The sequence below is a fragment of the Planotetraspora sp. GP83 genome, assembly GCF_041262585.1.
Taxonomy (GTDB): domain Bacteria; phylum Actinomycetota; class Actinomycetes; order Streptosporangiales; family Streptosporangiaceae; genus JAOEGB01.
Genome location: NZ_JBGCBZ010000004.1, coordinates 1 through 57,671, shown reverse-complemented (window position 1 = coordinate 57,671; position 57,671 = coordinate 1). Strand labels below are relative to the sequence as shown.

General features: G+C 68.8%; 46 protein-coding genes and 2 pseudogenes (1 of these 48 running past the window's edge). 16 read left to right on the top strand and 32 right to left on the bottom strand.

Going from position 1 to position 57,671, the window contains the following annotated elements; translation table 11 throughout:
* A protein-coding gene (locus tag ABH927_RS06940) for a glycoside hydrolase family 9 protein (protein WP_370019145.1) crosses the window boundary here: on the top strand, positions 1-930 show its end. The gene continues 1,014 nt to the left of window position 1, outside the view; the window shows 930 of its 1,944 coding nt (coding positions 1,015-1,944); its start codon lies off the left edge, out of view; its stop codon occupies positions 928-930.
* On the opposite strand, the gene ABH927_RS06935 is transcribed toward ABH927_RS06940, so the two are convergent.
* On the bottom strand, positions 913-1,032 hold the full coding sequence (locus ABH927_RS06935; protein ID WP_370019676.1) for a pyridoxine 5'-phosphate oxidase C-terminal domain-containing protein: 120 nt from the start codon (positions 1,030-1,032) through the stop codon (positions 913-915). The two genes, ABH927_RS06940 and ABH927_RS06935, sit on opposite strands and share 18 nt — an antisense overlap.
* On the opposite strand from ABH927_RS06935, the gene ABH927_RS06930 reads away from it, so the two are divergent.
* The gene (locus ABH927_RS06930; protein WP_370019687.1) at positions 973-1,302 is read left to right on the top strand and encodes a hypothetical protein; all 330 of its coding nucleotides are present in this window, start codon (positions 973-975) and stop codon (positions 1,300-1,302) included. The genes ABH927_RS06935 and ABH927_RS06930 overlap by 60 nt on opposite strands.
* On the opposite strand, the gene ABH927_RS06925 is transcribed toward ABH927_RS06930, so the two are convergent.
* From ABH927_RS06925 to ABH927_RS06905, 5 genes are read right to left on the bottom strand one after another with little or no spacing between them, the layout of a single operon-like run.
* On the bottom strand, positions 1,299-1,562 hold the full coding sequence (locus ABH927_RS06925; RefSeq protein ID WP_370019143.1) for a hypothetical protein: 264 nt from the start codon (positions 1,560-1,562) through the stop codon (positions 1,299-1,301). The genes ABH927_RS06930 and ABH927_RS06925 overlap by 4 nt on opposite strands.
* Positions 1,559-2,590: an ABC transporter ATP-binding protein gene (locus ABH927_RS06920; protein ID WP_370019675.1), complete on the bottom strand. Its 1,032-nt coding sequence runs from the start codon at positions 2,588-2,590 to the stop codon at positions 1,559-1,561. Before ABH927_RS06920 ends, ABH927_RS06925 begins: the two co-directional genes overlap by 4 nt.
* Positions 2,587-3,453 carry an ABC transporter permease gene (locus tag ABH927_RS06915; RefSeq protein WP_370019141.1) on the bottom strand — a complete coding sequence of 289 codons (867 nt, stop codon included), beginning with the start codon at positions 3,451-3,453 and terminating at the stop codon, positions 2,587-2,589. The genes ABH927_RS06920 and ABH927_RS06915 overlap by 4 nt, the downstream gene beginning before the upstream one ends.
* A 5-nt stretch (positions 3,454-3,458) precedes the next feature.
* Positions 3,459-4,259: a molybdate ABC transporter substrate-binding protein gene (gene modA / locus ABH927_RS06910; RefSeq protein WP_370019139.1), complete on the bottom strand. Its 801-nt coding sequence runs from the start codon at positions 4,257-4,259 to the stop codon at positions 3,459-3,461.
* Positions 4,260-4,285: 26 nt separating this feature from the next.
* A complete protein-coding gene (locus ABH927_RS06905) occupies positions 4,286-4,696 on the bottom strand; it encodes a molybdopterin-binding protein (protein WP_370019137.1) in 411 nt (136 codons plus the stop codon).
* A 356-nt stretch (positions 4,697-5,052) separates the two neighbouring features.
* On the opposite strand from ABH927_RS06905, the gene ABH927_RS06900 reads away from it, so the two are divergent.
* Complete coding sequence (locus ABH927_RS06900; RefSeq protein WP_370019135.1) at positions 5,053-10,512, top strand: carboxyl transferase domain-containing protein; 5,460 nt, start codon at positions 5,053-5,055, stop codon at positions 10,510-10,512.
* Positions 10,513-10,654: 142 nt separating this feature from the next.
* On the opposite strand, the gene ABH927_RS06895 is transcribed toward ABH927_RS06900, so the two are convergent.
* Entirely contained in the window at positions 10,655-10,780 is a 126-nt protein-coding gene (locus ABH927_RS06895) for a hypothetical protein (protein WP_370019133.1), read from the bottom strand.
* A 192-nt stretch (positions 10,781-10,972) separates the two neighbouring features.
* On the bottom strand, positions 10,973-11,461 hold the full coding sequence (locus tag ABH927_RS06890) for an NUDIX domain-containing protein (protein WP_370019131.1): 489 nt from the start codon (positions 11,459-11,461) through the stop codon (positions 10,973-10,975).
* Between the two features lie 812 nt (positions 11,462-12,273).
* Between ABH927_RS06890 and ABH927_RS06885 the strand changes: the two genes are divergently transcribed.
* Entirely contained in the window at positions 12,274-13,404 is a 1,131-nt protein-coding gene (locus ABH927_RS06885) for a sulfotransferase (RefSeq protein ID WP_370019129.1), read from the top strand.
* A 204-nt stretch (positions 13,405-13,608) separates the two neighbouring features.
* Positions 13,609-14,079, top strand: a complete 471-nt coding sequence (locus ABH927_RS06880) for a MarR family winged helix-turn-helix transcriptional regulator (protein WP_370019127.1) — start codon at positions 13,609-13,611, stop codon at positions 14,077-14,079.
* Between the two features lie 142 nt (positions 14,080-14,221).
* Here ABH927_RS06880 and ABH927_RS06875 read toward each other — a convergent pair whose 3' ends face one another.
* The 14 genes from ABH927_RS06875 to ABH927_RS06810 form a co-directional block, all read right to left on the bottom strand.
* A complete protein-coding gene (locus ABH927_RS06875) occupies positions 14,222-15,859 on the bottom strand; it encodes an alpha/beta fold hydrolase (RefSeq protein WP_370019126.1) in 1,638 nt (545 codons plus the stop codon).
* Positions 15,856-16,497 (bottom strand): LysR substrate-binding domain-containing protein, encoded by a 642-nt coding sequence (locus tag ABH927_RS06870; protein ID WP_370019124.1) that lies wholly within the window; start codon positions 16,495-16,497, stop codon positions 15,856-15,858. The genes ABH927_RS06875 and ABH927_RS06870 overlap by 4 nt, the downstream gene beginning before the upstream one ends.
* A 47-nt stretch (positions 16,498-16,544) precedes the next feature.
* Positions 16,545-17,276: a DUF6182 family protein gene (locus ABH927_RS06865; RefSeq protein ID WP_370019122.1), complete on the bottom strand. Its 732-nt coding sequence runs from the start codon at positions 17,274-17,276 to the stop codon at positions 16,545-16,547.
* Positions 17,273-18,388 (bottom strand): hypothetical protein, encoded by a 1,116-nt coding sequence (locus tag ABH927_RS06860; RefSeq protein WP_370019120.1) that lies wholly within the window; start codon positions 18,386-18,388, stop codon positions 17,273-17,275. Before ABH927_RS06860 ends, ABH927_RS06865 begins: the two co-directional genes overlap by 4 nt.
* Positions 18,385-19,875: an NAD(P)/FAD-dependent oxidoreductase gene (locus tag ABH927_RS06855; protein WP_370019118.1), complete on the bottom strand. Its 1,491-nt coding sequence runs from the start codon at positions 19,873-19,875 to the stop codon at positions 18,385-18,387. The genes ABH927_RS06860 and ABH927_RS06855 overlap by 4 nt, the downstream gene beginning before the upstream one ends.
* Positions 19,872-20,729, bottom strand: coding sequence for an SAM-dependent methyltransferase (locus ABH927_RS06850; RefSeq protein WP_370019117.1), 858 nt, complete (start codon positions 20,727-20,729; stop codon positions 19,872-19,874). Before ABH927_RS06850 ends, ABH927_RS06855 begins: the two co-directional genes overlap by 4 nt.
* 13 nt (positions 20,730-20,742) lie before the next feature.
* Positions 20,743-22,428, bottom strand: coding sequence for a GH3 auxin-responsive promoter family protein (locus tag ABH927_RS06845; RefSeq protein ID WP_370019115.1), 1,686 nt, complete (start codon positions 22,426-22,428; stop codon positions 20,743-20,745).
* Positions 22,425-23,054 (bottom strand): hypothetical protein, encoded by a 630-nt coding sequence (locus ABH927_RS06840; protein ID WP_370019113.1) that lies wholly within the window; start codon positions 23,052-23,054, stop codon positions 22,425-22,427. Before ABH927_RS06840 ends, ABH927_RS06845 begins: the two co-directional genes overlap by 4 nt.
* A complete protein-coding gene (locus ABH927_RS06835; RefSeq protein WP_370019111.1) occupies positions 23,047-23,172 on the bottom strand; it encodes a hypothetical protein in 126 nt (41 codons plus the stop codon). The genes ABH927_RS06840 and ABH927_RS06835 overlap by 8 nt, the downstream gene beginning before the upstream one ends.
* A 296-nt stretch (positions 23,173-23,468) precedes the next feature.
* Positions 23,469-25,019: a long-chain fatty acid--CoA ligase gene (locus tag ABH927_RS06830; RefSeq protein ID WP_370019109.1), complete on the bottom strand. Its 1,551-nt coding sequence runs from the start codon at positions 25,017-25,019 to the stop codon at positions 23,469-23,471.
* Between the two features lie 14 nt (positions 25,020-25,033).
* Positions 25,034-25,927 carry an alpha/beta fold hydrolase gene (locus ABH927_RS06825; protein WP_370019106.1) on the bottom strand — a complete coding sequence of 298 codons (894 nt, stop codon included), beginning with the start codon at positions 25,925-25,927 and terminating at the stop codon, positions 25,034-25,036.
* Between the two features lie 124 nt (positions 25,928-26,051).
* The gene (locus tag ABH927_RS06820; RefSeq protein ID WP_370019104.1) at positions 26,052-26,756 is read right to left on the bottom strand and encodes an alpha/beta hydrolase; all 705 of its coding nucleotides are present in this window, start codon (positions 26,754-26,756) and stop codon (positions 26,052-26,054) included.
* Between the two features lie 173 nt (positions 26,757-26,929).
* Positions 26,930-29,698: a LuxR C-terminal-related transcriptional regulator gene (locus tag ABH927_RS06815; protein ID WP_370019102.1), complete on the bottom strand. Its 2,769-nt coding sequence runs from the start codon at positions 29,696-29,698 to the stop codon at positions 26,930-26,932.
* A 276-nt stretch (positions 29,699-29,974) separates the two neighbouring features.
* Positions 29,975-30,718 (bottom strand): DUF4386 domain-containing protein, encoded by a 744-nt coding sequence (locus ABH927_RS06810; protein WP_370019101.1) that lies wholly within the window; start codon positions 30,716-30,718, stop codon positions 29,975-29,977.
* Positions 30,719-30,897: 179 nt separating this feature from the next.
* On the opposite strand from ABH927_RS06810, the gene ABH927_RS06805 reads away from it, so the two are divergent.
* Both ABH927_RS06805 and ABH927_RS06800 read left to right on the top strand, forming a co-directional pair.
* Complete coding sequence (locus tag ABH927_RS06805; RefSeq protein WP_370019100.1) at positions 30,898-31,611, top strand: TetR/AcrR family transcriptional regulator; 714 nt, start codon at positions 30,898-30,900, stop codon at positions 31,609-31,611.
* A 310-nt stretch (positions 31,612-31,921) separates the two neighbouring features.
* Complete coding sequence (locus ABH927_RS06800) at positions 31,922-32,218, top strand: hypothetical protein (RefSeq protein ID WP_370019098.1); 297 nt, start codon at positions 31,922-31,924, stop codon at positions 32,216-32,218.
* Between the two features lie 96 nt (positions 32,219-32,314).
* Here ABH927_RS06800 and ABH927_RS06795 read toward each other — a convergent pair whose 3' ends face one another.
* The 3 genes and pseudogenes from ABH927_RS06795 to ABH927_RS06785 all read right to left on the bottom strand — a co-directional run bounded on the left by ABH927_RS06795 (position 32,315) and on the right by ABH927_RS06785 (position 35,238).
* Entirely contained in the window at positions 32,315-33,775 is a 1,461-nt protein-coding gene (locus tag ABH927_RS06795; protein WP_370019096.1) for an MFS transporter, read from the bottom strand.
* A gap of 235 nt (positions 33,776-34,010) precedes the next feature.
* Positions 34,011-34,180 (bottom strand): annotated as a pseudogene (locus ABH927_RS06790) (IS5/IS1182 family transposase); the annotation flags it as partial.
* 26 nt (positions 34,181-34,206) lie between these two features.
* Entirely contained in the window at positions 34,207-35,238 is a 1,032-nt protein-coding gene (locus tag ABH927_RS06785; RefSeq protein ID WP_370019094.1) for a GlxA family transcriptional regulator, read from the bottom strand.
* Positions 35,239-36,102: 864 nt separating this feature from the next.
* Here ABH927_RS06785 and sigJ point away from each other — a divergent pair.
* From sigJ to ABH927_RS06755, 6 genes are all read left to right on the top strand, one after another.
* On the top strand, positions 36,103-37,047 hold the full coding sequence (sigJ, locus tag ABH927_RS06780) for an RNA polymerase sigma factor SigJ (protein ID WP_370019092.1): 945 nt from the start codon (positions 36,103-36,105) through the stop codon (positions 37,045-37,047).
* Between the two features lie 93 nt (positions 37,048-37,140).
* Positions 37,141-38,337 (top strand): NAD(P)/FAD-dependent oxidoreductase, encoded by a 1,197-nt coding sequence (locus ABH927_RS06775; protein ID WP_370019090.1) that lies wholly within the window; start codon positions 37,141-37,143, stop codon positions 38,335-38,337.
* A 425-nt stretch (positions 38,338-38,762) separates the two neighbouring features.
* The gene (locus ABH927_RS06770; protein ID WP_370019088.1) at positions 38,763-39,680 is read left to right on the top strand and encodes a MerR family transcriptional regulator; all 918 of its coding nucleotides are present in this window, start codon (positions 38,763-38,765) and stop codon (positions 39,678-39,680) included.
* Positions 39,681-40,309: 629 nt separating this feature from the next.
* Entirely contained in the window at positions 40,310-41,536 is a 1,227-nt protein-coding gene (locus tag ABH927_RS06765; protein ID WP_370019086.1) for an MFS transporter, read from the top strand.
* Between the two features lie 690 nt (positions 41,537-42,226).
* Positions 42,227-42,697, top strand: a complete 471-nt coding sequence (locus tag ABH927_RS06760; RefSeq protein WP_370019084.1) for an SRPBCC family protein — start codon at positions 42,227-42,229, stop codon at positions 42,695-42,697.
* Positions 42,698-43,170: 473 nt separating this feature from the next.
* The gene (locus ABH927_RS06755; RefSeq protein ID WP_370019082.1) at positions 43,171-46,281 is read left to right on the top strand and encodes a BTAD domain-containing putative transcriptional regulator; all 3,111 of its coding nucleotides are present in this window, start codon (positions 43,171-43,173) and stop codon (positions 46,279-46,281) included.
* Positions 46,282-46,287: 6 nt separating this feature from the next.
* On the opposite strand, the gene ABH927_RS06750 is transcribed toward ABH927_RS06755, so the two are convergent.
* The 3 genes from ABH927_RS06750 to ABH927_RS06740 form a co-directional block, all read right to left on the bottom strand.
* The gene (locus ABH927_RS06750) at positions 46,288-47,139 is read right to left on the bottom strand and encodes an ABC transporter permease (protein WP_370019080.1); all 852 of its coding nucleotides are present in this window, start codon (positions 47,137-47,139) and stop codon (positions 46,288-46,290) included.
* Entirely contained in the window at positions 47,136-48,107 is a 972-nt protein-coding gene (locus tag ABH927_RS06745; protein ID WP_370019078.1) for an ATP-binding cassette domain-containing protein, read from the bottom strand. Before ABH927_RS06745 ends, ABH927_RS06750 begins: the two co-directional genes overlap by 4 nt.
* Positions 48,108-49,541: 1,434 nt before the next feature.
* Positions 49,542-50,132, bottom strand: coding sequence for an HAD family hydrolase (locus tag ABH927_RS06740; protein WP_370019076.1), 591 nt, complete (start codon positions 50,130-50,132; stop codon positions 49,542-49,544).
* 609 nt (positions 50,133-50,741) lie between these two features.
* On the opposite strand from ABH927_RS06740, the gene ABH927_RS06730 reads away from it, so the two are divergent.
* Positions 50,742-51,842 carry an integrase core domain-containing protein gene (locus tag ABH927_RS06730; RefSeq protein WP_370019074.1) on the top strand — a complete coding sequence of 367 codons (1,101 nt, stop codon included), beginning with the start codon at positions 50,742-50,744 and terminating at the stop codon, positions 51,840-51,842.
* 677 nt (positions 51,843-52,519) lie between these two features.
* Positions 52,520-52,726: a cold-shock protein gene (locus tag ABH927_RS06725; protein ID WP_370019072.1), complete on the top strand. Its 207-nt coding sequence runs from the start codon at positions 52,520-52,522 to the stop codon at positions 52,724-52,726.
* Positions 52,727-53,013: 287 nt separating this feature from the next.
* On the opposite strand, the gene ABH927_RS06720 is transcribed toward ABH927_RS06725, so the two are convergent.
* The 3 genes and pseudogenes from ABH927_RS06720 to ABH927_RS06710 form a co-directional block, all read right to left on the bottom strand.
* Positions 53,014-53,415, bottom strand: coding sequence for a helix-turn-helix domain-containing protein (locus ABH927_RS06720; protein ID WP_370019071.1), 402 nt, complete (start codon positions 53,413-53,415; stop codon positions 53,014-53,016).
* A 987-nt stretch (positions 53,416-54,402) separates the two neighbouring features.
* Positions 54,403-54,792 carry a transposase gene (locus ABH927_RS06715; RefSeq protein ID WP_370019069.1) on the bottom strand — a complete coding sequence of 130 codons (390 nt, stop codon included), beginning with the start codon at positions 54,790-54,792 and terminating at the stop codon, positions 54,403-54,405.
* A gap of 82 nt (positions 54,793-54,874) precedes the next feature.
* Positions 54,875-55,219, bottom strand: a pseudogene (locus ABH927_RS06710) (transposase); the annotation flags it as partial.
* A 158-nt stretch (positions 55,220-55,377) separates the two neighbouring features.
* Here ABH927_RS06710 and ABH927_RS06705 point away from each other — a divergent pair.
* Positions 55,378-56,751, top strand: a complete 1,374-nt coding sequence (locus tag ABH927_RS06705; protein WP_370019067.1) for an IS1380 family transposase — start codon at positions 55,378-55,380, stop codon at positions 56,749-56,751.
* A 176-nt stretch (positions 56,752-56,927) separates the two neighbouring features.
* Here ABH927_RS06705 and ABH927_RS06700 read toward each other — a convergent pair.
* A partial coding sequence (locus ABH927_RS06700) for a BTAD domain-containing putative transcriptional regulator (protein ID WP_370019065.1) occupies positions 56,928-57,671 on the bottom strand: 744 nt, incomplete at its 5' end.

Sequence of the window (57,671 nt, the reverse complement as noted above, 5' to 3'; positions counted from 1 at the left end):
GCGCACGACGAGGCCAAGGCGCGGCAGTGGCTGGGCAAGGCCGCGGACGTGCTCGCACTGGCCAAGACCACCAGCCCGGGAACGCTGGTCACCACCGTTCCGCACGACTACTACGGCGAGAGCAGCTGGCGTGACGACATGACGCTCGGCGCCACGGAGCTGGCCGTCGCGGGGCGGATGCTCGGCGACGCCAGGGCCGGCGACTGGTTGCGGGCCGCGGCGGGGTACGCCAAGGACCACATCGACGCCGGGGGCGGCGGCGTCCTCAACCTCTATGAGACGTCATCGTTCGCCGACGCCGAGCTGGTCAAGGCAGTCCGAGCGTACGGCCCGATCGACGGGTTGCGCGTCTCCCAGGCCGAGTTGCTGAACCACATCAAGACGAAGGGCCTGGACCCGGCGTTCAAAAGGTCGAACGCCGACCCGTTCCGGGCCGCGGGCAACTACTCCAACTACGACGTGGTGTCCAACACTTTCGGCGTCGCGGCGACGGCGCGGCTGTACTCCTCGCTGAGCGGCGACCGCGGCTATGACGCGCTCGCGACCGCCGCCCGCGACTGGAACCTCGGCGCCAACGCCTGGGGCCTCTCGTTCGTCATCGGGGCTGGGAGCGAGTTCCCGCGCTGCCCGCACCACCAGGTCGCCAACCTCGCCGGGGACGGCTACAAGAAGATCCTGCGCGGCGCCGTCGTGAACGGGCCCAACAGCTACAACGCGTCCCGGGAGCAGAATCTCGACTGGTATGAGGGCCAGGCCAACCCGTGCCCGGCCGACAAGATCGACAGGTTCGAGAAGTACCAGGCCCCGAGCGGAACCGGAAACCGGAACTCGCGATTCGTCGACTTCAGCGGTGCGTGGATGACAGTCGAGCCGGCGAACGACTTCGCTGCCAGTGCGATCCTCGCCTTCGCACTAGCCGCCAGGTCGTAACACCGGGTTCCTTCCAAGGTCCCGCTGGTAGCGCAGCCGGGTGTGGCGGCGTTGCCGGTCGGCCTGCCAGAACTCGACGTCGTCGGCGGTGAGCGCGTACAGGGTCCAGCCGGGGGCGACCAGGTCGGGGTGGGCGGCGAGGCGGGCCTGGGCTTCAGTTCCAGGCGTTCGACCCGGGCGCCATGCACGCTTATCGATCCGGAGTTCGGCAACGCGGAGGTGCTGGTGGGTGTCTGGATGGACGGTGTCCACCTGGAGGAGCAGGGGCCTCATCTGGTGGTGCCGGGTGACCGATGCGGGGGACGGCACATCAGCCGGATCGTGGAGATCCGGATCTGCGCTGACGCGCGTCTGTGGGGTGCCCGCGGCTAGCGTCCGCAAAGGCAGCTCTCGGCGGGCGGGTCGGCCCAGTGCAGGGCGATGAACGGCTCGGCGCAGGACGGGTGATGTACGCGTTCGCGGGTGACGCGGTAGCGGGCGGTCGCGTCGGCGTCTTCGGGATCTTCGGGATGTTCGGGTGAGTGGCTTGGGACCGGCACGGTGACGATGCCGATGTCCTGATCGATGTGGGTGAGCATGCCGTGGCAGGGGCCGCCCAGGCAGATGGCGTTGTGGGGCGGTGGGCTGTTCATGCGGGGTAGGCGTGGGTTTCGGTCGCCTTGACCGAGGCCCAGATCTGCTGGCCCGGGGTCAGGTCGAGATCGGCGACGGCGGCGGGGGTGATGTCGGCTGAGGCGATGATCGGCCCGTCCAGGTGGACGCGGACGTTGTCGCCGTGCCGTTCGATGCCTTCGATGCGGGCCTGCCAGAGGTTGCGCGGGGTTCCGTCGGGGCGGGTCCGGTACAGGGCCACCGCGGCGGGGGAGAAGGCGACGAACGCGGGCCCTTCGAGGTGCTCGGCGACGCTGAAGAGCATCTGGCCGACCATGACTTGCTGACCGGCGGCGACGCCGCGATGGAGGTTGAGGCCCACCAGGCGGGCCACGTAGTCGGTGCGCGGGCGGCGGGCGACCTCCGCGGGGGTGCCCTGCTGGACGACGGCGCCGTTTTCGATGACCACCAACCGATCGGCCAGGACCATGGCGTCCAGCGGGTCGTGGGTGACCAGGACGGTCGCGCCGTCGAAGTCGGCCAGGTGACGGCGCAGTTGACCGCGGATGTCCAGCCGGGTGTGGGCGTCCAGGGCGGCCAGCGGCTCATCGAGCAGCAGCAGGCGGGGGTCTGCGGCCAGGGCCCGGGCCAGGGCGACGCGCTGGGCTTGGCCACCGGACAGTTGCCGGGGTTTCGCCGCGGCGAAGTCGGCAAGGCCGACGCGCTCCAGCCAGCGCGCTGCCTCGCGGCGCGCGTCGGCTTTGGACGCGCCGTGGCAGCGGGGGGCGAAGGCCACGTTGTCCAGGGCGGACAGGTGCGGAAAGAGCAGGTAGTCCTGGAAGACCATCCCGATGGGGCGGTGCTCGGTCGCGAGGGTGTGCAGCGGGATCCCGTCCAAGTCGATGCGGCCACCGGACAGGCCGATGAGTCCGGCCAGGGCGCGCAGGGCGGTGGTCTTGCCGGCGCCGTTGGGCCCGAGCAGGGCGACGACCTCGCCGGGTGCGACCGCGAGGTCGATGTCCAGGCGGAAACGCGGCCGCTCGACGACCAGGTGGGCGCGCAGGGTCATGGGCTGGTCACCCACCTGTCGCGCAGGCTGGCCAGGATGACGACCGAGACGGCGAACAGCAGGAGGCTGAGCACGATCGCGGCCTCGGGTTCGGTCTCCAGGGCCAGGTAGACGGCCAGCGGCATGGTCTGGGTCCGGCCGGGGAAGTTGCCGGCGAAGGTGATGGTGGCGCCGAACTCGCCCAGAGCGCGGGCCCAGCACAGGACGGCTCCGGCCATGACGCCCGGGGCGACCAGAGGCAGGGTGACGCGCCGGAAGATGGTCCAGCGGGAGGCGCCGAGTGTCGCGGCTGCCTCCTCCAGGCGCAGGTCAGCGGCGCGTAGCGCCCCTTCGACGCTGATGACCAGGAACGGCATGGCGACGAACGCCTCGGCGATCACGACCCCGGCGGTGGTGAAGGGCAGGGTTATGCCGAAGGCGGCTTCCAGCCACCGGCCGATCAGGCCGCGCCGTCCCAGCACGAGGAGCAGTGCGACGCCGCCCACCACCGGAGGTAGCACGAGGGGCACGGTGATCAACGCACGTACGACCCGGCGTCCGGGAAAGGCGGCCCGCGCCAGCAGCCAGGCCAGCGGCACGCCGAGCAGCAGGCAGACCAGCGTCGCGATGGTCGCCGTCACCAGCGACAGGCGCAGCGCCTCCAGCACCTGCGGCTCGGCGAGCCGTCGGCCCAGGGTGGGCCAGGGAGCGCGGATCAGCAGTCCGGCCAGCGGCAGCACCAGAAAGGCCATGCCGAAGACAGCGGGCAGGAGCAGCGCCCAAGGGGTACGGCCCGCCACGCCGCCCGCCCGGCCGTTGCCACGGGGCCGGCCGGGGCGGCGCTGTGCGTCGTCCCGGCCGGGTGATGCCGTGGAAGGTGTCATACCGGTCAGGGACCTTCGAACCCGGCCTTGGTCAGGACGTCCTTGCCCTGCTGCGACAGCACGAGGTCGACGAACTGCTTGGCCAGATCCGGCGCGGAAGCCTTGGACAGGGCCGCGATCGGGTAGTCGTTGATCGCCTTGTCGGCCTCGGGAAAGACGATGCCGGTCACCTTGCCGGCGGCGGCCAGCACGTCGGTCTTGTAGACCAGGGCGGCGTCCACCTCGCCGAGTTCGACCTTGGTGAGGGTGGCCTTGACGTCTTGTTCGTAGGTGACCGGGGTGACTTTGAGCCCGGCGGCGTCCAAGGCTTTGACCGCCGCCGCGCCGCACGGCACCTGCGCCGCGCACAGGGCGACCTTGACCTTGGGGTCGGCCAGGTCCTTCAACTCATCCACCTTGGCCGGGTTGTCGGGCGGCACGGCGATCTGGAGCTTGTTGCGTACGAACGTCGTCGGCGCGGCTGCCAGGGAGGCGTCGGTGACGGTCTTCATCGTGGCGGGGCTGGCTGCGGCGAACACGTCGGCCGGGGCGCCCTGGGTGATCTGCTGGGCCAGCGTGGCGCTGGAGCCGAAGTTGAACTTCACGCTCGTGCCGGGGTGAGCGGCTTCGAAGGTCTTGCCCAGATCGGTGAACGTGCCGGTCAGCGACGCTGCGGCGAAGACCGTCAGCGTCTTCGCCTGGGCGGCGGGGGAACCTGAGCCGGGCGCGGCCGACGTAGATTCGGGGGAGCCGCAGGCCGCCGCGCCCAGCACTAAGATCAGGGCGGCGGGGGCTGCGACAGCCCATCGGGTAAGACGACTGAGCATCGATGTACTCCTTAATGACTCGCGACTTAATGACTCGCGACGCGAGCGTGATCGAGGGACTCCACGACGACGTTGGTGGACTTGATCACGGCGATCGCCACCACCCCCGCCTCCAGGCCCAGCTCATCGGCCGCCTGGCGGCTCATCAGCGACACCACCCGGAACGGTCCCGCGGCGATCTCCACCTGGGCCATCACCGCGTCTTTGACCACCTCGGTCACGATCCCGCGGAAGCGGTTGCGAGCCGAGGAACTCCCGTAACCACTGTCGGTCTCGATCTGGGATCGGGCGAACGCGGCCAGGTCCGCTCCGGCCAGAATCCGGTGACCGTTGCCGTCCCGCTGCGCCGGCAGGCGGCCCGTATCCACCCACCGGCGTACGGTGTCGGCGCTGACCCCGAGCAGCGCGGCGGCTTCGCTGATTCGAAACATCGTCACAGTTCGCCACTTTACAGCCGCAGATGCTGGCCTCAAATGCCCTATCCCATCGCAAGAACGGCACCGTCTACTCTTATGTCATCGCATGTGCGAGATTTGAGACACCGTAACCCGCTCGCGTCCAGTTCGACGTTCGCGATCGCCTCGCCATGGGCGTCGCGCAAATCAGGGGGCAAGTCGGTTGGTCACCCGGCGCGCTCGCGCATACGTGTTTTGGTCGTTCTCCACAACTGCGGAGCCGTGGCATGCTCCCTGTGCGACGTTCCCCTACCGGCCAGTAGAGGTAAGGCTGTACAGACGCGAGGGTGGCGCCGCAAGGGAAGGGCGCGCACAGTCAACAGAAGGGGCTCGGCCGGGTGTTCAGTCGTATAGTCATCGTCAACCGTGGTGAGGCCGCGATGCGGCTCATCCACGCCGTCCGGGAGCTGGCCGCGGAGACCGCGACACCCATCGAAACCGTCGCCCTGTACACCGACGTCGACCGCACCGCCACGTTCGTGCGCGAGGCCGACATCGCCTACGATCTCGGTCCCGCGTCCGCGCGCCCGTACCTCGACCTGAAGGTGCTGGAGCGCGCGCTGGTGGAGACCAGGGCCGACGCCGCGTGGGTCGGGTGGGGCTTCGTCGCAGAGGACCCGGCGTTCGCGGAGCTGTGCGAGAAGGTCGGAGTCACCTTCGTCGGGCCGAGCGCGGAGGCCATGCGCAAGCTCGGCGACAAGATCGGTGCGAAGCTGATCGCCGAGGAGGCCGGCGTGCCGGTCGCGCCGTGGAGCCGCGGTGCGGTCGAGACCCTGGACGCCGCCTTGGCGGCGGCGGCCGAGATCGGCTACCCGCTGATGCTGAAGGCGACCGCGGGCGGCGGCGGGCGCGGCATCCGCGTGATCATGAACGAGGCCGAGCTCGCCGACGCCTACGAGCGCACCAGCCAGGAGGCCGCGAGGGCGTTCGGCAGCGGTATCGTGTTCCTGGAGCGCCTGGTCACCGGTGCCCGGCACGTCGAGGTCCAGGTGATCGCGGACGGTGAGGGCACCGCGTGGGCGCTCGGCGTCCGCGACTGCTCGGTGCAGCGGCGCAACCAGAAGGTCATCGAGGAGTCGGCGTCGCCGGTGCTCAGCCCTGTGCAGACAGCCGAGCTCAAGGCGTCGGCCGAACGGCTGGCCGTCGCGGTCGGTTACCGCGGCGCGGCGACCGTCGAGTTCCTCTACCACCCCGTCGACAAGCTGTTCGCGTTCCTCGAGGTCAACACCCGCCTGCAGGTCGAGCACCCGATCACCGAGTCCACCACCGGGTTCGACCTGGTCAAGGCGCAGCTGCGGGTGGCATCCGGCGGCAGGCTCGAAGGCGAGCCGCCGGTGGAGCGCGGGCACGCCATCGAGGCCCGGCTGAACGCCGAAGACCCCGACCGCGACTTCGCGCCCTCTCCGGGCCGCATCGCGCGGCTGGACCTGCCCGCCGGGCCGGGCATCCGCGTGGACACCGGCGTCAGCGAGGGCGACACCATCCCCGCGGACTTCGACTCGATGATCGCGAAGATCATCGCCTACGGCCGCGACCGCGACGAGGCGCTCGGCAGGCTGCGCCGGGCGATGGCGCAGACCACGGTGATCATCGAGGGTGGCGCGACGAACAAGAGCTTCGTGCTCGACCTGCTCGACCAGCCCGAGGTGATCGACGCCAGCGCGGACACCGGCTGGATCGACCGCGTCCGCGGCGAGGGCAGGCTCGTCTCGCAGCGACACTCCGCCGTCGCGCTGGCGGCCGCCGCCATCGAGGCGTACGAGGAGGAGGAACGCGTCGAGCGGGAGCGGCTGCTGTCGACGGCGTTCGGCGGACGCCCGCAGGTGCAGCATGAGAGCGGCCGGCCGCTGGACCTCAAGCTGCGTGGCGTCGGCTACCGCGTGCGCGTCGCGCGGGTCGGCGCGCATCGGTTCCGCGTCGGCGTCGAAGCGGGTGACGACGTCCGCACCGCCGACGTCGAACTCGACCGCTTCGACCGGCATACCGGGCAGATCATCGTCAACGGCGCCCGGTACCGCCTGCTCACCGGCACGCACGGGCCGGTCCACCTGGTGGAGGTGGACGGCGTGACGCACCGGGTCAGCCGCGACGAGGGCGGCGTCGTCCGCTCGCCCGCGCCGGCGCTGGTCGTCGCCACGCCGCTGGAGGTCGGTGCCGAGGTCGAGGCCGGCGCTCCGGTGCTGGTGCTGGAGAGCATGAAGATGGAGACGGTGCTGCGGGCGCCGTTCAAGGCACGGCTGAAGGAATGTGTCGTGTCCGTGGGCAGCCAGGTGGAGACCGGTGCACCGCTGCTGCGACTGGAGGCGCTCGCCGGCGCCGAAGCCGAGGACACCTCGGCCGCCGAGTCCGTCGAGCTGGACCTGCCCGCCGCGCCCGGGACGATCCCGGCGGGGGAGCGCACTACGCGCGGCCAGGAGGACCTGCGCAGCCTGCTGCTGGGCTTCGACGTCGACCCGCACGACGAACGCCGGGTGCTCGACGACTACCTCGCCGCGCGGCGGGCGGCCACCGAGGACGGCCACCCGCCGCTGGCCGGGGAGCTCGAACTCGTCGAGGTGTTCGCCGACCTCGCCGAGCTGAGCCGCAACCGGCCGACGGGCGAGGACGGCGGCGGTGACGGCCACGTGTACAGCGCCCGCGAGTACTTCCACACCTACCTGCAGAGCCTCGACGTCGAGCGGGCCGGGCTGCCGGAGGCGTTCCGGGCCAAGCTGGCCAAGGCGCTCCGGAACTACGGTGTCACCGAGCTGGAGCGCTCCCCCGAGCTCGAAGCCGCGGTGTTCCGGATCTTCCTCGCCCAGCAACGCGCGTCCGCCGACGCCACGGTCGTCGCGACGTTGCTGCGCGCGTGGCTGCGGGAGCCGCTGCCGGACGAGACGCTGCGCGAGCCCGCCGGGCTCGCGCTGGAGCGGCTGGTGGCCGCGACGCAGGTCCGCTTCCCCGTGGTCTCCGACCTCGCGCGCGGCGTGGTGTTCGCCTGGTTCGGCCAGCCGCTGCTGCGTCGCAACCGCGCCCGCGTCTACGCCGACGTCCGCAAGCACCTGCGCCACCTGGACGCGCACCCGGACGCGCCGGACCGCGCCGAGCGTATCGCCGAGATGGTGCGCAGCACCGAGCCGCTGGTGCGGCTGCTCGGCCAGCGGCTTGTTCGCGGCGACCTGGACAACGTGGTCATGCTGGAAGTGCTGACCCGGCGGTACTACGGCAACAAGGGTCTCACCGGCGTCCGCACCAGCGAGGTCGCGGGCTGCACTTTCGTGGTCGCCGAGCGCGCGGGCTCGTGCGTGGTCTCCTCCGCGGTGAGCTTCAAAGCGCTGGGCAGCGCGCTGCGCGGGCTCGCGGAGCTGACGGGCGGCGAGGATGCCATCGACGCCGACATCTATCTCGCGTGGGAGAGGCAGCCGGAGGACTCCGACGCGATGGCGGCCGCGCTGCAGGAGGTCGTCAGCGCGCACCCGCTGCCGAACCAGGTGCGCAGACTCACCGTCGCCGTCGCGGGCAGCGGTGGCGCGGTGATGCACCACCACTTCACGTTCCGCCCGTCGACCATTGGAATGACCGAGGAGCGGCTGATCCGCGGCCTGCACCCGTACATCGCGCAGCGGATGCAACTGGAGCGGCTGAGCAAGTTCGACCTCACCCGGCTGCCGTCGTCGGACGAGGAGGTCTACCTCTTCCAGTGCGTGGCGCGGGAGAACCCGTCGGACGACCGCCTCGTCGCGTTCGCACAGGTGCGCGACCTGACCGAGCTGCGCGAGCACGACGGCAGGCTGGTCGCGCTGCCGACGGCCGAGGACACCATCGCCATCTGCCTCGACTCGATCCGCCGCGCGCAGTCGCGGCGACCGTCGAACAAACGCCTCAACACCAACCGGATCGTGGTCTACATCTGGCCGCCGAGCGACATCACCCGCGCGGAGCTGAAGATGATCGCCGGGCGCGTGCTGCCGACGACCGCGGGCGCCGGGCTGGAGGAGATCCTGTTCATCGCGCGGCAGCGCAACCGGAAGACCGGCGAGCTGACCAAGATCGCCGTGCGCTTCTCCTTCGACGCCACCGGCGGCACCGAGCTGACCATCGGCGAGCCGTCGGTCGAGCCGGTCGAGCCGCTCGACGACTACCGGCAGAAGGTGCTGCGCGCGAGCAGCCGCAACACGGTGTACCCGTATGAGCTGACCGGCCTGCTCGGCGACTTCGTCGAGCACGACCTCGACGACGACCACGCGCTGGTGCCGGTCGACCGGCCGAAGGGGCGCAACACCGCGGCGATCGTCGCGGGCGTGGTCACCACGCGAACCCGGCGGCACCCACAGGGCGTCACCAGGGTCGTGCTGCTCGGCGACCCGACGAAGTCGCTCGGCGCGGTGTCGGAGCCGGAGTGCCGCCGTGTGATCGCCGCGCTGGACCTGGCCGAGCGGATGCGGGTGCCGCTGGAGTGGTACGCGCTGTCCGCCGGCGCCCGGATCTCCATGGAGTCGGGCACGGAGAACATGGACTGGGTGGCCTCGGCGCTCAAGCGGATCGTCGAGTTCACCCAGGACGGCGGCGAGATCAACGTCGTCGTCGCGGGCATCAACGTCGGCGCGCAGCCGTACTGGAACGCCGAGGCGACGATGCTCATGCACACCAAGGGCATCCTGGTGATGACGCCGGACTCGGCGATGGTGCTCACCGGCAAGCAGTCGCTCGACTTCTCCGGTGGCGTGTCGGCCGAGGACAACTTCGGCATCGGCGGCTACGACCGGGTGATGGGCCCGAACGGGCAGGCGCAGTACTGGGCACCGAACCTGGCCGCCGCGCGGAACGTGCTGATGTCGTACTACGACCACACGTACGTCGCACCCGGCGAAGAGGCGCCGCGGCGGGCGAAGACGACCGACCCCGTCGACCGTGACATCTCCGACTTTCCGCATGTCGTGGTGGGCAGCGACTTCACCACCGTCGGCGAGATCTTCTCCGCCGAGGCCAACCCCGACCGCAAGAAGCCGTTCGACATCCGGACCGTGATGCGGGCGCTCTCCGACCAGGACCACCCGGTGCTGGAACGCTGGGCGGGCATGGCCGACGCGGAGACCGCGGTGGTTCAGGACGTGCATCTCGGTGGCATGCCGGTGTGCCTGCTCGGCATCGAGTCACGGGCGGTGCCGCGGCGCGGCTTCCCGCCCACTGACGGCCCGGACACCTACACCGCGGGCACGCTGTTCCCGCGGTCGTCGAAGAAGGTCGCGCGGGCGATCAACGCGGCCAGCGGCAACCGGCCGCTGGTGGTGCTGGCGAACCTGTCGGGCTTCGACGGCTCGCCGGAGTCGATGCGGAAGCTGCAGCTGGAGTACGGCGCCGAGATCGGCCGCGCGATCGTGAACTTCCGCGGGCCCATTGTGTTCTGCGTGATCTCGCGATATCACGGCGGCGCGTTCGTGGTGTTCTCGAAGGCGTTGACCCCGAACATGACCGTGCTCGCGCTGGAGGGCTCATTCGCCTCGGTGCTCGGCGGCGCCCCCGCCGCCGCGGTGGTGTTCTCCGGCGACGTCAACGCCCGCACCGCGGCGGACCCGCGCGTGCGAGACCTGGAGGCCCACGTCACGGCCGCCTCCGGCGCCGACCGCGCCGCGTTGATCGCGGAGCTCGACGAGCTCCGCTCGTCGGTCCGTGCGGAGAAGCTCGGCGAGGTGGCCGCGGAGTTCGACCGCGTGCACAACATCCAGCGCGCGGTCGAGGTCGGCTCCGTCGACGCCGTCATCCGCGCCGCTGAACTCCGCCCGCGCATCATCGAGGCCATCGAGTCCCGTCTGCGTTAGCCCCAAACCCACCCGACGCCCAAGCCCCGCCCACGACAGGCCCCGAGTAGGGTCGGGGTTTGGCGCGGTAGCGTAACGGCTCTGGCAGTAGCGCGCACCCGGCTCAACGCGGCACGCGACGGCCTGGCCGGCCCTTGGGTGGTCACTTGATGCCGAAGACGTTCACGATGTGCGCGGTGTCCGCGAGGGTGTGCGGAGCGAACGCATGGTAGGCCCAGACGTGAACCCAGGCGTTGCCGGTGCGGAGGGTGAGGACCGTCTTCATCATGCCGGGGATGAAGTAGGTCAGGAGAAGAGCATGTGCCGCAGGCCTACGGACTCGCCGGCCTGGTCCAGGCTGAGCGCGAGGACCCGCTGCGGGGTCAGCGGGATCCGTGCCACGGGCTTGCCGAGAAGGAATCCACCCCGACTGGCGATTCCGCGTGATGACCAAGCCCTTGGCGCCGGAAACGTCCGTTGATCATTTCGAGCCGAAGTACTCCGTGACGATCCGGGTATGCAGAGGGAACGCGAGCTCCTGTGGCCCGTCGATCAGCGACCACTCCGATGTTTCGGCCGTGGATGCGATCGGAGGGAGGATGGCCGAGCTGGTCCGCGGGCCCAAGGCGAAGATCAGCACAGTGCCGTCAGGAGCGCTGAGGACGTTGAAGAGCCGTAGATCGTCTGCGTCGACGACGATCCCTGTCTCTTCGTGGAGTTCCCGGACGGCCGCCTGCTGCCAGGACTCGCCGATGTCGATGAAGCCGCCGGGCAGGGCGAGCCCGCCACGGTGCGGTTCGATGTCGCGGCGGATCACCAGCAGGTCGTCGTCCACCGGTAGCACCATCACCGCGACGGGCAGCGGGTTCAGGTAGCTGGTGTTCGCGCAGCCGGAGCAGGTGCGCGGCCAGGTCTGGCCGGGCGCGAAGGCCGTACCGCAGAAGGAGCAGTGCGAGTTCCTGATCGTCACGACCGTGAGACTAACGAGGGGTTCGTGACTGGGCCTACTCAACCTGATGGCGTATTGATCGTTTGATGGTTCGTCGTTCCTTCCTGCGAGAGGAAGGTCATGGCGATGGGTGAGAGCCATTAGGTGGTCTACGGGTCTCGTACACGCGAGCGACCACCGAGCAAGCGCGTACCCATGACCATCGGCGTAATGCCCCGTGTGTCGAGATGGCGGTGTGGGCAGCAGGGCTCGCACTAGTTGACCCGCCCCGGCGACCAGGAGACACCAGTGGGCCCGTGAAACCCCACACGCCCGGCGCGACAGCCGGGCCTACGCGCTGACCACGGCGGCGAAATCGACTCCCAGCCAACGGCTCAACCGACCACGTGAAGATCGCGAAAGAGCGAGGCCGGCGCCATAGTACTTTCCCCGGCGGCTCCCTCAGGCCGCCGGGGAAAGGCCTCGAGTGTGTCTTTCGGCCATCGATCGCTGTTCTTGTGGCCATATATTAAGAAATATTGACAAGAGTCGATCACGAACGGATATGGTTGTGTCGTCCTTCCGGGGGCGGGTCAGTTTCCTTGTCTTTCATGGCGAGTTGCGGGGCTTGCGGTACCGCGCCGTCCGGGGGGTGACTTGGAGGGGCGCCGCTCGTCCGACCGGATTGCCCGAAGATTTCTGTGCGGTCTGCCAGAAGCCTCTGGCCGGGCCGTGACGGCGAGGGAGCGGCGGTGAATGCGGATCACCGGCATGGGGAATGCTTTTCGCGGCCCGCGAGTGCGAGCGTGACATATGAGCGGATCGAATCCTGTGCCTGTCTCAATGACCGGCCCGTGCCCGCGAGCGCCACGGCCGATGACGCGCCGTTCGATCTCGGTGCGGTGCTGGCCCAAAGCCGGCTGCTCGCCGATGCGACGGACTGCTTGGGCCTGTGCTTCGTTTCCGCCTACGAGCATCTGACCGCTTCGCTGACGGAAGAGTCGCACCTCACTCCCCTGGGGGCCGAGATGGCGCACCGGCGCCTTGTCGCGGCGACGGCCAACCAGTTGGCGGTACGCCGACTGGTGGAGAACGGGGCTTTGGAATGGCAGTTATACGGTGACAACGCGGTCTTCATCACAGGTCTGCCTTTCTCTGGCGTGTCCCGCTTGCAGCGGCTGTTGAACGAGCACCTCTTGTTCAACATACCGTCGATATGGGAGCAGATTAGGCCTGTTTCGCACGGTGCCATACTGAATGTCAAGGAGGAACTGGAGCGGGCGAGTGACCTGTTTCCCTGGCACGTGCGCTCCGGCTTCGGTGATCACCTTTTGTTGGCCTACGCCTTCCACAGCCCGGGAGCGGCGCTGGAATATCGGATCCCCGCCTACGTCGAATGGCTATGGACGTACGACTCTGCCACTGCCTATGCTTTCCACCGTTTCGCCCTGGCGGCGATTCTCGAACGGATCGGTGGCGGAACCCCGATCCTGGCCAGTCCGTTCCACGCCTGGCGCTTGGATGGGCTGATCGCCGGCTATCCGACCGCTCGCGTCATCCGGTTGCACGGCGACCCGGTCCATTCCCTGGCGGCGCTCTCGGCCGTGACTGTGGCACGCCGACGCGTTTGGTCGAACGTGGTGCGGCCACGCGACGTGGTGTTCGAGTGGGCTCGTCAACTGGGGGCCGTCCTGCTTGCCGAGGAGTGGCGCGCCGCATCCCCCGGAGGCGTGCGGGTCCTGGACATCGATCATGCGGATCTGGTGGAGACCCCGATGCTGGTGGTCAGGCGGGTGTGCCGCTTCCTGGAGGCGCCGCTGCCCGCCGGAATCGAGCGGCGGATCCTGCAGGTCTGCGAGGATTTCGGGGCCGGCTCGCCGCCGGTCGGGATCGCCGATTTCGGCGTCTCCCTCCGCGAGCTCCCGGAGATTTTCCGCGAGGGTGTCGAGACGGATCGGCGCGGTCGCGCGCAGGTCCGTGGCTGAACGAGGCTGTGCCTCCGACGCCCGCGGCTGGTACAGATCAAACGCGGTCGTCGCGACCCGCCTGCCGTCCGCCCTCCCGTCTGGGCCGCGGTGCACGAGGATGAGGTTCCGCACTCAATGCTTGCGCGAGCACATACATGTCATACAGTAATGGTGGGTCGCGCACCGGCGCGCGGGCGGCCGCTGGACTCGAAGGGCGGAAGCATGGAGAGGGTGTCCGGGCGGCAGGACGAAGATGTGCGGCTGTGGTTCCAGATTTCCCGGCTCTCCAATCACGTGTCGCAGATTCTGGATCGCCGGCTCACGCGTCAACTCGGTGTCTGCCTCTCCGACTTCGTCGCCATCATGACATTGGAGCAGTCGGGGCTCGGCAGCATGCGGATGCAGGAGTTGTCCGAGGCGGTCGGGGTGGGCCAGTCGACGCTGAGCCGGATCGCTCTGAGACTCGAACGCAGTGGACTGGTGACCCGCCGCACCAGCGAGCACGATCGGCGCGGCACCCAGATCGAACTCACCGACCAGGGCCGGGCACTGGTCGCCGAAGGCGGCGCGGTCCTGGCGGACAGTCTCAACAGCGCCTTCGAACTCGCCGCTCATCTTCCGGACATGGCGCAATTGCTCGTGCGCATCCGGCCGGCCGACGGCCTGCCGGCCGAGCGCAATCCGTCGGCCTGACGAGAACGGGACCACGAGAGGCGTTCGTCGAGCAGTGCGACGCCTTGGAGCTGACCGCCCCCCGCTACAAGCGCCGAGAGGCGCGACGCGCGGGAGACCGCGGTGGCCCCATGCCCCTCCGCGCTCCCGTGGTCGGGCGGAACTAGCTGGGAACCGTTCCGACGGCCAGGACGCTGCCTTCGCTGACGTATCCCTCCGGTCGGCGCAGGGGGTGATCCGCATTGTGCGGATCGGTGAACGGCTCCCACGCGGCGCCGATCCCCAGCGCGGCGGCCTGCCCAGCCATGCCGGCGCAGGCTCGGGTGTAGAAGTCGAGCGCGGCCGGGGACAACGGGGCGTGGTGTTCGATCAGGACGGTCTCCTGCCACACCTGCTCGAGTCCGGCGTCGACCAGCCGGCGATGCAGGTCACGGGCGCGCAGCAGTTGAGCCGGGTATCCGCCGGACCGGCCGGCCAGGCGGAAGAGGTCGACCGCCAGGAAGGGGTCTCCGGGGCGCACGGAGACGAGGTCGGCGGCCAAATCCTTGATGGCGACCAGGCCGCCTGGCCGCACCACTCGGCCGAGTTCCTTGAGCGCCAGGGCGAGGTCCGCGTCATTCAGATACTGGGTCGTGTTGGAGCACCAAACGGCGTCGAAGGTGTCGTCTGCGAACGGCAGGGCCAGCAGGTCGGCCTGCTGGACGTCTACGCGTCCGCCGAGGCCCAGGGCCTGTGCCCGGTCCGCGGCTCGCGCCGCGTTCTCCGGCGCGAGGTCGATCGCGGAAATCCGGCCCGGCTCACCGACCAGCTCGGCGAGCCAGGGGAGGAACGGGCCACTGCCGCAGCCGGCGTCCAGCACGTGCCAGCCCGGCTGGATGCCCACCTTGCCAAGAGCGGCCCGGTAATGCGGAGCACAGGCAGCGAAGTGCGACGCCACGATGTCGTCGCTGGTGAAGGCGAGACCGGTGGAGGCAGTGTGGCCCCAGACCCGGTGCTCGTCACCCGGAGCGGCCGCGCCGCCCCCGCCCGCACCGGACATTCCGGCGACCTCCGCGAGCAGATCGAGGAGGGCTTCGGTGACCGCCCCCGGCGTCTCCAGGGGCTGCAGGTGACCCGAGCGGGGGATGGTCACCAGCCGCCCCCTCGGGGGCAGGGCGGCCAGCGCGGCAGTCTCTTCCCGCGACACCAGCTCGTCCTGCTCGCCTGCGACGACCACCACCGGCGCATCGAGATCGGCCAGTTCGCCGCTGCTGTCAGGGCGGTCCGCGATGGCGTGCTGGGCCCAGGCGACCGTAGCGGGCGACGCGCAGGCAACCTGCTCGGCGACGGCCGCCAGGACCTCAGGCCGCTCGTCCCTGGTGGCGGCGCCCACCAGGCGTGGCGTGCTCTCAGAGACGACCATGTCCCGTGAGGCGTCGTCCAGCATCATGGCGGCGAACGCCCTGCGCGCCTTGGCGGCGGCCGGCGTGTCCGCTTGCGCGCGGGTGCCCAGCAGCGCCAAACCCCGGACTCGGGAGCGGTGCCGGCGCAGGAAGGCGAGGGCCACGTAGCCGCCCATCGAACTGCCGGCCAGAACCGCGTCCTCCAGGTCATGCTCGTCCAGGAGGCGGGCGAGGTCGTCGGCGAGCAATTCGAGGGAGGGCGGGGCGGCGTGCGGCGGGGCCGCCCCGAATCCAGCCAGGTCGGGGACCAGGACCTGGTACCCCCGAGCGCGCAGCGCCCCGGCCTGCTCCGCCCACATCCACGAGGACAGCGGTAGCGCGTGTAGCAGGACGACGGCGGTGCCGGGAAGCGGGTTCACCGGGCGCCCTCCAGCTCGGCGGCCGCGATCAGCCGGGCGGTGGCCGCCGGCAACGGTCGATCGTGCAGCCAGGCGACCGAGACAGGGGCGGGCGGCAGGTCGTGCACCGGCACCGCGACCGTGCCGGCCGGCAGCGACCTGGCGAGGGACAGGAAGGACAGGTGCACCGAGCGCCCGTCGGAGAGGATGGCGGCCATCGCCTCCAGCGTGGTCATGGGGTGCACCCGGCGGATCGTCCGACCGGCCGGGGTCACTCTGGGCACCACCAGATCCCACACGTATGGGGGGAACGCTCCCGGCCTTTCGAACGCCTCATAATCGGCGACCTCCTCGACCGACACCGCCCGTCGCTTCGCCAGCGGGTGTCCGGCACCGGCGATCAGGGCCCGGGCGTCCAGTGCCACCGGACGGCTGAAGGCGATGTCCGGTTCTCGGAGCGCGTACTTGACGAGCATGGCGTCCGCCTGGCCGGACCTCAAAGGACCGAAGGGGTCGCGGACGTCGTACTGAACGAACTCGACTTCGCCGGGCCGCAGCCCGGCCCGGTTGAGGATCGACTCCGCGGGTCCGGACGAGCCGTGGATGCCGAGGCGGAGCGGGCGGTCCACGGGTACGGGGGAGTTCACGGGATCTGGCATCGTGGGGTCCTCTTCTCGGTGTTCGCGCCGCGGCGGGCCGGCCCGGTTCACCGGTGCGGCATCGGCTCGGTCAGCGCGGCGTATGCCCGCAGCCTGTCGGGACGGTCGTGGTCGATGTCGACGCGCATGGCCGCGACCGGTGCTCGGAGACCGTTCAGCTGAGGCACCCGGCGCAGCGTCAGCCGGTCACCGCTTGTGATCAGCCCGTCCTGGACGGCCTCGACGAGTAGATGGTTGAGCTGGACGAGGGTCCCGCCGACCGTGTGGCCGGACACCGCCAGGTACAGGTCGCGGTGGACGGCGGGACGCGCGGCCCCGTCTGGTGCCGGCAGCTCGACGGTGACCGACGGTGAGGCGGTGACCGGCCGATCGGCGACGAAGGTCTTGAGCAGCCGGCGAAGGGTCCGGGTGGCCGCGGCGGGCGCCGGGCCCAGCCAGGCGACCGAACCGTCGGTCGCTACCCGGGTGAAGGTGAAGCGTTCGCGGAGGTTGCCGGGCTGCCCCGCGAGGAAGACCGTCCTGGTGAAGGAGCGGCGCCAGGCGCGGGCCGTCGCCTCGTCCAGCGAGAGCGCGAACAAGCAGGTTTCACGGACCCATTCGGGCAGGTCGACGGAACGTACCACGCACACCGCGGCCACCTCGTCGGCGCCGTTCAGTGAGTCCCGGACGGCGGCCAGACCAGCGGGAGAGGAGAGGTCATACTCGGCCACCAGCTCCGGCCGTGACGCCAGCACTCGCCGCACCGCGGTGTCGAGCAGGAGATCGGGAGTGAGGGTCACAGCAGCACCTCAGAGAGCAGTCCGGGTTCCGGAGCCGGCCGGTGCCGGCCCAACAGCGAGGACACCAGGCGGTAGGGGTCGATGTAGAAGTGGTCGCTCCGGTGCCGCTCCAGCAGCGCCGTGTCTGTCCGGGCCGCGACAGTTCGAGAGCGGTCCAGCAGCCGCTGCGCGCGGGCCGTCCAGTGCGCGAGCCGTTCCAGCCGGAACGACTCCTGCTGTCCCGGCCCGAGCGAGGCCACGAAGTAGAGCCGCATGCCCAGGCGGAAGGACTCCGGCTCGCAGCGGCCGTCCATCGCGCGGAGCAAGGCGCCGAAGGAGTGATCCTGCCAGCCGCCGTACCGGGCCGAGGTGATCCGCCCGTCGACGGGCACCCTGCTCAGGGAGACCCGCCGGACCGCTGGGCCGCTCCGCGCCAGCAGCCGTGCCAGGAGCTGGTAGTCGCGCTCGAGGCCGCTGTCGTGGAGCAGGACGACCTCGTCGTACGCGGGGGCCAGCGGCAGGAGCTCGCGCAGGGCGCAGGCCAGGTAATTGGGGCGTCCGTCGGCCGCGACGATCTGACGCAGCGGCAACCCGTAGCGCGTGGCGTCCAGGTAGACGGGGCCGCCATCGGCCCGCTGGTCGAGCACCACCCCGGCCTGCTTCAGTTGGTCGAGGGCTTCTTCCAGGCTGAGTCCCGGCGGCTGGTGGACCTCCAGCCCGGGATCGCGCAGCCCCAGCCGCGCGTAGTGCCCGGTCCACAGCCGCAACACCCGTGCTCCGGCGGGGTGGACCCAGCCGGTGTGCTCGACGGCGTCGGCGTACGGCCGCAGTGCGGCGGCTGAGACGGTCTGCGCGCAGGCCCGGTAACCGACATACAGTTCACCGATCTCCTCCTCGGACATCTGCGAGTAGTCCACGTCCAGGTGGAACTGATCCAGGTAGTACCAGAAACCGAGCGTCTGCTCGGTGGGGTGGTAGGTGGTTGGGCTGTACCGATAGGTCGCGTCCGCCACCAGTGCGGTCGCTCGATACAACACGTCCGTCCAGAGCAGGCCCTTCAGATGGCTCGGTGTCAGTGGCTTGGACGGAGTCACCGTGACGGGCGCTACCAGCACCCGAGGGCGTGCGCTCATACTCTGGCTCCCTGCTCGGCGGCGGTTATGGTCTGCAGGAGCTCCTCCCTGGTCGGTGGCGCGGGCATGCCCACGGGCCTGCGAGCGGCGCCGCGAACCCTGTCGCGGAAGCCCTGATCGTCGAAGACCGCGTCCGGAGTACTCAGGCTCATCAGCACTCGCGTCAATCCTCGCCAGACCGTCGCATCGTGGTGCGCCGCCGCGGCGATTTCCGCGAGGGCGGGGCGTCCCGTGGGCAGGACGGTCGGGGGAACCGCCTCCGGTGAGCCGGCCGTACCTGAGCCGCCGGCCGTAGCTGAGCCGCCGGCCGTACCTGAGCCGGCCGCGGCGCGCCATGAGCGGATCCGGGCCGCACTGTCCTGCTCGGCCTGCTGGTACCACGGGCGGAGCAACTCCTCGGCGAGGTCGGCCGCTCGCGCGCGCTGGGCGGCGTCGGGCACCGGGTGGGCGGCCAGCAGGTCCGCGACGTGGAAGGCATGTGCCAGGGCGAGTGACATGCCCCGCCCGTACAGCGGGTCCGTGATGCAGGCCGCGTCACCGACGGCGTAGACCCCATAGGGCCGGCCGTCCTGTTCCGGGCTGGTGTGCAGGGTGTTGGGCGGTGAGGTGATAGCGCGGACCGCTGTCAGTGGTTCGGACACCCCGGACGCCAGCCAGGGGGCGATGCCGGGGGACAACCGGGCTGCCGCGGTGAAGGCGCGGGCCCCGCGCAGCGGCCCGGTTGCCCGATCGCCGGTCAGAGTGCCCAACGAGACGGCGAACACGCCCCGGTCGGCGGGGTGCACCACTGCGGCGTAGTGGTCCCAGATGCCGCCGGCGGCGTTACCTCGGTTGAGGGGTCCCGGTCGGGCGGAGGGATCGGTCAGCCGGTAGAAACGAGTGAAAACGCGGACGGCCGTCGGCCCGGTGCGGGTGCCGCCGGTCGTCCCCGTCCACGTGCGGGAGAGCGCCCGGCGACCGGTCGCGTCCAGGACGATCGCGGCGGGCACCAGCTCACCGGTGTCGGTGACCACCCCGACGGGTCGGCGTCCGGAGCCGTCCAGCCGCACTCCTCGTACGGCGGTGCCGTAGGAGAGGGTGATGCCGGGCCGGGATGCGGCCGCCCGGTGCAGCACCTCGTCGAGCACGATGCGGCGGACGGCGAGGGTGGCCAGTTCGACATCGGCCTCTTCCCGGACGAAGGCCCCGGGGGCTGAGGGAGCCGATAGTGTCAGGTCGAGAACCTCCGCTCCGGCCTCCAACGCCGCCTCCAGCAAGTCCGGCGCGCGCTTCCGCAGCAGGCGAAGGCCCAGAGAGGTGAGGACGTGTGAGTGGCCGGTCTGCGGGGCAGACGAACGGACCGGCCAGTCGGCCGTTCCCACCGGTGCCGGTGCCGGAGCCGGTGCCCGCTCCAGCACACGGACCGTGAAGCCATGATCGGCGAGGGCGAGTGCGGCGGCGAGCCCGCTCAGGCCACCTCCGACCACGGCGACGGTAGTGCAGTTCAACGCCGATGCCCGTGGACGAAGAACACCCGCCGTACGTCGGGCACCGACCGGTCGGGCACCGGGTCAGGCCAGCGGCCGAAGTCCGCCCCGGGCTCGCCGGGTTGCACCGCGCGGACATCGAAGCCCACCTCGGCGAACAGCTGCTCCGGCGTGTCGCTGCCGAAGACCCACGGGCAGCCCCAACCAGCGAATACCTCCAGCAACTCGCGCATGTGAGGCAGGGTCAGCGCCGCCGCGTTGACGAGATCCGCGGCGATCAGGCTGCCGGGGCGGCTCAGTGCCGCGACCCGTGCCAGCATGCGCCGGGTGTCCTCCTCGGGAATGTAGTAGAGGAGGCCCTCGAGAAGCCAGACGGACGGTTCGTCCGGTGCGTAGCCGGCGGCGATCAGGCGCTCTTCCCAGTCGGGGGAGGTGAGGTCGGCCGCGACGGCGCGGGGCGCCACCCGTGGGGCGGCGCCCCGCAACCGCTCGTCCTTGAACGCCAGGACGCTCGGCCGGTCGACCTCGAAGAACCGGGTGTCTCGTGGCCAGTCGAGGCGGTAGGCGCGGGAGTCCATCCCGGCCGGGGCCAGCACGACCTGCCGGACCGCCGGATTCCGGACGGCCTCCTGGAGGTAGTCGTCGAAGAAGCGAGTGCGGATGGCGTTGTAGTCCGGGGTGCTGGGCAGGCTCCTGGGCGCGTTCGGAGGGAAGGTCGCCGCCCGGATCTCGGCCAGCAGCCCGAGGCCGGCCTCACCGGCCAACCGGGCGGCGTACGGGTCCTCGTACAACCGGTCTTCCCGGAGTGTCTCGGCCGCCCGCAACGCGGCGGTCAGCAGCGCTGTACGTTCGACGGGGTTGAGCAGGTCGGGCAAGATGACTCCTTCGTCAGGAGGGTTCGGATCGGAGCAGGCGTTCCCAGAGCGCCTCGTCCTGCCGGAACAGGCGGTCCTTGACCTGTGTGGGTCGCACGCCCTCCGCCACCACCCGCAGCCATTCACGCCGGAAGGCATCCGGGGCCAGCAGGCGCAGCCGGACGGGGCCCAGGCGCCCGTCAGCACGAACCCGCCGGTAATCGGCGGACTCCACTGTCAAAGCGGCATCCAGCAGGGCACGCAGGCGTGCGGACTCGTCGGGGTGCCATGGCGTTCGGGGGGAGATCGCAAAGGTGTAGGCGGGGCCTTCGCCCGGCTCGTTCTCGACGCGGCAGGCGGCGTTGTGCAGTTGGAGGCCGGTGGCGTCGAGCGCTGCCCGCAGGGCACGGATGACCTGGGCCTCGCGCAGCCGCTCGCCGGCCGTGTCGGAGCGGTTGGCGCGTCCGGCGTACTCCATCCTCGGGAGGCCCCCGACCTGGTCCACGACCCGTACCACGTCGCCCACCGCGTACCGGTAGAGCCCGCCGACGTGGCTGAACACCACGTGGTAGTCGCGGCCCGGTTCGATCTCCTGAGGGAGCAGCGTCGCGGTGTCCGGGGCCAGGTCGGCGTCCGCGTCGACGAACTCGTACAGCGCGGCCGAGGCCACCAGGCTGCCGGCCGTCGGATGGCGGTCCAGCGGCACGGCCACCGGTCCCTCGGACGACGCGGTCGGGGCCGGGAGGGCGGTGACGCCGGCGCCGAACTCCTCACGCAACGCGGGCAGGTAGAGCGAGGCCATCCCAGTGGTCCAGCAGAACAGTGCCCTCATTCGCGGCCATACCAGCGAGGGACGCACCGCGCCGTGGTAATCGGCCAGCGCCTCCAGCTGAGCGGCCCGGCCGGGATCGGGAGCGTTGTAGGGCATCCCGCCGAGCGTGCCGTCGCGGACCTCCTTCACGATCCGGGACCACCACAGATCGAGCTGGTAGGGAAGCGCCCCGATCATCGCCGGGTTGATACCGATCAGGCACCGCACGTCGCTCTGTACGGCAAGCCGCAGTCGTAGATATGTCTTCTCCAGGTGATCGCCGGGGTCGACATCAGAAGGGAGCGCTGCCCATGGCGCCGCCGTCCCCGGCTCGGCCGACAGCGGTTCGCCGAACTTCTGCCCGAAGTCGACCTGGCTGGCACCCACATGGGGTTTCCCCGCCGCCGTGGTAGGCGGAGCCGTCAGCGGATCGTGCTTGAGATTCAGCACGGCATCCGTCCGTGCCAGTACGTCGGGGAAGTGCTGGGCCAGCGGTGCCCACGCCGCGTAGTAGAAGGGGAGAAAGGTGGTGTGCATGAAGCGAGGGGTGATCGGGATCTTCTTGTGCGCCCCGGTGCTCCCGCTGCTCGTGAAGTAAACCACCGGGTCGTCGGCCGACAGCACGCCGGACTCGCCCGCGGCTGCCCGCTCGATCCATGGCGCGAGTGCCGCATAGTCGTTGATCGGCACCGCCCGGCGGAACTCGTCGATCGTCCGGATCCGGCCGAACCCGTGCCGCCGGCCGAAGTCCGTGCCGGCGTTGAACCGCAGGAAGTCCGCCAGCACCTCCCGCTGCCGGCCGGCCAGGTCCGCGCCCTCCGCGGCCAGCCGAGCGCGCTCGGAGAAGACCCGATCGCGGTAGAGACCCTCGTGTCCGGGACTGCCCCAGCCCCCGCTGTCGGCGGTCACGGCGCGAGCGCCCGGAGTACGGCATCGGCCGTGCGCGCCGTGCCCGCCTGTTCCTCGACGAACGTGACCGGCAATCGGTCCACCTCTTCCAACATGAGTTTGCGGAGGTTCCTCTGGTACTGCTCGAAGCCGGCCCGCTCGGGTTCGGTTCCGTAGTACTCCATCGGGTTGAGGGACATTCCGGAGCGGCTACGGCACCATGCGGACTCCGGCGTGACATCCAGGTAGACGACCCGCTCGGGCTGTGGGAAGGAGCGCCACCAGTCGTACATCGGGTTGTGGTCGATACCGGCGAGCCGGCACTTCGCGAGAATCTTGTAGTAGTAGGAGTCCACCAACACCGGCCCGGCCTGGCCGGTGGCCGTGGCCTGGTCCCGCAGGTGCACCACGGCGGTCTGCAGCAGGGAAGCCAGGAATTCGGGGGAGTACGTGCGCCCGAGGCCCGGCAGCACCTCCTCGACGACACTGCGGCGCAGCCGCGCGATGAGGGCATGCTCGCTCCGGACGAGGCCCGCGTCTGTCGACACCAGGCGAACGGAGGGCAGCCGCCGGGCGATCTCCTTCATCGCAGTCGTCTTCCCGGCGCCATCCGGGCCGAGCAGGACGAAGAATCCGGCGTCAGCCATCCGCCGGCACCTCCCAAGACTCGACCTGCGGGCTGTAGGTGAACAGGCCGTCGCCGCCGGGGTCGCCTTCGGCGATGCGAGCGGAGTCGGAGCGGAGATGGCGGAGTGGAGTGGCCATGAACGCACCTCTATTCACGAGGAGCTGGTGTCCGTGCGGCGGCATGGGCCGCACGTGAATTCACCATCCAACCAACTTCAAGAACTTGTCAAGCACTTCTAAATGCATGCAACTGCAAATATCTGCCGCTGATGGTGGCCCAACGAGTGCGCCCGCGACGGCGAGGCGGTGCGCCCTCGGGCAACTCCCGGCCGCCGGGCGGCGAGTGTGGCGAAGCAGGCGACCAGCGGACCGTCTACGCACGTGATCATGGATTTGGCGGCCGGCGGCATGCTCTTTTCGGCACATTGCCGAAGTCAGCCCACCGGGCGGTCAGTGCCGGCCCCGTACGGCTTGCGCAACTCTCTCTTGAGGATTTTGCCTGATCCGGAGACGGGCAACGCGTCGAGGAACTCGCAAGATCGCGGCGCTTTGTAGCCGGCGATGTGGTTCTTGACGTGGGTCCTGATGTCCTCGGCGGTGGTGGTCGCGCCGGGGCGCAGGACGATGACGGCGTGTACTCGCTCTCCCCATTGTGCGTCCGGTACGCCGATGACGGCGCAGGAGGCCACCGCGGGATGCTGAGCGATGGTGTTTTCGACCTCGGCGGAGTAGACGTTCTCGCCGCCGGTGACGATCATGTCTTTGATCCGGTCGACGATGTAGAGGTAGCCGTGCTCGTCGAGGTAGCCGCCGTCGCCGGTGTGCATCCAGCCCTCGCGCACCGCGGCGGCGCTGTCGTCGGGCCTGTCCCAGTAGCCGAGCATCACGTTGGCGCCCCGGACGGTGACTTCGCCGACCGTGCCTGCCGGGGCGGGTTGACCGTCGGAGGTGATGACGCGGACCTCGCAGTGGGGTGCGGCTCGCCCTGCCGAGCGCAGCGGCGTGCCACCCGCCAGGTGCTCCCGCGCGGTGAGCAGTGTGGCCACCGGGGCCAGCTCCGTCATGCCGTAGGCCTGGGTGAAGCCGGCTTTGGGGAATGCCTTCATGGCCCGGGTCAGCAGCGCCTCAGAGATCGGGGCGGCGCCATAGGTGACGGTACTCAGGCTGGACAGGTCGTGGTCCTGCCGCTGGGGGTGGTCGACCAGGAGCTGGATCATCGTCGGGACCAGGAATGTGGAGGTGACGCGGTGCTCTTGGATGGTGGCCAGAACGCGAACCGGGTCGAAGGTGGGCACCATGATGTGGGTGCCGCCGACCATGCTCTGCGCTGTCCAGGAAGCCAGGTCGGCCAGATGGAACATGGGAGCGACGTGAAGGAAGCGCCCGCCGGGTTGGGCCAGGGCGCCCAGCGAGAGGGTGCCGAGCGCTGAGGTGATCAGGTTGGTGTGGCTGAGCATGACCCCTTTGGGGTGGCCGGTGGTGCCGCCGGTGTAGAACACCCCGGCAAGGGCGTCGCCACCTCGGCGTACGTCTGGCACTGGTGGTGCGGCGGCCACGAGTTCCTCGTAGGAGAGTGTCTCGTCGGGGGTGGGGCCGTCGCCGCAGTGGATCACGGTGGTCACCGTGGGAGCGGCGGCGCGCAGGGCAGGGAGCTGGGCGGCGAAGGCGTCGTCCACCAGCAGCACCGCGGTCTGCGAGTCCCGAAGCGCATAGCCGATCTCGGCGGGGGTCCAGCGGGTGTTGATCGGGTTCACCACGGCGCCCCGCCACCAGGTGGCCAGCAGGTATTCGTGGTAGCGGTCGGAGTTGAGGGCCGCGATGGCGACGCGGTCGCCTTCGCTGACGCCCAGCTCGCGTAGCGCTCCGGCCAGTCGCGCGACGCGGGCGGCGGCGTCGTGGTGGGTTCGGATCCGGTCGCCGTGGATGGTGGCGGGCAGGTCGGGGGTCTGCTGCAGCGCGCGGTGCAGCACCTGGGTCAAGTACATGTGATCCTCCTCCCTCAGCCCGTTGCCGCCTGGCCGGCTTCGCGCGTGAATCTGGTGATCGCGGAGGCGAAGGTGTCAGGCTGTTCGATGTGTCCCATGTGCCCACTGTCTCGCAGGAGGACGAACTGGGAGTGGGGGATGCCTTCGCGCAGCATCTGCCCCCAGTGGGGTCCGCAGATGAAGTCGTGAGCGCCGCTGATGATCAGGGTCGGCGTGGTTATGCCGCCCAGCATGTCGCGGACGTCGAAGGGTGGCTCGGCGGCGCGCATGGGATCGATCCAGGCGCGCAGGGACGCCCGGAGAGAGGCGAGTTCGTCCTCGTTGGCCCAGTAGTCGGCGAAGTAGGCGGGCAGGATGTCGCGCACGCCCTGGGTGCAGGCCTCGTCGTCGGTGGCGGCCAGCGTCCGCCGGAAGGCGTCCGGGATGCCGGACGCCTCGGGCTGGCCGGGGTGGAGTCGAGGGAACTGCTCGAGGTTGCCGATCGCCCGGTTCCAGAACTCCTCACCGGTGAGCGGTGAGGTCTCGAACAGGATCAGGCCCGCCAGGCCGGTGGGGTGGTTCAGCGCATAGTGCTGAGCCACGAACCCGCCGTGGGAGTGTCCGAGCAGGAACACGCTCGGCGCGGCCAGGTGTTCGACGAGGCCGTGCAGGAACCGGGCGTAGGTGTCGATGCGGTAGTCCTGCGGGTGGGCCAGCCGGCCGGACGAGCCGGTTCCGATCGGCTCCACGTAGACCAACGTCAGGTGCCGCTCCAGCTCCGGCATCCGCAGGTATTCCCAGCCAAGTCCGGGACCGCCCGAGTGGACGAGGCACAAAGGACCAGCGCCGGCGACGTGGTAGCGCTGAAGGACTCCCCGGATGCTCACGGTGTGGGTGCCGGGCAGCAGCGGGTCGGCGGTGATGCTCACCTGTGCTCCTTGATGTAGAGGACGGCCGGCTGACCCCGGGGTGCCCCGGTCAGCGCCTAGCCCGCTGTGCCCGGCGCTCAGCTTGCGCCGTTCAGGTGGACAGGCCCGAGCGCCGGGACGGTTGTCACCGGGCGACTACCGCGGCGGCAGCCTGGGTGATGATGGCGGCCACCACGGCCGGGTTGGACACATAGACGGCGTGACTGCCGGGAGTCTCGGCCACGGTGGAGCCTGCTCGCTCGGCCATGGCGCGCTGCGCGGGCGGGGGGATCATCCGGTCCTCGGTCGCGACCAGATACCAGCTGGGCTTGATCCGCCAGGCAGGCTCGGTGACCGCTCCACCCAGCGCGTCCACACCCCAGGGGACCTGGGAGTCGGCCATGAACGCGGCCTGCTCGGCCGGCAGGTCCCCGGCGAACGAGGCGGGGAACTTCTCGCGGTCCAGGAACAGGAATCCGCCTGTGGGCGGCAGGATCGGCGGGACCGGCGCCCCAGGCGGCGGGTCGGCGATCAGCGAGTTCACCGACTCACCCTTGTCGGGTGCGAAGGCCGCGATGTAGACCAGGGCCGCCACGTCGTCGTGGCTGCCCGCCTCGGTGACGACCACCCCGCCATAGGAGTGGCCCACCAGGACGACCGGACCGTCCTGGGCGTCAATGACCTGCCGGGTCGCGGCCACGTCGCCCTCCAGCGACAGGGTCGGGTTCTGCACGACGGCGACGTTGTAGCCGTCCTCCTTCAGCAGGTTGTAGACGCCCTGCCAGCCGGACCCGTCCACGAACCCGCCGTGGACCAGGACGACGCGCGGGGTCGCTGAGTCTGTACTCATGCTGTGCTCCTTCGCCGATGAGACGCCTTGGACATGGCACTCACGCTAGGTCGCACTGCGAAAGGCTCGATTGAGTCATTTGACTTGGATCCACCGGTGGCCCAGCGCAACACAGCAGGGCAGCCTCCACCTGCGGCCCCACCGTGCGGCGGCGACCCGTGCGGCGAGGTTACTTACCTGGAGGCCCGCTCCTCGTCGTCTCCTCGGGACGATTCAACGGGAGCGGTCGTCAGCGCATCGCGAAGCGCGGCCCGGGAGGCGACACCGAGCTTCGGAAACAGCTGGTACAGGTGATTCGCGACGGTGCGCGGAGACAAGAACAGCCGCTCGCCGATCTGCTTGTTGGTCAGCCCCGCGGCCGCGAGCATGGCGATCTCCTGCTGCTGGGGAGTGAGCGAGGCCATCCCCGTAGCCTCGCCCTGCCCGATGGACAGGCCTGTTGCCCGCAGTTCAGTGCTTGCTCTGACCACCCACGGCCGGGCACCGAGGCTGCGGAAGGTGTCGAGCGCGGCAGCCAGATGGGCGCGGGCCTCGGTGGTGACTTTGTCGCGGCGCAGGCGCTCACCATAGATGAGCTGCACGCGGGCCCGCTCGAACGGCCAGCGCTCCGCGCCGGCAGTGGTGAGTGCGGTCTCGAACAACCGGTTGTACTGCCCGTCGGGGGCGACCATGGCCGCCGAGGCGCTGGTGACCATCGCCAGTCGCAGCGAGATCCCGGCCAGCCCGGCCTGGCCCGCGGCGACGGCATGAGCGGCCGCTTCGGCGCGGCGGCCGGTTCGCACGGCGGCCTCGACCAGGTCCGTGATGCTCCACAGCGCGTGCGGGACGTGCGAGGCCAGCACACCCGCCGGGCTGATGGCGGCGGACTGCTGGTAGGCATCCTCGAAGTCGCACCTGCCCAGCGCCGTCAGCGCTCTGACCTGCCAGGCGTAGGCTTGGATCGCGCGGGCCCTTCGCGGTGTCGCCCATCGGGTCATTTGGTCGGCCAGCGCCGTGGCGGTCTCCCGCCCGCGCGCGGCGGCCAGCATTGCCCGCAGGTAGATCCCGGACCAGGACAACAGCCGGTAGCCGTGCTCGTCGCACAGCATCAGGCCCTCTTCGACGACCTGCTCCATCTCCTCCCACTGACCCACGAGGAAGGCGTCGTTGCCCAGCAGGAACAGCGCCTCGATTGCCGAGGTGACGGCTCCGCCGTCGCGGCCGTGGCCGATGACCCGCCACAACCCTTCGCGGCACTGTCCCAACCGGTCGACGTAGGAGCCGGCGATGCCGATGCGGGAGATACGCGCTGGGATGATCTCCTGGTTCAGGCCCGCGATGGCGGCATCCAGCCGATCAAGCACCGGCGGCGCCAGGCGAGCCGGATCGGAGAAGGTCTTGCCAAGGATGTCCAACAGCTCGGGAGGCCCTGGCTTGAGCCGGCCGATCGCCACGTGGAAGGGTTCCCACAACTCGGCACGCCCGCCGAAGAAGCACACCATGAGCAGGGTGTACAGCCCCTCGATGAGGGGTTTGTTGTGGGCGTCACCCGGATCGGCCAGCTTCTCGATCGCGCCGACCATCAGGCGGTGCGCGCTGTCTACATCACCGTCGCCGTTGAGTAGGTGGTAGGCGCCGGCGACCGCGGTGGCCAGCGACTCGCCACGCCAGTCCGCACGGCGGGCCAGCTCCAGCAGGTGCGGCGCATCGCGCAGGTCACCGTTCACGATCGCGCCAAGGTAGGCGGCTTCCCCCAGCCGTCCGGCCTGGTCGATGTCGGCCGGGCTCAGCTCGGCCGCGCGCAGGAGCTGGGTGATGGCGCCGACGCCGTCGCCACGCCGCAGGTTGGCGTGCGCCACGGCCTGAAGCAGAGCGGCGACCTCCTCATCGGGTCCCACGGCCGCCTCAGCCAGGTGCCAGGCCCGCCGTTCAGGCTGGTCGGCGAGCCGCTCGGCCAGCAGCCGGTGTGCCCGGCGGCGCTGCTCACCCGTTGACAACTCCACCACCGCCGAGCCGATCAGCGGATGGCGAAAGACCAGTCTCCTGGCGCCTTGCTCGACCCGGACCAGCCGCGCCCGTTCCGCAGGGGCCAGCACGTCGGTCTCTTGCATCCTGGGCTCACCCGCGTGCAGGACGTTGAGGTCGCCGGTCCCATCCAGAACGGCAAGCAGCAGCAGGTCATACGTCGCAGCGGGCAGATCTCTGATCCGTGAGGCGAACACCGCCTGCAGGCGCCCGCTGAGTGGCAAAACGGGGGGCAGCGCGCTGCCCGAGACCCGTTGGAAGTCGCCGAGCGCCACCGGCAACTCCAGCAAGGCCAGCGGGTTGCCCTGAGCATCGGCCAGCAGCCGCTGGTGAACCCGGGGCGCCAGCGCTGGGAAATGCGCTTTCAACAAGGCTGCGGCGCCCCGCTCGTCCAGCGGCTGCAGCTCATAGCCGGACAGCCCACCGTGTTCGAAGAAGCTTTCCTCGCCCGAGCGGGACGCCGCGAGCAGTCCGACTCGGCTGCCGGTGAGGCGGCGCGCCACAAAGCCCAAAACGACGGCGCTGGCCCGGTCCAGCCACGCGATGTCGTCGATGATCACCAACAGCGGACGAGGAACGGCGGCCTGGCGGAGGAGAACCAGAGCCGCGTTGGCCACCAGGAGCTGGCCTGGTGGGGTTCCTTCACCCAGCCCCAAAGCGACGCTCAGTGCCCGCTCATGCGCCGAACTCAAGTGTGACAGGTCCGCGAAGAGCGGGTGGAGAACCTGGTGGAGGCCGGCGAAGCTCACCTCGGCCTCAAACTGCGAGCCAGAGGCGCGCAACACCCTGTGGCCGGCTGCCAGCGCCCGTGCTGCGGCGACCTCCAGCAGCACGGACTTGCCGACCCCGGCTTCGCCCAACAGCATGAACGCACCGCCCTGGACGGCGGCTAGGTCAACGAAGTCGCGGATCCGGGTGAGGTCCCGTTCGCGTCCCATCAACGATCCAGCTGGATCAGAGATCAGCGAACCGTTACCTAAGGGAAGTTCCCCTCTCGAATCCACGGATCTGACCTTACGCCCAGCCCCAGTGGGCACCGAGCGGGGCGAGCGGCGCTTCGCCGATCTCCTGGCCACCCCACGCCCTCTGCAAGCTCCGCTCCAGCCAGGCACCTGTGTAGCACCCCAGGTGCGGTTGATGTCGTGGGTACTGGGTTCACCGGCCAAGACCGCTGACCAGATCCTCGACACCCCTCGTCGCCTCCTGAGGACGAATTAGCGGCTCTGCACACCAGCCACCGTTGCGGTCGTCCCGCTGGGGGTGGTTGAGCTTTCGGACGATGCCCTGGAGGTAAGGGGCGACGGGCTGAAGCCTTTGACCAGCAGCCAGACGGCGAAGACCATTTCCTGGACGGCGATAGGCAGGATTAGGAGCGTGTACCCGGTCACGGAACTGTTGCTGAACAGCGCCAGGAGGCTGGCGGTCATCATCAGGAGTGCCCCGGCCACACCCCAGCCCGACAGCCATCGGGGAACGAGTCGTGATCGGTAGAAGAGGGTGTAGTACATCAGGGCGCCCACGCAGAAGGCGAGGACCCCTGCGAGCGTGGAATGGTCGCGCATGCTGAGGAGTGAGTCGGCAATTGCGTGAATCGGCGCACGATTATCGGCCGGTGCTGCGGCGAACTGCTGGCCGAGGTGCAGCATCGACAGCAGGCTTACGACCGCGGCCGTGTAAAAGACCGCTTCGATGGTTCTGAAGACAACCGATCCGAGCGCTAGGGCGGCGTTGATCTTCTTCAGCATTGGGTAGAGGGCGATGGCGATGCCGACGCTGGTGCCTGCCGCGATCAGGTAGAGGAGCGCAACGGTGGCCAGTCGGTTGGGATGGTTGGCGACTCCTGTCAGGTAGTCCGTCCCGGTGAGGGCGGGTTCGAGTGCAGCTGCCACGAGCGCGGCGATGGTCGCGACGATGAACAGTGCTCCCGTTGCGATCGCAGTTCTTCGAGTTGAGTTCACGATGAAGTCCCTTCTGGGAGCAACTGACCCGCGTCGTGGCTCGGGCCACGCTCGTGCCGCATCACGTCCCCAACGGCCGAGGTGTACTACGTACACCGCATGATAAAGCTAGGTGTACGCCGTACACTTGTCAAGAGGAGAAATTAGCCAGCGACTGTTCGAACGAGAAGGTGGCCGAGATGGTCCAGCAAGCCGACGCCGTGCGCCGGGTCCCCCTCAGCAGAGACCGCGTGCTGCGCGCCGCGGTGGCGCTTGCCGACGACGCCGGGATCGAGTCACTGAACATGCGCAGGCTCGCTCAGGAACTGGGCGTCGTGCCGATGGCGCTCTACAAGCATGTGGCCAACAAGGACCAGCTCCTCGACGGAATGGTCGACGTCATCGTCGGTGAGATCCACCCCCCGGTCCACGGAGCCGACTGGAAGAGCGCGGTCCGCCAGCGGATCCTCTCGGCGCGACGAGCGCTCCTCCGCCACCCCTGGGCCTCCCGCGTGATCGAGTCACGAGTCACTCCGACGCCGGTCGTCCTGGAGTACATGGACTCGGTAATCGGCATGTTCCGCACCGGCGGCTTCTCCGTCGACCTCACCCACCATGTGATGCACGCCATGGGCAGCCGCATATTGGGGTTCACCCAGGAGCTGTTCGGCAACACACCAAGCGTCGACCCGGAAACGCAGGCGGTCATGCTCCGCGAGATGGCCGGGAAATACCCCTACGTCGCGGAGATAGCCATCGCGGCGTCCCACGACGAAGAGTCGGTCGTCGGTTCAGGCTGCGACGACCAGTTCGAGTTCGAGCTCGCGCTCGACCTCCTCCTGGATGGGTTCGAAAGGCTCCAGCAGCAAGGGTGGACGTCCACCGACCAAGCCCGGCGCGGCGACAGCACGTGACGGTCGGGGTGAAGCCCCAGATCCGATGCGCCCATCGACTGGCGAACGCCGAACTCCTTCAGGGCCGGGTCGCGCTGGTGACGGGCGACGCGGGATCGGCAAGACGGCGCTGCTGCGCCGGTTTTGTGCCCGCCTGAAGGCCGGCCCCGACGCCTCGGCGCCACATGAGTTAAGGACAAACGGCCAGGTCATTCAACCGTCCGCTCTTTGGGGTTGCCCCACTATGGCGGTCGCTCGATGCGTGCCATGCAGCGCTTGTATCAGGACATGATCGACAGTGCGGCCTCAACCCGAACATAGGGTTTGGCGAATGAATTGCTATCACCCGGCACCGCTTCGCGGCGGACGCGGCGTTCGGGGGCTGGCCATGATTTACGGCCGCCTGGTGCACCATGAGGCACCCACTGGAACGGCGGTGCCTACAGTGTGGATCGGGGTGGGGGCGTTGGGCCAGTCGGTGACGGCGCTCGGCGCGCTGGCCGCGGTGGCGCCGAGCGAGCTGCCTGCGCCCTACGCGCGGGGCACCGCGGTGTTCGCGCTGATGGGCGGGATTATGGTGTGGGGCTTCGCCATGCTGTGGCTGGTGCTGGCCATGGGGCTGATGTGAGCGTGTGACCCGTCGAGAGGTCCAAGAGGATCCGGCAGCGTCATTCCGCCAGGCTTGCCGCGGCCGCAGACTCGCGCTTTCGCCGCTGGCGGCGAGTCAGGCCACGCGCTGCCCGGCATTGGCCCGTACCGTCTGGGCCTCGGCTAGCGTCGGGTGGATCCCGACGAAGCCGAGCAACGCGCCTAAGGCCGTCACACCAGCGGCGATGGTGAAGCTGAGGGCGTAACCGTGCGTGGTAGCGGTCATCGGGTCGGCGCCTGCGTGCTGCAGCACGGTGGCGTGGCTGGTGCCCAGTGAGACCAGGGCGGCCAGACCGATGGCGCTGCCGATCTGCATGGACGCATTGTTCATGCTGGTGGCGATGCCCGCGTCCTCACCTGTGGCGCCGTCCACTCCGGCGACGGTGGATCCGACGAGGACCAGGCCGCCTCCTAGTGGCACGAGGATCAGTCCGGGCAGCACATCGGCCACATAGGTGCCGTGGGTGCTCAGCCCGGCAAGGAGAATGTAGCCGACCGTGGTGATCGCAAGTCCTCCTCCGTTCAGCACCCGCAGTCCGAACCGGGGAAGGAGGCGCGGTGCCATCACGGTGGCGCTGAACAGAATGACCAAGCCGAACGGTATAAAGGCGAATCCGGTCGCCAGCGCGGAAAAATGCAGTATGTGCTGCACATACAGGCTCAGTGAGAAGAAGAGGGTGGCGAAGCCGACGTAGTAGCAGACGCGAACGACGTTGGCGATGCTCCGATTGCGTGAGCGTAGGAACGCGAGGGGCACCAGGGGCTGGGCCACTCGGGCCTCGACCAGCACGAAACCGATCAAGCAGACGACACCGATCCCCACGCAGCCCAGGACAAAGAACGAGAGCCATGCGTGGTTGTCCTTCTCCAGCAGGCCGAACACGACCAGGAGCAGGCCGAAGGTGACCAGGATGGCGCCGAGGACGTCAGGTCGGCCGCGCTTGGTGGCCCGGCTTTCGGAGACGAGCTTGAAGGTGGCGAGAAACGCGAAGGTGGCGATGGGCAGGTTGATGAAGAATATCCAGCGCCAGGAGGCGAGGGCGGTCAGGACGCCTGAGAGCACGACGCCCAGGGCCACGCCAACTCCGGCCAGGCCGCTCCAGATGGCCATGGCCCGTGCCCTTTCCTGCCGCTGGGTGAACAGCAGCGTTACCAGGGACAGGGCCGCCGGGCTGACGAGTGCCGCGCCGATGCCCTGCACGAAGCGGCTGGCGATCAGTACACCGGCTTGCTGGGCTACTCCGGCGCTCGCCGACGACAGCGCGAAGATCGCCAAGCCGGTCAGGAAGAGGCGTCTGCGGCCCAGCAGATCACCCAGACGCCCGCCAAGCATCAGTAGTCCACCGTAGGTGACGGTGTAACCGTTGACGACCCATGCCAGGCCGGTGGTCGTCAAGCCAAGATCCTGCTGGATGGGGGGAAGCGCGACATTGACCACGGTCACATCAAGTAGCAGCATCACCTGCACCAGGCAGATGATCCCGAGCGCGCGCCACCTGCGCGGATCGGCTTCGGGAGTGGGACTGATCGAAGTCATCACTGATCGCCTTCTGTTCGGTCGGGCCGCCGCCGTGCCCCTCAGACGCCGTCGTAGGAGGCAAGGTCGCAAGCCGGCCTGGTCCACGGACACTTACTGAGACGTTCAACTCGCAGGGGCCGCGTGTGCCTGGCCGCAGCTAAGGACAGGGATGGCGCACATTCGGTCGTCGCTGCGGGCTCGTTGCAAGGGCGGCTCGCAATCCGGCGTCCCCTAAGAGAGACCGGCAGATGGATCATTTGAGGCGGCGAGTCGTCGGGCCGCTATCCCAGCGATGAGCTTCCTGGCTCGCTGGATGGATGGACGGACGGTGACGAACGCTGCGGCCAGGTAGAGGTGGAAGTCGACAACCGTGGCGTCGATTTCGGTGCAACGGCGCAGCTTGCCGTACCCGTTCATCCAGGCGGATGGGTCGGCCGCGCGGCGAGGTATCAGCTTGAGCTGGTCGGCGAGACCGCTTCGGACACCGAATCCTTCGTGCCCACGCCGGTCGTGCGGAAACTGGCCCGGTACGCACCAGGCGTCACACCCAGGTGCCGCACAAATGCTCTGCGCATCGACTCAGGTGAGCCGAACCCTGTACGCCGCGCTACCACCGGCATGGAGTCATCACCCGTCTCCAGCAGCACCCGGGCAGCTTCCAACCGGACCTGCTCCACATACCGGGCCGGAGTGGTTCCCACCTCTTCGTTGAAGAGCCGGGTCACGTGACGGACGCTGACGCCTGCCCTGCGTGCCATGGCCGACAGTGTGTGGTTGGCCCCGGGGTTCTCAGCGACCTCGTCCAGCACTCGGCGGAGCACCTCCCGGCGGGAGTGCGGGACCTGGGAGCGGACGCTGAACTGGGACTGGCCCCCCGGTCGTTGCATAAAGACGACCATGTCCTTGGCAACCGCTCGAGCAACCTCTGCACCGTAGTGATCTTCGACGAGCGCCAAGGACAGGTCGATGCCGGCGCTGACACCTGCCGAGGTCATCATCCGCCCGTCCCGCACGAAGATCGCGTCCGGTTCGACCCGCACGGACGGGAAACGCAGGGCCAGTTGCCGCGAGTGCCGCCAGTGCGTCGCGGCGCGACGCCCATCCAATAGTCCGGCCGCTGCCAGCAGAAACGCTCCCGTGCACACCGATGCCATGCAACGGGCCTTCCCATGCAGTCGCCGGACAACATCCAAGAGCGCGTCGTCCTTGATCAGCGTTTCCCATTCCGGACCGCCCGGGATCACCAAAACGTCGCACGGCTCACGTACATCATCGACGGAAAGGTCAGCGCTGATGCGGGTCCCGGCGGAGGTGATCACCGCCGCCCCGTCCTCGGACGCGGTCCGCACCCGATAGCGCCCGCCGAACTCGTTCGCCGTAGCGAACACCTCGATAGGACCGGTCACATCGAGCAGCCGTACCCCGGGGAAGACGAACACCGTCACGGTGAGCGTGCCCGTTCCAGGACGGTTGTGGTTCATCGGATGCCTCCGGTTCGTACGCGGTGTAGACCACGGCAGGTTCATCAGCGCGCCGCCGCTGATGAACAACACATCGACGGGCCGGTGCGTTGCACGACTTCGCCGACCACCGCGATGACGGCGTCCCCGTCGGTGACCTCCAGGAGTCTTCCGCTGGCGAGAGCCTGGAAATCCGCTATCTAGTCCGGTTTGCCGGCCGTACCGATCACGCGGTCACCAGTGGCCGACCCCTCCTGCGCGAAAACGCCGCCCGGCCTGCCGACGCCGGTGGATGACGAACGTCCCGTCCATAGCGAACTCCTACGCGACGAGGGATGTGTGGTGGGACTCCCTCATGAGGTGTCGGCCCCGCCGAACCAGCCCGCACTGCCGAGTGCCAGCCTGCGGCAGACGCGCCGTCCGACCGCCTCTGCTGCGGGCCGCACACCCTGCCCAAAGGCCCTGGCCAACTCGTTGAAGCCCCGGTTCGCGAGAGCTTAAGACAGGTCAGAAAGCGGATCAGGGCCGACGCCGCAGCCCGTTCACCGGACTTCCCGGTGCCCATCATGCGCCTGTCACCAACGCCAATACCACGACCGGCCAACTCCCAACTGGGAGGTAAAACCTCCCAGTCCGTTCATCAGGAGTGGCGTGAAGCCACTCCTGCCCAGCCGATCGCGAAGAAGCGGGCTGGGTTATCAGGCAACCCAAGCCCGGCACTATTGGCTTGCCCGATAATTTCGCGTTGTGCGGCAACGACAGCTTCACAGTAATTGATCCCTATTGACGTGGCGATACCCACGTTGAGATCGGTGGCAGGGGAGAAGTAGCACGACTCAAGAGCTGGCGGCGGCCGATTCGCGCCGCGCGGGCTAGCATCGGGCCATGCCCCTGACCGCGAACGACGTCGACCGGTTCGAGGCCTCCAGGCCGCGCCTGGAGGCCATGGCCTACCGCCTCCTCGGCTCCGCCGGGGAGGCCGAGGACGCCGTGCAGGAGACGTTCCTGCGCTGGCAGGCCGCCGACGTCGACCGCCTCGAGGTCCCCGAGGCCTGGCTGACGAAGGTCCTCACCAACCTGTGCCTCAACCAGCTCACCTCCGCGCGGGCGCGCCGCGAGACCTACGTGGGCCAATGGCTTCCCGAGCCGCTGCTCGCCGGAGACCCGATGCTCGGCCCGGCCGACACCGCGGAGCAGCGCGAATCGGTCTCGTACGCGGTCCTCACCCTCATGGAGCGCCTCCCCCCCAAGGAGCGGGCGGTGTACGTGCTGCGGGAGGCCTTCGACTACCCGCACCGGGAGATCGCCGAGATCCTCGATATCACCGAGGCCGCCAGTCAGCAGATCTTCCACCGCGCCAAGATGCACGTCGCGGACGGCAAGGCCCGCACCGAGATCGACGAGGCCGCCGCCCGGCGGATCGTCGAGGAGTTCCTGGCGGCCGCCACCAGCGGCCAGATCGAGCCGCTCGTGCGCCTGCTAACCGAGGACGCCATCTCGATCGGCGACGGCGGCGGGAAGGTCCCGGCCCGCGCCAAGGCGTTCGAGGGCGCCGTCGCGGTCGCGAAGTTCCTGTGGGGCCTGTTCAAACCCGGCGAGGCCAAGCGCGCCATGGTCGGCGGCGCGCCCGAGGTCTACGCCTGGACCGCCAACGGCGACCCCGCCGTCGTGGCCGTCGTGGACGGCCGAGTCGTCGGTGTCATGTGCCTGGAGGTCACCGCCGAGGGCATCGCCGCGTTCCGCAACCAGGTCAACCCCGACAAGCTCGAACGCGCGACCGCGCACTGGGCGGCCACCGACCACGGGGAGCCCCTGTTCAAGGCCTTCTAGCCGCCATGTGAGGTGCTTCACATCGCGTTCCTGTCAGGAAACGGCGTGCCGCCCGGTTCAAGTGGCAAACCCGCGCCAGACAGGAGCAAGGAAATGCGGCACCGCATCATCGTCCTCGGAGCCGGATACACCGGAGCCATCGCCGCCGGCCGCCTCGCCAAGCGGCTCCGCCGCGAGGACGTCGCCATCACCCTCGTCAACGCCGAGCCCGACTTCGTCGAACGTGTCCGCATGCACCAGCTGGCGGCCGGCCAGGACCTCAAGCCCCGGCCACTCAGCGAGATGTTCGCGGGCACCGGCGTCGAACCGAGGCTCGCGAAGGTCACCGGCGTCGACGTCGACCGCAAGACCGTCGCCGTCATCGACGCGAACGGCGCCGAAGAACTCGCCTACGACACGCTCGTCTACGCCCTCGGCAGCGGCTGGAACGCCCAAGGCGTCCCCGGGACCGCCGAGCACGCCTATGAGATCGCCGGCCGCCCCGGAGCACTCCGGCTGCGCGAGCGCCTGGCCCGCCTCGACGCCGGGCAGACCGTGGTCGTCGTCGGCGGCGGCCTCACCGGCCTGGAGGCCGCGACCGAGATCGCTGAGGCCCACCCGGACCTCGACGTCGCCCTCGCCGCCCGCGGCGGCCTCGGCGACTGGCTCTCGCCTAAGGGCCGCGAGCACCTGTGGACGGTCTTCGGCAAGCTCGGGATCACCGTGCACGAGCACGCCGCCGTCACCGGCGTCGAAGCCGACCGCGTCGCCACCGCCGACGGCAAGGCCATCCCGGCCGCGGTCACCGTGTGGACCACCGGCTTCGCGGTCCACCCGATCGCGAAGGCGACCGCCCTGGAGGGCACTGGCACCGGCCAGATCGTGGTCGACGCGACCATGCGCTCGGTCTCGCACCCGGACGTGTACGCCGTCGGCGACGCGGCCAGGGTGATGGGCCCCGGGGACAAGCCGCTGCGGATGTCGTGCGCCTCGGGGACTCCGACCGCGTGGCGGGCCGCCGACGCGATCGCGGCGCGCCTGACCGGCGGGAAGCTCCCGAACGCGCCGATCCGCTACTTCAACCAGTGCATCTCACTGGGCCGCAAGGAGGGCTTGATCCAGTACGTCACCGCCGACGACCGCGCCGTGCAGGCGGTCCTGACCGGACGGCTCGCCGCCGTTTACAAGGAGCTGGTCTGCAAGGGCGCCGCCTGGGGCGTCGTCAACCCGACGCTCGGGCTGCCGACCCGGCGCCGCCGCGTCACGCGGGAGCGGGCCGCGGCGGGCTCGGCCGCCAAGGCGCTGGCGTAGACCACGAAGCGAAGCGGGCGCCCTCGATGCGAGGGCGCCCGCTTCGCTGTCGGTCCACGCGGCGACGATCGCCGCGTGGAGGCGCGGGTGCCGAATATTCGTCCGTGCAGGTCATAGGAATGATGGGCGATCTCGTCCGGGCGAGTGTCTCGAGTGCTGCGCTAGTGAATGCATGATGATCGGTCGTGGTGCTGCGCTTGGCCTACCTCATGGTGACGAATATCTTCTCGCTCCTGCGCTTCCTGTCCAGGAACGATCACGACAGGCCGGCGCAGTGCGGTTTCGCGCCGAACCTCTTCGGAACCGTGGCCTGGTGTCGGTGACCATCAGGGGTTCGCGCCGACCGATGGCCACTAACCCGAGGATCTGCGGCTTGCCGGAAATGGGCTTGAGTCTCCAGCGACTGGAGGGCTGATGCTGTTGTGGTGAACGACCGCGACCAACTGCTCACAATCGGACAGCTCGCTGACCGCACGGGCTTGTCGGTGCGTACGATCCGCTTCTGGTCCGACATCGATGTCATCCCGCCGACGTGCCGGTCGGCGGGCGGCTACCGCCTGTACGACATGGAGGCGGTAGCCCGGCTTGACTTGGTGCGAACGCTACGCGAGCTGGGGCTGGACCTCGACACCGTCCAGAAGGTCCTGACGAGGCAGTGCACGGTGGCCGATGTCGCGCGGGCACATATGCGGGCGCTGGACACCCAGATCCGCTCCCTCCAGTTGCGCCGGGCAGTGCTGCGGTCGATCGCCTACCAGGGAAGCACGACCGAGGAGATGATGCTCATGCACAAGTTGGCCCGCCTGTCCGCTCAGGAACGGCAGCGAATGATCGACGACTTCGTCGACCGTACGTTCGACGGCATCGACCCGCAGGCGCCAGGGGCCCGCATCGCGACCTCGATGCGCCAACTCCCGGCAGAGCTGCCGGACGATCCCACCCCCGAACAGGTAGAGGCCTGGCTGGAGCTCGCCGAACTCGTGGGTGACGCCAGTTTCCAGGAACGGGTACGTGAGATGGCGGTGGCCGGCGCCACGCCCGACGCCGAATCCGGTTCTCAGCCGTACGACCCCGCGCTGGTCCTTGAACACGCCGGGAGAGCGGTGGCTGCGGGTATCAGCCCCGAGTCGGCCGAGGGCAGGGCGATCCTGGACCAGATCGTGGATCCGAGACTGCCTGCCAGAGACCGTACCCGGGTGGCTGACACGGTGGAGATGTTCACCGACCACCGGGTGGAGCGGTACTGGCAGCTCATGGGTGTGCTCAACGGCAGGCCGCCGTTCCCGCCCAGTGTCTCTGCTTTCGAATGGTTCATCGCCGCGCTGCGCGTATATCTGATGTGACGCCGACTTACGGGGCTGGGCCGACGCGAGGGGAGGGCTTCGTCCCACTCCTGACCAGTACGGACAAAGATCATTTTGTTGGGACTTCTTGGCGCATGCGACAACCAGGGGCCGCTTGCTGGAACCGGCCGCGATCTACCCACCGGGGTAGCCAGGTAAGCCAGGAGCGAAGCGGCCCCGCGCACCTTTTCTGGAGAGGGGTGCGCGGGGCCGCTTCGTCGTTTGCTTGGCCCGCTCACTCCCGTCGAAGGTGACCGGCTCGTGGTGAATGGTGCACGAGTACAGGTGGTATGGGCCCAGCTTGTCGAGCGCTTGCTTCCGGCCCAACCCGGTGTGGTCGGGCGTTGGCAGCATCACGGCCGGCACGTCCCGCTCCTACCTCAGCCCGTCCGTGTGGAATCCAGCCGAGCACGGCCAGATGCCAGGCGCTGCCGTGGCAGGGCCTCCGGCTGGCGATCACGATTCCAGGCCCGCCGGGGGCGACGACGTGGGCGAACGCGTCGAGGACCAGGGCTGTGCCGAGCAGGTCGACGTGCAGGCCGCGGTCCCAGCGACCCTCCTCACCCCATAGCGCGTAGACGCGAAAACGCGTTGCCGTAGTTTCCCTCAAAACGTATGGTTTTGCGCTCGTGATCACAGTGGTGGAGCGAGTCCTGCCTGCCCGGCTGGGGACAGGATTCCGGTGGTTGCTGGCCTCGAGCTGGCTGACAAATCTCGGTGACGGGGTCGCGGCCGCCGCGGGCCCACTGCTGATCGCGACGTTGACCCGCGACCCGCTGATGATTTCGCTGTCTGCCCTGGTGGGCTGGGCGCCGCCGCTGCTGTTCAGCCTGTATGCGGGCGTGCTGTCGGATCGGTACAACCGGCGCAGGATCGTGCTCGTCGCGAACGCGGTGCGGGCCGTGGTGCTGGCGGCGCTCGTCGCGCTCATGGTGACCGGCACAGTGACCGTGGCGACGGCGCTGGTGGCGCTCACGCTCCGGTCCATCGCCGAGGTGTTCGCCGACAACGCTACGGCCACGCTGACGCCCATGATGGTCAGCAAGGACGATCTCGTCATCGCCAACGCCCGCCTGGGCACGGGATTCATCACGCTCAATCAGCTCGCCGGGCCGCCGATCGGCGCGGGACTGTTCGGCCTGGGCTTGATCTGGCCGTTCGCGGGCCAGCTGCTCCTGGTGGTGGCGGGGATCGTTCTGGTCTCCCGGATCACGTTGCCGCCGCACGGCCGACAGGCCGACGATCCCATGGCTAACACCGTACGGGAACTGATCGCTGGGTTCAGCTGGACCATCCAGCACGCGGCGGTCCGCACGCTGGCGCTCACAATCCTGATCTTCAACTTCACGTTCGGCGCGGCCTGGTCGGTTCTCGTCCTCTACACCCAGGAGCAGCTCGGCCTCGGTGCCCTGGGCTTCGGTCTGATGACCACCATCGGCGGGATCGGCGGCTTGATCGGCACCGGCCTGTACGGGGCCATCACCCGCAGGGTGAGCCTCGGCGCCCTGATGCGGATCGGACTCATCATCGAAACGTTCACCCACCTGGGCCTGGCGCTGGCTCATTCGCCGTGGGTCGCCGGGGGCATCTTCCTGGCCTTCGGCGCGCACGCGTTCATATGGGGCACGACCTCGGTCACCGTCCGCCAGCGCGCGGTCCCGCGCGACCTCCAAGGCCGGGTGGGCAGCGTCAACACCGTCTGCGTCTACGCCGGTCTGGTGGTCGGCTCGTTGATCGGCGGTGTCCTGGCCACCCGCTTCGGTGTCGCGGCGCCCTTCTGGTTCGCCTTCGCTGGTTCAGCGGTGTTCGTCGTGCTGCTGTGGCGGCAGCTCATGCTCATCGCCCACGACGACTGAGCCGTCAGACGACCGCGAGCGCCTTGGTGATGTTCCGCTCGGCTAGGTCCAGCAAGCATCTGCAGCCAGGCGTGCTGTGTCCCAGGTCTTGATCGTGGGCCAGATGACCTGTGCGGATGGCATTTTCGGCAGGCGCAGTCCTGCACCCACCTGCCGAACGAGACCCCCACGTGACCGTCGCTACCGACCGCACTACCGCTCAGTTCCACGCCGATGAGGAGATCACCCTTGGGGAGTGGACACTTACACCGACGTCCACGTCACTGCCGTCATCAGGACGTGCTGCTGGGCATTCGTGCCTTCCTGACCACCGCCTGCGGTTATGCCGACCTGCTGGAGGGCCCGTGGCCACAGCGTGCTGCGCCGTGCTGGCGTGGAAGGCGCCAGTTCGCGTGGCACCGCCCTGACCCGCTGGCTGGCCGGTTACCGTCAGCCCGCTGTCTACGGAAGGACGTCGCCGACGAGTTGGTGAACGTGGTCGTCGGAGCACTGGCGCACCAGGTCCTCAGCGACAATCAGAAGCCGTCGCTGATTTCTACAGGGAGATCCGCAAAGTCGCCTCCGAGTACACCTCAGTGGTCTGAAGGCTTCTCTGCGGTGAGAAGAACTCGGGAGTCGTGATGCCCTGGACCACATTGCGTGAGACAACCTGTGCATTCCACTGACGTGTCGCGGCCTTAGGCTTCGCGCATGCCGCGTTTCGAGGTCCTCACGCATGTCATTGCGCCGCCGGATCGGGTCTTCGACCTGTCGTTGGACGTGGGGCTCCATATCACCTCGATGGCGGGATCGTCCGAAGAGGCCGTCGGTGGAGTGACCGCTGGCGGTCTGAGACTAGGTGAGAGCGTCACCTGGCAGGCACGGCACTTCGGCATCCTATGGCGGATGACATGCGCGATCAGCGCTTATGAACGGCCAGGGTATTTCGTCGATGAGCAGGTGTCCGGCCCTTTCAAGTACTGGCACCACGCTCACCACTTTCCATCCGACGGGCACGGCGGCACGGTGATGCGCGACGTCATCGACTTCGCCGCGCCTCTTGGCCCTTTCGGGACCATCGCTGAAGTCGCGGCCCTTCGCCGCTACCTGCCCAGACTGATCCGAATCCGGAACCAGCACGTCAAACAGGTTGCCGAAACCGCTCCTCCGGCTGAGTCATGATTCGCCACTTTACTCCGTTGACGGAAACGTCAGCGCGACCGCCTCGCGCGGCGATGCTGGACGCGATTGCGTTGGTCTTGGCGGGCCGGGCCGGTGCTCGCCTGGCCGAGGTTCTCGGGCTGCTGCCCAGCCACAGCACGCCGCTGCGCCGGATCCCGGGCGATGCCCGATCCCGTCACGGCGGCAGAACACCACCACGCGCCAGAGAAGTCGACACAGAATTAGCCCAGCTCAACCGCCTCGATCAAATTGACAGGTTCCGCAGGTTGGTGTGCCGCTTGGCGTCCGGATTCACGTTCGGGTCACTGTCGCACACGCCGTCGACACCGCGCTTGGCAACCGGCAGCGCATCCGCTTCAAACTCCAGAGTTCCGGCTGGCACGGGCGTGCCCGTTGCGTGCCCGACCGGTTGGTGATCAACAGGGCCACAGGCGGGAACGGGCGGGTGGCTTGGCGGAGCCTAGACTTAGGCCATGCCGATCGACCTGAGTCTGCTCCACGGTGTGCGGTGGCGGGGGCAGCCAGTGATCGGCGAGAGGGCTCAGGCGCTGCTCGCCGCCCTCGCGCTCGCCTGCCGCACCGTGAACGCGGACCGGCTCGTCGCGGAGGTGTGGGGGGACGACGAGCCGGCCAATCCGGCGAAAGCGCTGCAGGTCCTGGTGTCCCGGACCAGGTCGGTCGTGGGGGCGGAGGCACTGGCCACGGAAGTGGGCGGCTACCGGCTCGAGGTTCCGCCCGACCGGGTCGACGCCGGTCGGCTGCACGGTCTGGCGGGCCTGGCGCGGGCGCTGCTCGTCGAGGATCCGGCCGCGGCGGCTGCGGCGGCGGAGGAGGCGCTCACGCTGGGTGCCGGAGCGCTGCCCCCCGAGGGCGGCGGCCCGCTGGCCGAGGTGCGCCGTCGCGCGGAACGCGATCTGGCGTCCGCGCGGGTCGTGCTCGCCCGGACCCGGAGCCGGAGCGGCGACCACGGCCCCGCCCTGCCCGAGCTCGAGGAGGCTGTGCGCGTCCCCCCGGAGGACGAGGGGCTGCTCGCCGACCTCCTGCGCAGCGAGGCGGCGGTGCGCGGGACGGGCGCCGCGCTGGACCGCTTCGAGCGCTACCGCTCGGACCTGCGTGAACGGATCGGCGCCGACGTCAGCCCGGAGCTGCGGCGGGTCCACCAGGAGCTGCTGGCGCTCGACAGCCCCGTACGTACCGGCGTGCGGTTCGACACGACCCCGCTGCTCGGCCGCGACGACGACCTCCGACGGGTGCGGGCGCTGCTCGCCACGTCCCGGGTGGTCTCGATCCTCGGCCCGGGCGGGCTCGGCAAGACCCGGCTCGCCCATGCCGTAGCCCGCGAGGCCCCGCAGCCGGTGGTGCACTTCGTCGAGCTGGTCGGCGTGACCGCGGCCGAGGACCTGGTCGGCGAGGTCGGGTCGGCGCTCGGCGTCCGCGACTCGGTGACCGGACGTCGCACGCTTACCCCGCAGCAGCGCGCCGACGTCCGCGCCCGGATCGCCCAGCAGCTCGGCCTGGCCCCGACGCTGCTGGTGCTCGACAACTGCGAGCATCTGGTGGAGGCGGTCGCCGACCTGGTCGCCTATCTGGCCGCGACCACGCGGGAGCTGCGCGTCCTCAGCACGACTCGCTCGCCGCTGGCGATCGCCGCCGAACGTGTCTACCCGCTGCCCCAGCTGGGAACCGGTGACGCGGTCGAGCTGTTCCGCGACCGCGCGACCGCGGCCCGGCCCGGCGTACGCCTCGACGGGGAGGACGTGCGCGCCGTCGTGGCCCGCCTGGACGGCCTTCCGCTCGCGATTGAACTGGCTGCCGCGAAGGTGAGGGTGATGTCACCGGTCGAGATCGCCCGCCGGCTGGACGACAGGTTCGCGCTGCTGCGCGGCGGCGATCGGAGCGCCCCCTCACGGCACCAGACGCTGCTGGCGGTGATCGACTGGTCCTGGAACCTTCTCGGCGAGCGGGAACGCCGGGCACTGCGCCGCCTCTCGGCCTTCCCGGACGGCTTCGCCCTCGACGCGGCGGAGGAGGTGCTCGGCGGCGACGCTCTCGGCGACATCGAGGAGCTCGTGGAGCAGTCCCTGCTCACCGTCATGGAGACGGCCGACGGCGTCCGGTACCGCATGCTCGAGACGGTGCGCGAGTTCGGCCGGGTACGGCTGGACTCGGCCGGCGAGACCGCCGAGGCGCGAGCCGCCGTGCGCGCGTGGGCCGTCGGTTACGCCGACCGGCACGGTGTCCGGCTGTACTCGCCGGAGCAGGTCGACGCGATGGACCGGCTGCGTTCGGAGGAGACGAACCTCGCCGACATCCTGCGCGAGGCCCTCGCCGACCCCGACCCGGAAGCGGTGGTGGTGCTGTTCTCCACTCTGGGCGGCTACTGGATGATTTGCGGAGACCATCCGCGCGGCATCGTCCTCACCCCGGTCGTCGCCGCCGCGTTGACCGGCTGGACGCCGCCGTCCCGGCTCCTCGACCGGACCCGGGTGGCCCTGAGCATGGCGCTGTTCAACACCGTCATCGTCTCCTCCGAAGAGATCGGGGGACTGGCACGGATGCTGTCCGCGCTGGGCGCCGACTCGGCGAACCCGGGCGTCCGGGCGCTGGTGACCGTGCTGCTCACCGTGGTGTCGGACCCCGAGAACGGCTTCGACACGCTGATCGCCGATCCCGACCCCATGATCCGCCAGATCGCGCTGCACTGGCTGAGCCACGGCCGGGAGAACGCCGGCGACCCGGCCGGCGCGATCGAAGCGGCCCGGGCCGCCCTCCAGTTCGTCGATGACGACGGCGGTCCCTGGCGCCGGGCGGTGCTGCACACCCAGCTGGCCGGCCTGTACGCGCACCTCGGTGAGTCCGCGTCGGCCTCCAGACATGCCACCGAGGCGCTCCCGGTACTCGAACGCCTCGGGGCGGTGGATGACGCCATCCAGATCCGCGCCGCCCTCGCCATGGCGGCGCTCACTGAGGGGCGCCGCGACGAGGCCGCACGAATGATCGACGACCTGGAGGCGCTCGCTTCCCGGGGCACCTACGGCGAGGTCCTGTCGGTCGCCACAGGCAGAGCCCAGCTGACCCTCGTTGACGGCGACATCGCCGAGGGACTGCGGCGGCACCGCGAGACCGCCGAGGTGCTCCGGAACCTGCACATCCCGGGCACGCCGGACGGTTTCACACCGTGGGCCCTCCTGGGCGAAGTCATCGCGCTCTCCGCGTTCGCGCAGTACGGCGAGGGCGACGACGGCGGGGACCTCTTCGAGTCGCTGCGGACCAAGGTCCTGATCATGTTTGACCCGGACCACACGTTCAGGGACTACCCGGTGATGGGGATGGTGCTCGCCGGACTGGGCATCTGGGGCCTGCTTAAGGGAGCGCTGCCCGCCGAGGAGGGGGTCCGGCTGCTCGTGCTCGCCGACCGGTTCGCCTACAACCGGTTCACCCCGACGATGCAGTGGTCGGTGCTGTCCGCGCACGCCGAACGGATCGCCCCTGGCGTCATATCCCGGATCGAGGCCGAATACGGCGAACGACGCGGCCTCGACCTGCTGGCCGAGGCCCGTACCGTCCTGGAGCGGGTGGTCTGACACCGTCTACATCTTGCGGGAGTACGAGCGGACCGCCAGCGGGGCGAACACCGCGACGACGACCACGCAGCCGATGAGCGCCCAGCCGACCTCGGCCGTCACGGCCCCGTCGTTGAACAGGTCGCGCACCGCGGAGACGACGTGCGAAACCGGGTTGACCTTCACGAACGCCTCCAGCCAGCCGGGCAGCGTCTCGGCGGGGACGAAGGCGTTGGACAGGAAGGTGAGCGGGAACATGATCATCATCGAGATGCCCTGGACGCTCTGCGCGGAACGCGCCATCGTGCCCAGCCAGGTGAAGATCCACGCCAGCGACCAGCCCGCGATCACGGTGAGCGCGACGCCGCCGACGCAGCCGAGCACGCCGCCGCCGGGGCGGTAACCGATGACCAGGCCGGTGACGAGCGTCAGCACCGACGCGATGCCGTAACGGATCAGGTCGGCGATCATCGGGCCGGCTAGAGGGGCGATCCTCGCGATCGGCAGGGACTTGAAGCGGTCGAAGACCCCCTTGTCCATGTCTTCGCGCAGCTGCACGCCTGTCGCCATGCAGACGGTCAGGGCCGTCTGGGCGAGGATGCCGGGGATCAGTACCGGGAGGTAGTCCGACACGCTGCCGGAGATCGCGCCGCCGAAGATGAACGCGAACATCGCCGTGAACAGCAGGGGCTGGATGAGGACGTCGAAGAACTGCTCGGGCTTGCGGCGCATCTTCTTCACGGCTCGCCATGCCATCGCCAGGATCTGGACCCAGGACTCCTGGACCGAGCTGCGGGACGTGGTGCGGGCGACCACGGCGGACGGGTCGACGCGCTGAGGGTTGAGGGTGGTCGGGGTCATGGTGCTCGTAGTGGTCATCGGGCCGCCTCTATCTGGGGTTCGTCGTCGGCGCCGTGGCCGGTCAGCGCAAGGAAGACCTCGTCCAGCGTCGGCTTGGCGACGCTCACCGAGGAGATGCCGAGACCCGCTTCCCGCAGGCTGATCAGGACGTCCGCGGCCCGGTTGGGGTCGGGAAGGGGGATGTTCATGCGTCCTGATTCCGGGGTCAGGACCGGTTCCTCGCCCAGCAGTCGGCGGACGACGTCCGCGGCTAGGGCGGTGTCGGAGCCGTCCGCGAGGCTGAGCTGCAGACTTGAGTCGCCGACCTGGGTCTTCAGGGCGTCGGGGGTATCTTCGGCGACCTTTCGGCCTCGGTCGATTACGGCTACGCGGTCGGCCAGTTGGTCGGCTTCGTCTAGGTATTGGGTGGTAAGGAGGATCGTGGAGCCGTCGGTGACCAACTCGCGGATGGTGTCCCACATCTGGCCCCGGGTTCTTGGGTCGAGGCCGGTTGTGGGCTCGTCCAGGAAGATCAGGGGTGGGCGGGTGATCAGGCTGGACGCGAGGTCCAGGCGGCGGCGCATGCCACCGCTGAACTGGGATAGGGGGCGGTCGGCCGCCTCCTGGAGGCCGAAACGTTCGAGTAGGTCACCGGCGATGGTCTTGGCTCGGGCGCTGGTCAGGCCTTGTAAACGGGCGAACAGCCAAAGGTTCTCCCGAGCGGTCAGGTCCTCGTCTACCGAGGCGTACTGACCGGTGACGCCTACCAGTTGCCGGATGCGGTGGGGTTCCCGTCGGACGTCGACGCCGAAGATCTCCGCGTGGCCGCCGTCGATCGGGAGCAGGGTGGCGAGCATTCGGAGCGTGGTGGTCTTGCCCGCTCCGTTGGGGCCCAGGACTCCGAAGATCTCACCTTGCCGTACGTGAAGGTCGATTCCGTCCACGGCCCGGAAGTCTCCGAAGTTCTTGACCAGACTCTCGGCCCGGACGGCACTGAGGTCCGCCATGACGCGTCTCCTCTCTCCGCCGGGTACCTCCCGGCGTCCGAGGAGAGCTTCTGCGTTGTCGGCTTCATCGCGGCTTCACGCTGGTTTCATCCCTGACCTGGCGGTTTCACCGGCTCCGGTGACCTTCTCCACTACGGCATGTCTGCCTTGCCGCGTCGCGTGACCATGAATCGGCAGCCCGAAAGGGAGCGGCCTCAACTCTGTACCCGCTGCCAGTCACCGGTGATCGACACAGGAAGGATCCCGGTGCGGGCCACGTGTACTGCTTCAAAACGCGTCACATAGGGCTTGAACTGGGCGTTCTCTAGAGCGTGAGGGTGTCAAAACTCGGCCTAAGATGCTGACCTGCGCGTTAACGGCCGGGTGCCTCGTTGGTCAGCCAGCTCGCTCATACTCGCTAATCAGTCCGCCGAGGACTGGACGGCGCTCGATTCGGCCGGCCGGAAGCGAGATCATGTCGGCATCCTCCATCGGAGCTCGAAGGCCCAGCGAGCGGTGCGGCCTGTGCCGGTGTAATGCTCGGCATACTCGCGCAGCACAGTACCGAGATGACGTTCACCGAAATCAGCATCCGGTCAGTGCACTCCGACCGTGCGGTCCGCACCCATCGCTCGGCGAACGCGTTGGCCCGCGGAGCCCGAGGTGGCGACTTGAGGATGCGGATGCCGTCGGCCGTGAACACTTTGTCGAACATCGTGGTGAACTTCGTATCCCGATCGCGGATGAGGAACCTGAACCCCTCCACCCTGTCCCCAGTTCGATCACCAGGTTCCTGGCCTGCTGCGCAACCCACGGCCCGGTCGGATGCTCGGTGACGCCGGGGACGTGCACGCGGCGGGCGCCGATCTCCATGACGACCAGGCAATACAGGCGTTTGAACAGCACGGTGTCGCAGTGGAAGAAGTCGCATGCCAAGATCCCCGTAGCTTGAGCACGCAAGATCTCCAGGTTGGTCCCACGCGTCGCAGCGCGGGGTCCCTGTCTCGGCCGGGTCCCCGGCTGGCATCCGCGACAACTCGATCCGGCGGGCATACCGATCCTCCCAGTCGGGCTGGATCCGCGGCCCGCCCGGGTCTGTGCGCAGTGCGGTAGGCCTTGCCGGAGAGGGTTCGAGGTCGTCGCGAAGGTTCTGCACTGCCGCGTGCCGGTCGGAGAGCTGGCGGGCGATGCGGCGGCGGCGGCGTGAGGAGTTTGATGCCGCGCTGGCGGATGTCCAGGCGCTGGGGCTCAACCGGCGTCCGAAACATGCCCGCTGCGCGGCAGGACGTGGTGGATCACGCTGCAGAGACGGTCGGATGCGGAGTACTGCTCGGCGCGGTGCGGCGTGGCGGGAGCGTCGAGGGATCCGCCGCCGTGGCTGGTCACGTTGAGGGCACGTTCTGTTGCTTCCCGTCGGAGATGAGGCCGGTCATCGGCTCTGGCTCTACGGTCGGGTCAGCGTCGCCCTCGCGGGGGAACGCGGACCCAGGCCATGCCAGCGGCCTGAGCAGCCCGGATCCCGTTGTCGGCGTCCTCAAAGACCAAGCAGTGCTTCGGGTCGACACCCAACTGCTGGGCTGCTAGCAGAAACGGGTCCGGGGCGGGTTTAGCCCGTGGATACTCGCCGGCGCAGACCATCACCTCGAACTTGTCGAGCAGTGTCAGGGCGGTCAGCGTAGCCGTCACCGACTCACGACTGCTACCAGATACGACAGCGAACGGGATGCGTCCGAATTCTGCTTCGATGTGCTCGAGCACGCCGGGCACTGCGGTCAGCTTGGGCAGCATCTCCTGGCAGAGCTCCTCACCGCGGCGAGCGACGGCCAGCACCGGCATGGCCAGCCCCTGGCTTGTATTGAGGTCGGTGATGATGTCGACCACCGTCCGACCGCCCCACGCGTAGAACAGTTCCTCGGAGAGCTCACATCCCCACTCGCTCAACGCCTGCTGCCAAGCGAGAAAGCGCAGCGGCATGGAATCGGCTATGGTCCCGTCGCAGTCGAAGAGGTAGGCGCCGAACTCACCGGGGGGAAGACTCAAGATCACCGAGCTATTTTATAGGGAGACTTTTGACCAGCACCCGCTCAGCCCAGGCCTATCGTGCAGTCCCAGCGCGACCTGCAGAACGAGCTGACCGCCGAGGGGATCGCCGCGGCGGAGGCTGAAGGACGCTACCGCGGCCGGCCGCCCGCGCTGGCTGGTGCTCGGCTTGAGGATGTGCGGTCGGCGTTCCGTGCGCATGGGGTGAGCCGGGCCGCTGGCGGGGACACCGATCCGCAGCATGTAGCGGGCGGGTGTGGCCCGGGCACTGTCACGGGCAGCGTTGGCCTGAGATCAGGGGTTCGGCGGCGATTGCGAACCGCCGGCTCAGTTCTTGTTCACCCATCACGGACGCCGCCTCGGCCAACAGGCGGTGCGCGCACTCGATCGCGCCGCCTAGGAGGCCGGGCTCGGTCACGTCACCTCTCACTAACTCCGGCACACCTACGCCACCGCTTTGGTGAACGCCGGAGTCTCGTTGCAGGCGCTGATGGCGCTGCTGGGACACTGCGCCTGCCGATAATTTCATCCGCCCAGGTCATGGCCTTGTAGGGCTTCGCGTGGTGTGTGAGTTTCGGCCATCAGGGGGATACACGTGCGGCATGATGATCGGTCGTGCTCCTCCGCCTGGCCTATCTGACCGTTACGAACGCCTTCGCCGTGCTGCGGTTGCTACCGATGGCTGATCGGGACAAAGACGTCGAGATCCTTGCGCTGCGCCACCAGATCACCGTCCTTGAACGGCAGCTCGGCGCCGACACCCGGGTTAGATTCGCACCCGAGGACCGAGCCTTCCTCGCTGCCCTTCTGACATCGCTGCCCCGCGAGGTCCTGCGCCGGCTACGGCTTCTCATCCGGCCGGATACCGTCCTGCGCTGGCACCGCGATCTGCTGAGACGGCGTCATGCCCGCACCTGCCGGCCGAGGCGGCCTGGGCGCCCGCCAACCGTCCGCTTCATCCGCGCGCTCATTCTGCGCCTGGTCCGTGAGAACCCGTCCTGGGGATATCGGCGGGTGCACGGCGAGCTCGCCACGCTCGGCATCAAGGTGGCTCCGTCCACGGTTTGGGAGATCCTCAAACAGGAAGGTCTTGATCCGGCTCCTGAGCGGGCGTCCAGGACGTGGGCCGATTTCCTGCGCTCTCAAGCCGACGCGCTGCTGGCCTGCGATTTCATCGAGACCGTCACCCTCAGCGGGCAGCGCCAGTACATCCTGGCCGTCATCGAGCACGCCAGCAGGCGCGTCCGCGTGCTCGGCACCACCGCCCACCCGACCGAGAGCTGGGTCACCCAGGCGATGAAGAATCTCGTGATGGACCTGGAGGACGCGGGATGCCGGGCCCGTTATCTGATCAGGGACCGGGATGGAAAATTCCCCGCCCTCATGGATGAGATCCTGGCCGAGACCGGCCTGCAGACCGTGCTCACCGGGATCCGGATGCCGCGGATGAACGCGATCATGGAGCGATGGGTGCAGTCGTGCCGCCGCGAACTGCTCGACCGCTGCTTACTGTGGAACGAACGCCACCTGCGGCACGCCCTGCGCGAGTATGAACGGTTCTACAACCAGCACCGCGCCCATCAAGCCTTGGCCCAAGCGGCTCCGCTGCGTACCGTCCCGGATCCGATCACGAATCCGGAGCGAATCGCCGACCTGGAGATACGCCGAAGAGACCGGCTCGGCGGGGTCCTCCACGAGTACTCACATGCCGCTTGAACTGCATGGACGGAGTTTTCGGCAGGCGCACTGCTGCTGCATGTCCCGGAGGGCAGGCGGACCTCGGACTTGGAGCAGCGGCGCAAGGGTCCGGCGGTGCCGTCGGGCAAGAACCTGGAGAAGGCGCTGGAACGCGCCGCGGAGATTTTCAGGGTCGGTCTGGGGTCGATGCCGCTGCCGCCAGAAGTGCCGCATCGGCGGATGGTGGACCTGGCCCGGTACGGGATGCAGGCCACGGCCACGACGTTGCGCAGGCACGGCCCATCCCGTCAGCTTGCGACGCTGCTGGACACGATCATCTACTTGGAGGGCCGCCAGAGGCCGGATCGGCAGGTAACGCGCACCCGTGACGGGGCCCTCCTGACCAGCGCCTGGGCGGCCTCGGCGCAGGCGGACGCGCGGCAGGCGCGGGTGACGGCGTGGGCGGGGGTGCGGCGCCGCGCGGAACGCGACTCATCCAGGCGGATAGCGTCGGGGCAGGCGTATCACGCCTGCACGTGTGCTAGGTTAGACGTAGTTGCAGTTGTGGTACCCATGATGAACTTGTGTGCGCCTGACGGTATGTAGCGTCAGGTGCATTTTTGTTTGCCGGTCTTCTCCGGGTGTGGGCCTATCGCGGCGACGCGGAATTCGCGCAATGCGGATTTCGGCTTTGCACCTATCAAGAGGAGATCAACATGGCTTCTGGCACCGTGAAGTGGTTCAACGCGGAAAAGGGCTTCGGCTTCATCGAGCAGGACGGCGGCGGCGCCGACGTCTTCGCGCACTACTCCAACATCGTCTCTCAGGGCGGCTACCGCGAGCTGCGCGATGGCCAGAAGGTGGCCTTTGATGTCACCCAGGGCCAGAAGGGCCCGCAGGCCGAAAACATCGTTGCCGCCTGACAAAATAGCGCCACGAATCAGGGCTCGCACCTTCACGGGTTGCGGGCCCTGATTCGTTTCCGGCTGCTGTATCGCCGCCCGCACGAGAATCGGCGGCACGGGATGTCAACCACAGCCGCACAGCTTCTAAATACCAGTAATCGACAGCGTGTGAAACGTCATCACGCCTGGTAGAAGGCATGAATCCCGGGAGATGCGAGGCCAGCGACAACAAGCGCGACCAGGTCGCCAAGCTGCACACCAAGACCCGGTCAGCTTCGCGCTGCCGGGTCTTCTCACCGCCGGTGCTAGTGTCCGGCCGGGCGGTCGCGCGCGTTGTTGATGCGCAGCGCCTCGGCGAGCTGGTCTTCCAAGATGATGATCCGGCAGGCGGCTTCCACAGGTGTGCCCTGATCGACGAGTTCCCGGGCGCGGGCTGCCAGGCGCAGTTGGTAGCGGGAGTAGCGGCGGTGGCCGCCGCTGGAGCGTTTCGGCTCGATCAGTTTGGCGGCGCCCAGAGCCCGCAGGAACGTTGGGCTTACACCGAGCATCTCCGCGGCCGCGCCCATGCTGTAGGCGGGGTAGTCCTCGTCGTCGAACCGATCCTCGAACCGGTCTTCGGCCCTGAATCCAGCGCTGGATCCGGCCGTGTCCGCAATCCTGCCGTGAGCGAGCGTGTCACCCTCGGCAGCCGAGCGACGTTGATCCATACATTCCTTCCATGACGCGCACAGGGGGCCCCGGCGCCTGTCGCGCCGGGGCCCCGAAGAGTTCAACACCATCTACCGGCCATCTGGCCGGCTCACTGTCGTCCGCATCCGCCGTACTGAGCGGCGGTGATGCGGGGATCGCGGATGCGTGACCGGAGACCACCTGCCTATCTGTGGAACTGCGGTACCCGAGCGGCGAGACTCAGCCGGCAACGGGCGATCCCGATGGCGTTCAACACTCCCTTCATCTCTATCTTCCGGACCACTGTCCAACTTCACCTGCGGCAGCGCGTCCACGATCAGGGCCCCTAACCACTGCACTGGCCCGTCACATCCGACCTTCTGCCATCAACCTTCCACTTCATCTTGCTCCGGGCAGTTCATCGTGGTGCCAGTACTTCCGCCGCCCGGTCGATCCGTTCCTTGCGATGTGCGAAACACTAGCCTCAGCGGTCACAAATGTCTACTGCGGCGAACACAGATTTTCGATGTCAGGCACGGCAGCCTTCCGGCGGCGCCGTTGACCAGCGGGAACACCACTAACGCCGGACCTCATTCCAAATCTCTCTGACCCCCGGTGCGGTCGATGAGGGATCCCCAGGGCATGCGCCCCAGCGCGGAGGTGTGGTGCCGATTCTGTTCAGGAAATGGCCCTTCCGTGAAGTAACCTGACCCCATGCCGTCGCCCACCCCCAGCTCGACCATCACGCGGGTACGGCCTGTGGCTGGCCAGGCGGTCGTGAGATCAGGTCCTGCTTGACCACCCCGACGGGCGCTCCCGGCTTCGTCTGTTCATCCGCCGCCACGCCACACCACCCGCCGGCCCCGCCGGAGTGGCGTGGCATCTGGCAGAGGGCTAAGGATGATGGGCCATGGACGTGGACAGCGGTTCCGCTGAGCGCTTCACCGTCTCGATCGGCCTGCATGAGGACTTCATCGTCGCTCGGGCGGCCGGCGAGCTCGCCGACCACCTGCGGACCGAGCTGATCAGTGACGCGCTGACGGCGGCGGTAGATCCAGGACCCGGCAGACGGGCCCGACCCCGAAGCGGTCGCGCAGGTGATCGATCACTGCGACTGCCTCGTCCGGGGACGGTCGAGCTCCGCGGCGAAAAAGCCGAGGCCGCTTTGAGGATGTCGTTGGCCCTATGCAGCTCCGCGTTCTCCCTGCGTAGCGCCTTGATCTCCTCCCGTTCGGCGGTGGACAGCTGCTCGGGGCGGCTGCCGTCATCGGCCTCGGCCTGGCGACCCAACCGCGCAACGCCTCACGGTGCACGCCCAGATCACGGGCGATCTGCGCCATCGGGCAACCGCTTTCCCGGACAAGCCGGACAGCGCGTTCGCGGAGTTCATCGGGGTATTGGCGGTGTGCAGCCATCGTGGTGGCTTCTCCCTTCCCCAGCCGATCGTGCTACAAGATCGTGCTGGTTTCAGGGCCTTCACGAAACTCGGGTTGGCTCACCCCGGAGCGTCTCGCGTTTGAGGGAGGCGTGGAAGCTTTCGCAGGCGGCGTTGTCGGCGCTGGTCCCGACGGCTCCCATGGACTGGGTGACGCCCAGTCGGCGGCACAGGGCGGCGTAGTCCTTGGAGGTGTATTGCGACCCGTGATCGCTGTGAAAGATCGATCCTGCCAGGCCGCCCCGGGTCGCCGCGGCCATCGTCAGCGCGTCGGCGACCAGGTCGGTGCGCATGTGGTCGGCGATCGACCAGCCCACCACCCGGCGGCTGAAACAGTCCAGCACGGTGGCCAGGAAGAGGAAGTCCCCGTCGCCGAGCGGGAGATAAGTGATGTCGCCCATGTACTCGGCACGCCCAGGTCGGCCTCGGATTGAGCGGCCTAGCCTGCGGCTTTCGCGGTGAATTTGTGTCAGCTTGATCGTTAACATGAGAAAAGTGCCTTTGAGCTGGGAGGATAGGGCTTGTCTAAGGTCCAATCCGCGCCAGTTCAGAAGGCACTTTTCACGTGAAGACTATCGCCTCCCACCGCAAGATCGTGGCGTCCGCCGACGGCTCAGGACTCCTCTCGCAGGCCGGTGGGCTGCTGCTGTTGGAGACGATTCGGGTCACCGGCCTGGACAAGGCGCTATCAGGGCAATTGGAACGGTGGCGGCCATCCCGGGCCGTCCACGATCCGGGCAAGGTCATCGCCGACCTTGCCATCACGTTGGCGTTGGGCGGGGACTGCCTGGCCGACATCGCGATGCTGCGCGCCCAGCCCGACCTGTTCGGCCCCGTCGCCTCCGACCCCACCGTCTCCCGCCTGATCGACCGTCTGGCCTCCGATCCCGCCCGCGCGCTGAAGGCCATCCGCGCCGCCCGCGCCACCGCCCGCCAGCGGGCCTGGGCTCTGGCCGGGAAGAGCGCACCGGGCGCCGACGGCGAACTGATCCCGATCGATATCGACGCGACCATTGTCATCGCCCACTCCGACAAGCAGCAGGCCACGCCGACCTGGAAGAAGACCTTCGGGTTTCACCCAATGACGGTCTTCGCCGCCCACGGAGCCGGGGGTTCCGGCGAGCCGCTGGCCATCATGCTCCGCCCGGGCAACGCCGGGTCCAACACCGCCGCCGACCACATCGACGCCGGCGCTGCCGCCTTGGCCCAGCTCCCCAAGCACCGCCGACGGCAGGTGCTGATCCGCACCGACTCCGGCGGCGGCACCCACGAGTTCCTGTCCTGGCTCACCAAACCCGGCCGCCGGCTCGCCTACTCCGTCGGGTTCACCCTCACCGACGACATCGGGACCGCGATCCTGGCCCTGCCCTCAGATGCCTGGTCGCCCGCCTACGACGCCGACGGCCAAGCGCGGCCGGGCGCGTGGGTCGCCGAGCTCACCGGCATGCTCGACCTGAACTCCTGGCCAAAGGGAATGCGCCTCATCGTGCGCAAGGAGCGCCCGCACCCAGGCGCGCAACTGCGCTTCACCGACATCGACGGGCACCGCTTCACCTGCTTCGTCACCAACACCAGACGCGGTCAGCTCGCCGACCTGGAGTTACGCCACCGCCGCCGGGCCCGCTGCGAAGACCGCATCCGTGCCGCCAAGGACACCGGCCTGACCAACTTGCCCCTGCACGACTTCGCCCAGAATCAGGTCTGGGTGGAGATCGTCGCGCTGGCCTGCGAACTCCTCACATGGATGCAGATGCTCGCCCTGGACGGACCGGCCCGCCGGTACGAGCCCAAACGGCTGCGGCTACGCCTGTTCGCCGTGGCTGGACGGCTGGTCCGCGGCGGACGGCGGCTACGGCTGCGCATCGCCGCCTGCTGGCCCTGGGCCGACCAGCTCACCACCGCCATCACCCGGCTACAAACATTGCCCGCACCAATCTGACCAGCACAAAGCCGCCCCACCGACCAGGAAAGGACACCCTCGGGCCCGTGGAACCCGCCCACCCGGCGCGACAGCCGGGCCCCCGGGCTGGCCACGACGGCGAATTCATCTCCCAGCCGAACAGCTCAGCCGACCAAACGAAGATCGCGAAAGATCAAGGCTAGCGGCGGCGGTGTTCAGTTGAGGTCCGACTCCGAGAGATAACGGGGATCAGAGCGGGGGGAATGCTCCAGGCCGACAGTGAGGAGAGCTTGCCGAATTCTTTGGACGATCTGATTGGTCGTCAATAGATCAAGGTTGGGGTCGGAGCTCAGAATTCGGCTGTGGAGGTCCTGTGCCGCTGTGGTGGGTTCGGCGCCGAATTGTTCGATGAGACGGCGGCGGAGTTGCTCGTAAACGTAGAGTGCTTCGGGCTGACGGCCGTCTCGGTGGAGCGCGAGCATGAGTTGAGTGTGTGGGCGCTCGCGCAGCGGGTGTTTCTCGATCCAGGATCGGAGTCCACCGATGATCTCTGCGTGCCTACCGAGTGTGAGCCGTACGTCGAAGAGATCTTCGGTCACCGTACGATGTTGTTCGTGCAATGGTTCTGCCCAAGCGGCCATGTCGCTATCGAACTCGATCCCTTCAAGCGGATTGCCACGCCATAATGCCAGCGCCTGCTCGAACGCATTTATCGCGTTTGAGTGTTGGCCCCTTCGACTTGCGTCGGCGGCCTCGGCGGCCCAGCGTCTGAAGATCGCAGCGTCCACTTCGCTGTCTGAGATGGCGAGCACGTAGCCGCTGGGTGTGGTGCGGAGTCGCGTGTCCGGGAGGAGACGTCGGAGTCGCGCAAGGTAGGTGTTGAGGTTACTCCGGGCTGACGCCGGAGGATGGCCATGCCACAGCCGCTCGATAAGTTGCCCGCTGGAGACGGGCGTCCC

Bases quoted from the DNA above. Each gene is read 5' to 3' on its own strand.
- ABH927_RS06925 (WP_370019143.1), bottom strand. From the start codon at position 1,562: ATGAACAGCCCACCGCCCCACAACGCCATCTGCCTGGGCGGCCCCTGC.
- ABH927_RS06920 (WP_370019675.1), bottom strand. From the start codon at position 2,590: ATGACCCTGCGCGCCCACCTGGTCGTCGAGCGGCCGCGTTTCCGCCTG.
- ABH927_RS06915 (WP_370019141.1), bottom strand. From the start codon at position 3,453: ATGACACCTTCCACGGCATCACCCGGCCGGGACGACGCACAGCGCCGC.
- modA (WP_370019139.1), bottom strand. From the start codon at position 4,259: ATGCTCAGTCGTCTTACCCGATGGGCTGTCGCAGCCCCCGCCGCCCTG.
- ABH927_RS06895 (WP_370019133.1), bottom strand. From the start codon at position 10,780: ATGATGAAGACGGTCCTCACCCTCCGCACCGGCAACGCCTGGGTTCAC.
- ABH927_RS06880 (WP_370019127.1), top strand. From the start codon at position 13,609: ATGGAGAGGGTGTCCGGGCGGCAGGACGAAGATGTGCGGCTGTGGTTC.
- ABH927_RS06870 (WP_370019124.1), bottom strand. From the start codon at position 16,497: ATGCCAGATCCCGTGAACTCCCCCGTACCCGTGGACCGCCCGCTCCGC.
- ABH927_RS06860 (WP_370019120.1), bottom strand. From the start codon at position 18,388: ATGAGCGCACGCCCTCGGGTGCTGGTAGCGCCCGTCACGGTGACTCCG.
- ABH927_RS06840 (WP_370019113.1), bottom strand. From the start codon at position 23,054: ATGGCTGACGCCGGATTCTTCGTCCTGCTCGGCCCGGATGGCGCCGGG.
- ABH927_RS06835 (WP_370019111.1), bottom strand. From the start codon at position 23,172: ATGGCCACTCCACTCCGCCATCTCCGCTCCGACTCCGCTCGCATCGCC.
- ABH927_RS06830 (WP_370019109.1), bottom strand. From the start codon at position 25,019: ATGTACTTGACCCAGGTGCTGCACCGCGCGCTGCAGCAGACCCCCGAC.
- ABH927_RS06820 (WP_370019104.1), bottom strand. From the start codon at position 26,756: ATGAGTACAGACTCAGCGACCCCGCGCGTCGTCCTGGTCCACGGCGGG.
- ABH927_RS06815 (WP_370019102.1), bottom strand. From the start codon at position 29,698: ATGGGACGCGAACGGGACCTCACCCGGATCCGCGACTTCGTTGACCTA.
- ABH927_RS06805 (WP_370019100.1), top strand. From the start codon at position 30,898: ATGGTCCAGCAAGCCGACGCCGTGCGCCGGGTCCCCCTCAGCAGAGAC.
- ABH927_RS06800 (WP_370019098.1), top strand. From the start codon at position 31,922: ATGAATTGCTATCACCCGGCACCGCTTCGCGGCGGACGCGGCGTTCGG.
- ABH927_RS06795 (WP_370019096.1), bottom strand. From the start codon at position 33,775: ATGACTTCGATCAGTCCCACTCCCGAAGCCGATCCGCGCAGGTGGCGC.
- ABH927_RS06785 (WP_370019094.1), bottom strand. From the start codon at position 35,238: ATGAACCACAACCGTCCTGGAACGGGCACGCTCACCGTGACGGTGTTC.
- sigJ (WP_370019092.1), top strand. From the start codon at position 36,103: ATGCCCCTGACCGCGAACGACGTCGACCGGTTCGAGGCCTCCAGGCCG.
- ABH927_RS06775 (WP_370019090.1), top strand. From the start codon at position 37,141: ATGCGGCACCGCATCATCGTCCTCGGAGCCGGATACACCGGAGCCATC.
- ABH927_RS06760 (WP_370019084.1), top strand. From the start codon at position 42,227: ATGCCGCGTTTCGAGGTCCTCACGCATGTCATTGCGCCGCCGGATCGG.
- ABH927_RS06755 (WP_370019082.1), top strand. From the start codon at position 43,171: ATGCCGATCGACCTGAGTCTGCTCCACGGTGTGCGGTGGCGGGGGCAG.
- ABH927_RS06750 (WP_370019080.1), bottom strand. From the start codon at position 47,139: ATGACCACTACGAGCACCATGACCCCGACCACCCTCAACCCTCAGCGC.
- ABH927_RS06745 (WP_370019078.1), bottom strand. From the start codon at position 48,107: ATGGCGGACCTCAGTGCCGTCCGGGCCGAGAGTCTGGTCAAGAACTTC.
- ABH927_RS06725 (WP_370019072.1), top strand. From the start codon at position 52,520: ATGGCTTCTGGCACCGTGAAGTGGTTCAACGCGGAAAAGGGCTTCGGC.
- ABH927_RS06720 (WP_370019071.1), bottom strand. From the start codon at position 53,415: ATGGATCAACGTCGCTCGGCTGCCGAGGGTGACACGCTCGCTCACGGC.
- ABH927_RS06715 (WP_370019069.1), bottom strand. From the start codon at position 54,792: ATGGCTGCACACCGCCAATACCCCGATGAACTCCGCGAACGCGCTGTC.